Here is a 51,603-nt window from a genome sequence, read left to right on the forward strand (position 1 = left end):
TCTGCACCACCGCGGCCGCGGCGGCGTCGGCGGCGTCGCGGGCGTCCTGCAGATCGACGAGGGCCTTGTTCACCTCCTCGCGCTTCTGGGCGATCGCCGCATCGAGTTGCTGCAGCTTCTGATCCGTCACCGCGACCTGGTTGATCAGCGCGCCGACCTCGGCGACTCTGGTGTCGACTTGCGCTCCGGCGTCGGCGATCTGGCTATCGCTCGGGTTGGGCGGGGCAGGCGGCACCGCGGCGACCGGTCCGGCCGTGACGAGCACGGCGGTAGTGACCAGCAACCCCAGAGCGACCCACAGCGGACGCCGAGAACCGGCAACGCCGTTGTTGCGCATCGCACCTCCCAAGGACCCGACAAGGCTTAACCCTCACGAGCCCCCTGCGAACCATCACGCTCAGTGGTGCACAGATAGCTCTCTGAACACTCTTTCCCCATCAGCGATCATTCGAACCGTACGACACATCATTCACTAAAGAAACTCCGGCAACAGAACTACAGCCGCGTAATTTGACAGTTGCCGAGAAATAGCCGCATGGGCACGAGGGTTCGACCGGAAGAAACAAACCGACCGATAGGAAAAGTAACTGAGCGGAAACTCGCTACGCGGTGCGATCCCGATCGTCGCGACCCGAAACACCTACCGGCACCGCCCGCCCGGCAGCACGGCGGGACTTCACCCAGTAGAGTCCGCCGACCACCACCGCCGCGCCGACAAGCAACACACTGGTGATCGCGGTCCAGGAGACCTGCTCCGGCTGCTCGAGCCGATCGAGGAAAATTTGCGCCGCCTGCGCCGAATGACCCTGCGTGCTCTTGGACGCATCCTCGGCCCACTCCAGCTTCACCCGGCTGATCGAGTCGCTGTAAGTGCCGACCCAATCGTCGCTGAACACCGCCACGGTTCCGTGCTCGGTCTTGCCGACTTCGGTAGCGAGGTCACGTAGATTTGAGTCGTGGCCTGGATTACCGGGAATCACCACGATGCTGAGCTCGATGCCGTGGGCTCGAGCATCGGCGACGACCGCCTCGAGTGCGTCCTGATCCTTACCCTTCGGCGTGGCCACATGATTGTCGACCACATCCTCCTTGATCTGGGTCAACGTCTTGTCGTCGATACCAGGGGGGAGTTCGGCGCGCATAGGCGTGAACACCGAGGTGTGCGAGACGGTCATCTTCCATCCGGTCTGTCGAGCCGCATCGGCACGCGAGGCGACGGGCATCCAACACTGCGGGGGAACCGGTGCGGGCCCACCGGTCACCCCGAACAACTCGAAAGCACAGTACGCGACGGAGTGTCGGATCACCTTCGGACGGCGCGTTGAACGGCACCCGCGCGTTTCACAGGACAAGCGTACTGTTAGGATCGAGGCTGCGAGGAACCAGTACGTTCCAGCGCTGGGACCCTCCGAACACGTAACCGTAGCGACTGCCTGCAAGTCGCTCGAAAAAACCAGCCACGGGCACAGCCCCGCCCGCGGCAACCCTCACAGACGAGTGGAGCTGACGTGACGACAAGTATCGATACTTTCGGCGCCAAGGGCACCCTCGAGGTCGGAAGCAACTCCTACGAGATCTTCCGTCTCTCGGCCGTGCCCGGTACCGAAAAACTCCCCTACGCACTGAAGGTCCTCGCGGAGAATCTGCTCCGCACCGAGGACGGCGCCAACATCACCGCCGATCACATCCGCGCCATCGCGAGCTGGGATCCGTCGGCTCAGCCGAATACCGAGATCCAGTTCACCCCGGCCCGCGTGATCATGCAGGACTTCACCGGTGTGCCCTGCATCGTCGACCTGGCCACCATGCGCGAGGCCGTCACCACCCTCGGCGGCGACCCGAGCAAGGTCAACCCGCTCTCCCCCGCCGACATGGTCATCGACCACTCGGTCATCCTGGACGTGTTCGGCCGCGCCGACGCCCTCGAGCGCAACGTCGACCTGGAATACCAGCGCAACGGCGAGCGCTACCAGTTCCTGCGCTGGGGCCAGGGCGCCTTCGACGATTTCAAGGTCGTCCCGCCGGGCGTCGGCATCGTGCACCAGGTCAACATCGAATACCTGGCCCCCACGGTCATGGTCCGCAACGGCCAGGCCTACCCCGACACCTGCGTCGGCACCGACTCGCACACCACCATGGTCAACGGCCTGGGCGTACTGGGTTGGGGCGTCGGCGGTATCGAGGCCGAGGCGGCCATGCTGGGGCAGCCGGTCTCCATGCTCATCCCGCGCGTCGTCGGCTTCAAGCTCACCGGTGAGATCAAGCCGGGCGTGACCGCCACCGACGTGGTGCTCACCGTCACCGATATGCTGCGCAAGCACGGCGTGGTCGGCAAGTTCGTCGAGTTCTACGGCAAGGGCGTCGCCGAGGTGCCGCTGGCCAACCGGGCCACCCTGGGCAACATGAGCCCCGAATTCGGTTCCACCGCAGCGATCTTCCCGATCGACGGCGAGACCATCAACTACCTGCGCCTCACCGGCCGCAGCGACGAGCAGCTCGCGCTGGTCGAGGCGTACGCCAAGGAACAGGGCCTGTGGCACGACGCCGACCACGAGCCCGCCTACTCGGAGTACCTCGAGCTGGACCTGAGCACCGTGGTGCCGTCCATCGCCGGTCCGAAGCGTCCGCAGGACCGAATCCTGTTGTCGGACTCCAAGACCGCGTTCCGCAAGGACATCCACAACTACACCAACGACGCGGAGTCCGGCCCGGCGGCCGCCACCCCGCACACGCATCTGGATGAGGCCATCGAGGAGTCCTTCCCGGCCTCGGATCCGGCCGTGCTGTCCTTCGCCGACGACGACGCGATCCTGCCGTCCGCCGCCAACGGCAGTGTCGGCCGTCCGTCCAAGCCGGTCAAGGTCTCCGATCCGGAGCGCGGTGACTTCGTGCTCGATCACGGCGCGGTCGTGGTCGCGGGTATCACCTCCTGCACCAACACCTCCAACCCGTCGGTCATGCTGGGCGCGGCCCTGCTGGCTCGTAACGCGGTCGAGAAGGGCCTGTCCTCCAAGCCGTGGGTCAAGACCAACATGGCCCCGGGCTCGCAGGTCGTCTCCGACTACTACGAGAAGGCCGGTCTGTGGCCGTACCTGGAGAAGCTGGGCTTCTACGTGGGCGGTTACGGCTGCACCACCTGCATCGGTAACACCGGTCCGCTGCCGGAGGAGATCTCCAAGGCGATCAACGACAACGATCTGTCGGTCACCGCGGTGCTGTCCGGTAACCGCAACTTCGAGGGTCGTATCTCCCCCGACGTGAAGATGAACTACCTGGCCTCGCCACCGCTGGTCATCGCGTACGCGCTCGCGGGCACCATGGACTTCGACTTCGAGACCGACGCCCTCGGCAAGGACACCGACGGCAACGACGTCTTCCTGAAGGACATCTGGCCGTCCCCGCAGGAGATCGACGACACCATCAAGTCGGCGATCAGCCGGGACATGTTCACCAAGTCCTACGCCACCGTCTTCCAGGGCGACGAGCGCTGGCAGGGCCTGAGCACCCCCGAGGGCGACACCTTCGCGTGGGACGAGAACTCGACCTACGTCCGCAAGGCGCCGTACTTCGAGGGCATGGATATGGAGCCGGCTCCGGTCGAGGACATCAAGGGCGCGCGCGTACTCGCACTGCTCGGTGACTCGGTCACCACCGACCACATCTCCCCGGCCGGTCCGATCAAGCCGGGCACCCCGGCCGCGCAGTACCTCGACTCGCACGGCGTGGAGCGCAAGGACTACAACTCCCTGGGCTCGCGTCGCGGTAACCACGAGGTGATGATCCGCGGCACCTTCGCCAACATCCGGCTGCGCAACCAGCTGCTCGACGATGTCTCGGGCGGTTACACCCGCGACTTCACCCAGGACGGTGGTCCGCAGGCGTTCATCTACGACGCCTCGCAGAACTACCAGGCCGCGGGCATCCCGCTGGTCGTGCTGGGCGGTAAGGAGTACGGCTCGGGTTCCTCGCGTGACTGGGCCGCCAAGGGCACCTCGCTGCTGGGTGTGAAGGCCGTCATCACCGAGTCCTTCGAGCGCATCCACCGCTCGAACCTCATTGGTATGGGTGTCATTCCGCTGCAGTTCCCGGCCGGTGAGTCGGCCGCGTCGCTGAAGCTGGACGGCACCGAGACCTTCGATATCGAGGGCATCACCAAGCTGAACGAGGGTGCGACTCCGAAGACTCTGAAGGTCACCGCCACCAAGGAGAACGGTGATGTCGTCACCTTCGACGCGGTGGTCCGGATCGACACCCCCGGTGAGGCCGACTACTACCGCAACGGTGGCATCCTGCAGTACGTGCTGCGCAACATGATTCGCGGCTGAACGACTGTGCTGTAGTAGGTCCGCGCACCGCGTCACCCGCGGTGCGCGGACCTCTTCACATTGCATTGCCCGCTTCGCTCGGAGGAGCCCGCCGAAATGCCCAAAGTCAGTGATGATCACCTCGCCGCCCGGCGTAGTCAGATTCTGGACGGGGCGCGGGCCTGCTTCGCCGAGTACGGGTACGACGGTGCGACCGTGCGCCGCCTGGAAGAGGCTATCGGCCTGTCTCGCGGCGCGATCTTCCACCACTTCCGGGACAAGGACGCCTTGTTCCTCGCGCTGGCCCAAGAGGATGCCGACCGCATGGCCGATGTCGCGGCCAATCAGGGGCTGGTGCAGGTCATGCGCGATATGCTCGCCCACCCGGAGCAATTCAATTGGCTCGGAACCCGTTTGGAGATCGCGCGCCGCCTGCGCACCGATCCGGAATTCCGCGCGAGCTGGACCCAGCGCTCCGCCGAACTGACCGCCGCCACCCTGGCCCGCCTGGAACGCCGCAAGGCCGCAGGCGCCCTCCGCGACGACGTCCCCACCGACGTTCTCCTCGGCTACCTCGACCTCGTCCTCGACGGCCTCATCGCCCGCATAGCCTCCGGCCACACCAACGAGAACCTCTCCGCCGTACTGGATCTCGTAGAAGCCTCGGTCCGCCGCAAGGAGTGAGTCGGTGGCGGCATCCCGGCGCGGACCGTCCGGCAGCTGCGCGGAATCCACCGAGCGCAACCAGTTCCAGGACTGAAGGAAGCCGCCGCACACGACGACACCGTGCGACCACGGATGCGTCACGAAATGCGGAATCTCGACAATAATCGTCGACATGGAACTGAACGGAGCACGCGTCCTGATCACCGGCGCGACGGGCGGGATCGGGGTCGCGATCGCCGCCGCGGTCACCGCACGGGGCGCGAACGTAGTGCTGTCCGGACGGCGAGCCGAAGCACTCGACCAGGTCGCGACCCGGTTCGGCGCGCGGGCGGTGGTCGCGGACCTCGCCGTGCCGGGTGGTGCCGAGAAGCTGCTCGAAGAGGCCGGTGACCTCGATGTCGTCATCGCCAATGCCGCACTGCCCGGTTCGGGCGATCTGCTCGACTATTCGCTGACCGAGATCGATCGGGCGCTGGAGGTCAATCTGCGTGCCCCCATCGTGCTTGCCCGCCTCGCCGGTGCACAGATGGCCGAACGCGGCAAGGGACACCTGGTCTTCATCAACTCCCTGTCCGGCAAGGCCGCATCCGGTAAGGCGGCGATGTACAACGCGACCAAATTCGGACTGCGCGGCTTCGCCTTGGCCTTACGCGCCGACCTGCAAAGCCGCGGCATCGGTGTCTCCTCGATCTACCCCGGATTCGTCAGGGACGCGGGCATGTTCGTCAAATCCGGCGCGGCCCTACCACAGGGCGTCGGCACCCGAAGCCCGGAAGACGTCGCGAACGCCGTGGTACGAGCGATCGAACGGAACATCGCCGAAACCGATGTAGCCCCCATCCCGGTCCGCCTCGGCGCGACATTGGCCTTGATCGCCCCCGATCTCTCAGCCCGCATCCAGCGTCTCTTCGGCGCCGACAAGGTAATGACCGAACTAGCCGCTGGTCACCGCGATATGCGCTGAGCCCTACGACGGGATGCGACGCATTCCCGCAATACACCGTCGCCTCGATCTGCGTCGGCGGCGCAAAGCCGGTCGTCGGCGCGTACGAGTTGGTCAGTGCTTGGACAGGCGACTGAATACGATGCCGGCGCCGGCGAATCCGAGGGTGCCGAGCACGGCACACCAGAGGAGGGCGAGGGTGGCGTTGTGGCCGGTGTCGTGGGAGTTCAGGAGTCCGCGCACGGTTTCGATGATGGGGGTGGCGGGTTGGTAGTCGGCGAAGCCACGGAGCCAGTGGGGCATGGTGGTGGTTTGGACGAAGGCGCTGCTGATGTAGGGGATGAACATGATGGCGTAGGTGAGGCCGCCGGCGGCTTCCGGATTCTTGGCGACCAGGCCGAGAGCGACGGCGATCCAGGAGATGGCGGTGACGAACAGGGTGATTACCGCGAGGGCCGCCAGCCAGCCGAGTGGTCCGGCCTGGGGACGGTAGCCGAGTGCGAGCGCCACCGTGACCGCGATCGCGATGGCCGCGAGATTGCGGACAACGCCCTCGGCGACGTGGCCGGCGAGCACGGCCTGGCGGAACATCGGCAGGGTGCGGAAGCGGTCGATGCTGCCCCTTGTCATGTCCGTGGAGACGGCGGTGGCGGTGATCGATGAGCCGAAACCCGTGCACAGCAACATGATTCCGGGCACCACATAGTCGAGATAGGGTCCGCCGACATCGATGGCACCGCCGAAGACGTAGGTGAACAGCAACATCACCAGAATCGGCATGAGCAGCGAAATGATCAGGGTGTCGCGGCTGCGCAGGGTGTGCCGGGTACAGCGGCGGAACATGACGAGGGTGTCGGCGAAGACGTCGGTCACCGGGCGGCGGCTTCGATGATGTCGGCGGTGCGGGCGGCGGCGTCCTCGACGCTCAGCGTCTTCGCGAATTCCGCTGCGCGGGAGCGGCGTTCGGGCGTCAGCAGCGACGCGACGCCTTGTTCCAACCGAGCCTCGGTCAGTTGCGTGAACGGCAGATGCGCCCCCACCCCGAGGCGCTCGACCTGCCCGCCCCACATCGGTTGTTCGAACGACACCGAGCACACCAGCGTCGGCAATCCGGCGCGCAGACTCTCGAACAGCGTCCCGATGCCGCCGTGATGCACTGCCGCGGCGCAATGCGGAAAAACCAGATCGTGCGCGAACGGACCGACGACTTTTACATTCGGCCCCGCCTGCGCATCGGCAATATCCAGATCACTCCAACCCGCGCTGACCAATGCACGCACGCCCAAACGAGCAGACACTTCGGTAACCATCGCCAGCACTGATGCCGTGTCCCGAATGGGCATACTGCCGAATCCGAAGAAAACCGGCGGCTCCCCCGCCTCGATCCACGACAGAATGCCCGCGTGGTCGCCGGCCAGATCACCGACGGCCTCGCGGGTGGCGTGATCGAGCGTCAGAAATCCGGTGAAAGGCCTGCGTTCATCCCATTGTTCGGGCAGTCCTGGAACCAATGCCGGATCGTAGATCTGCACCTCGGGAACACCCGCACGCGCCAGTACTGCTGCGGTACTCGCCCGCGATTTCGGCAGCCCGAGAGTCGCGCGTAGATCGTTGAGATAACGCATGAACACCACCCGGCGCAGATTCTCCGCGACCGCCCACGTCGCACGATTCACGGCCGCAGGCGGATTCCACCGCGGCGGCAGCGCACCCGGGAACGGATATGCGCCATTACTGCGGCAGGGAAAATAATGCAGGCTGACCAGCGGAACCCCCATTGCCTCCGCAACCGAACCGGCCCGATCCTCGGTGACCGTGCTCGCCACGATCAGATCCGCACCCGTGCAAACGTCGATGACTTCTCGATTCATCTGCTGGGCATAGTCGGCCATCTGCCGGGCCACCAATTGCATGAGCCGCAGGGTATTGCCCGCCGCCAGCGCCCGCTGTCCGGCGTCCGAACTGTAGAGCTGCTGCACATCCGGTCCGCAGGCGACCGCGGCAAGCCCGGTGGCCGTGGCGAATTCGACCAGATTCGGCGGCGCCCCGAGCAGCACATCGTGGCCGCGGCGGCGCAGCTCGAGTGCCAGCGCCACGACGGGCTGGACATCACCGCGGGTTCCGGTGAGCGGAATCGCTATTTTCACGGCGGCTCTTTCGGTATCGGGTCCCCTGACGACGCCGACCGGATATTCCACAGAATTAAGGGCTCCGCACGGCGGCGATGTGTCAGTACAGTGCCATTGTGCACATAGCGATGTTCATGGACTACCACCCGGCCACCCTCGGTGGGGTCCAGACCGCGGTCGCTTCGCTGTGCCGTGGACTCGAACGCGCAGGTCACCGCGTCACCATGTTCGTCGCGCCGCAGCCGGGCGCCGACGAGCTCCCGAATGTGGTGCCGCTGCGCGCCGCCGGTGGTCTGGCGGTGAACGGATTCCCCGTTGTGCTGCCGACAAAGCACAATGCCGAACTCATCGACGCCGCCTTCGCCGCGCGCGGCGCGATCGACCTCGTGCACACCCACACCACCTACGGTGTCGCCATCGCCGGCATGAAAGCCGCACGGCGACACCGGATTCCGCTGATCCACACGGCCCAGAGCCGCGACGACGCGTTCATCGAGAACACCTCGCCCGCACCGTATCCGGCGGCGCTCGCCCTGCGCGCACTACACGGCCGGTTCGTACCGCATGATCAGCACATGCCGCACCGCGCCGAAAGCCGTGCGGCACGCCATGCCTGGTGGACGATCGTCGGTCAGGCCCAGGCCGCGGATCGGGTCATCGCGCCGACCCGGCACTTCGCCGACCAACTGCTCGCCCACGGTCTGACCCGGCCGCTTCGGGTGGTATCCAACGGTGTCGATGACGAGCTCATCGAAAATATCAGCGGCACACAGATTTCCGAGCACGCGATCGACGCGCCACTGCGGTTGATCTGGTGTGGGCGGCTGTCGGCCGAGAAGCGGCTCCTCGCTGCGATCGAGGCCATGCGGTATCTCGACAACTGCACACTCGACGTCTACGGTGACGGCGACCTGCAGGTCCAGGCGGCCGTCGCCATCACCGAATATCGACTCACGGACCGAATCCGCTTGCACGGCAGGGCCACTCAGGCCGAATGCCTCGCTGCCATGTCCGAAGGCGATGCACTGCTGTTCCCCTCCAACGGTTTCGATACACAGGGCATGGTCCTGCTGGAGGCGGTGGCGGTCGGTCTGCCGATCATCTACTGCGATCCCGATCTCGACGAATCGGTGCCTGCCGGGGGCGGCATTCGCACCGCCGATCCGTCGCCGGTCGCGATCGCCGACACCATCGCCGAGCTCGACGCCGATCGCACCGCGCTCGCGGAAATGCGCCAGATCCTCGGCAAATACAGCGATTCGGTGCGCCAGTCACAGCACATCGGGACCGTGCTCGAAATCTATCGACAGGCTCGGGCCGACTCCGCGCGCAGCCCGGAACTGGTCATGCCGCAATCGCTTTCGGAAGTACCTACCGCACCTGGTCAATTGCCACTGGTCGGCCACAGTCTGCAGGCCCTGCGCGACGCTCCGGGCTTCGTCACCTCACTGGCCGAACTCGGCCCGATCGTGCGCCTGCGATTCGGCCAGAAAACCGGATATCTGCTCACCACACCGGACCTCGTCCGCGAGGTCGGGCTCGGTGATGCCGAACTCAATCGGGACGATCTGCGTGAGGCCATCGAGGATGTCGCGGGCGGATCCGTCAATGTTCTGCGCGGCGCGGAACACAAGCTGCGGCGGCGCATGATCTCGCCCGCACTGCGGCAGAGCCGGCTCGCCGAATACACGCGGTCGGCGGCCGATATCGCCGAAACCTGGTCGGCGGGACTGCCTTCGGGCGAACGCGTGAATCTCATGGACGAGGCGCACGGCCTGATCCTCGACACGGTCTCCTCGACACTGTTCACCGCCGAGTTCAGCGATCACGCACGCCGCGAGATCCGGGACAGCGTCCCATGGCTGCTCAGTCAGGTCATTCTGCGCACCGCGCTCCCCCCGCAGGTGCGCCGACTTCGGCTCGTTTCGAACTGGCGCTGGCGCACCAAGGCTCGCCACCTGCGCACCGCTATCGGGGCTGTGATCACCGAATACCGCCGCCGCGACGAGGATTTCAACGATGTGGTTTCGGCGCTCATCCGGCACACCGACAGCGAGACCGGCGCGACGCTGTCCGATGAGCACATCATCGACGAAGCGATCCTCATGCTGGCCGGTGGCGTCGGCTCGATGGCATCGCTTACCGGCTGGCTCTGGCACGAGGTCATGCGCCGCCCGCACATCGGCGAGCGGTTGTATGCCGAACTCGATTCCGTCGTCGGGACGGGCCCGGTCCGCGCCGATCATCTCGGCGCACTTCCCTACCTGAAACAGGTTGTGGCAGAGACACTTCGATACTGGGGGCCATGGATCAGCGCGGGCACCGCCGACGGCGACGTCACCATCGGCGGACTCATCGTTCCGGACGGCACGGCAATCATGTTCTCCCCCTATCTGGTTCAGCACAACAAGCGCTACTACACCGACCCGGAGTCCTTCGACCCGGATCGCTGGTCGCCCGAACGCGCCGCCGATATCGACAAGAAGGCCAACCTCTCGTTCGGCGTCGGCCGTCGCCGCTGCCTCGGCGACCATTTCGCCATGATCGAGATCGGCCTCGCCGCCGCCGCGCTGTTGGCCCGCTGGCGCCCGACACCCGACCCGAACTACACGGTGCGCGCCTCCAATCGAGACTTCGTCCTGTCTCCCTCGGCGCTGCCGGTTACGCTGCAACCGCGTTGAACACTTGCTTGGAGTGCACTCCAGGTCGCTAGCGTGGGTCACATGAGCAAAGTTTGGTTCATCACCGGAGTCTCACGAGGATTCGGCCGTGAATGGGCACTCGCCGCATTGGAACGCGGCGATCAAGTGGCCGGCACGGCGCGCGATACCAGCACCCTCGACGATCTCGTCGCGAAGTATCCGGATACCTTCCTGCCACTGCGCCTGGACGTCACCGATCGCGACGGCGATTTCGCCGCGGTACAGCAGGCCGCCGAGCGATTCGGGCGGCTCGATATCGTGATCAACAATGCCGGCTACGGCCAGTTCGGCATGGTCGAGGAACTCAGCGAGGACGAGTTCCGCGCACAATTGGAAACCAACGTCTTCGGCGCACTGTGGGTCACCCAGGCGGCGCTGCCGATCCTGCGGGCCCAGGGCAGCGGCCATATCATCCAGGTGTCGAGCATCGGCGGCATCGCCGCGTTCCAGAACCTGGGCGCATATCACGCGTCGAAATGGGCGCTCGAAGGTTTCTCCCAGGCGCTCGCCCAGGAGGTCGCACCCTTCGGCATCCACGTCACCCTGGTCGAACCGGGCGGATTCGGCACCGACTGGGGCGGCCCCTCGGCGCAGCATGCCACCCCGCTCCCGGCCTACGATTCGGCCAGGGCCGCCCGAGCCGCCCAGCGTTCGGCGGTGCGCCAGGGCGATCCGGCCGCCACTGGTACCGCCATCCTCGCGGTCGTCGACGCGCCCGAACCGCCGCTGCGCATTTTCCTCGGCGAGGTCCCGCTGACCATCGCCACCGCGGAATACGAATCACGCCTGGCGCTCTGGCGCGAGTGGCAGCCCATCTCCGCTGCCGCACAGGGGAATTGAGCCGCGACCTCTAGTGCGACGCCGCCGGGGAGAGTGGGGATGATGGTGGACCCATCTCCGGCGGCGCCGGGTCAGTAGTTGGCGTTCAGATAGTCGGCGGCATGGGTCGTCCACAGGACATTCGTGCCGGGCATATTGTGTCCCGAGTAGAGCACGTGCTGACCGTCCGGCCACGGCGTCAGATAGCCGATGACACCGTTGACCGCGGTCGCATAGCGATCGAGATTGCCGATCGGATCGTTCATCAGGAAACGCAGCAGCTCGGCGAAGATCAGCGGGGCCACATTTCCGATGCGGGCGCCCTCGACGAACGAGAACGGCGAGATGCCGACATCGATGACCCGCAGCGGCGAGTCGCCCGGTGACGCGGTGATGATATCGCCCGGATTCGCGTACTCCTTGACATCGAGTGCGGGCCAGGCGCCGCGCTCCCCGTGCAGGCCGTAAGTCGTTGCCGGACACAGATTGCCGACCGACTGACCGCGTTTGCGCAGCGGATTGGCGATATTGACGGCGAAGGCGATTTCCAGGGGCGAGCCGTCGGTGTTCTTGTACTTGCCCGACCGCACCCCCTCCAGGATCTTGCTCGCGCAGATACCTCCGAGCGAATAGCTCAACAGGCCGCAGACATTCGGCGAGTCCTGAATCGCCTTCACGCCCGCCGCGACACCGCGCCGGATCGAGGTATCCAGCGACGGGCCCCATAGATCCGGGCTCGGCCCGATCGAGGCGGGCCAATCCGGCTCGAAGGCGGTGAAACGGCCGGGATCGAGCAGTTTCGTGACATCGCGCAGCATGCCGGCGGGCGTCCCATTGGTATTCCGCGGTTCACCCGTGCCGCGGAGGGTGATGATGTCGATCATCAACCCATGGTGAATGCATGACCGGCTCAGCACCCGAGTAGCGAACTACCCTATTTCGCGCCGCCTTCGAGGCTGCCGAGCAGTACCCGGGCGATCCGATCCAGGTCGCGGCGATCCTTCGCCGGAAGCACCGACAACATCCTGGTTTCGTTCTCGGTATGCGCGGTGACGACTTTGTCGATCAGCGCGCGGCCCGCCTCGGTGAGCACCACCCTGATGGCGCGGCGATCCTCCGCATCCGCGATGCGCCGGACCAACCCCGCCGACTCCAGACGGTCGAGCCGCCCGGTCATTCCGGCGCGCGACAGCATCAGGGTGTCGGCGAGCACCGACGGGTTCAATTCGAACGGCTCGCCCGAACGACGCAGTGCGGCAAGCACATCGAACTCGCCGCGCTGCAGCCCGTGCGCGATGAAGACCGCCTCGATATCCCGCTGCGCGACCACGAGCAGCCGGCCCAGCCGCCCGATCACGCCCATCGCCTCCAGCTCGAGGTCCGGTCGCTCCCGCCGCCACTGCTCGACGATCGCATCCACCGGATCCTGTTCGATCTCACCCATGGACAAGATTCTATTCGCTGCTATATAGTTCGGTAGCGAATTATCAACCACCGAATCACTCGGAGAGCATCATGAACGCCACCACCGACCGCACCTTCGCCATCCGCCAGCCGCAGGATGCCGAGACCCTGGTGACCCCCTCGGTCACCATGCGCCTGCTCATCGACTCGAACGAAGCGGGCGGCGCGGTCAGCCACCTGGAGGTCAATATGGACAAGGGCGCAGACGGCGCGGCACCGCACTACCACACCAAGTCGGACGAGCTGTTCTACGTCGCCGACGGCGAACTGCAGGTACTGGCCGGGGACAAGATCGTCACCGTCGGAGCGGGCGGGTCGATCGTCGTCCCCAAGCTCATGCCGCACGCCTTCGGCGCCGCCCCGGACAGCTCCGCGCGCATCCTGATCGCCCTGATGCCCGCGGTGGAGCGCTTCGGCTACTTCCGCCTGCTCGACCGGCTGGTCAAGGGCGAGGCCACCTTCGAAGAACTGGCGGCATCGCAGGAGGAATACGACAACTGGTTCGTCGAGTCGCCCGAATGGTGGGCCGAGCGCAACGCGAACCGGCGGTGACGTTCGCCTCGGAACGACGGATGCGGATGAATGACGACGGATATGTGCACGCCCGCTGGAAACTGCTGCGGGCGGCCGGAATCGGCGGCGACAAGCTGATCTCCGGCGGCATCGGCCCGGTCGTGCTGGAACCACCATCAAGTATCGGCGCGAACTGCGCGGCGACGACGAGGTCGCGGTCACCTGCGAATTCCAGTGGGACGGCCGCAAGATCTTCCGAATCCGCCAGGAGATGCGCAACCTCGACGGTACTGTCGCAGCAGAGGTCGAGGTGGTGCTCGTCATCATGGATCTCACCGGGCCGAACAACCGGATCTGCTCGGACTCCGAACCGCGGCGGGCAGATCCGCGCCAACGGATGCACGGCCGCCAATCCCGGGCAATATCGACCGCGCGGAACCGTTCGGAAGTAGCTAAACGATTGCCGGGGCCCGTTCGGGCTAATACCGAAAATCTTTCGGCGCTAGTGCATCCCGAGCCGAAATCTAGTTTGCCAGCGGCGGTCAAATCTCGCGATTCGGACCGTGCGAGACCCCTTGCGCGATATGATCCAGTTCCCGCTCGGGGGTCCTGGCAAATCGCGAGCAGATCGGAGAGCTCACTATGACCGACGCAATCCACCTCCCCGGTACCGGGCCGGCGGGTGACCGCGTCCCCGCGTTGCAGGGACTGCTGGTGGCCGAGTCGGAACGAGATTTCACGGTCAAAGTGACCGAAGGAACCTGGACTTTCCGCCGCGACGATGTACTTCGGGTCCTCGACTGGACCGACAGCGCGACCACCGAGCGTGACGGCCGTCCGGTGCTGATGGATATCCGCCCCGGCGCCACCGCCGATTTCACCCGCCGCCTGCGCATCGACCTCGTCGACCGGCCGATGACGCTGGCCGAGGAACCCTCCGCGGCACTGGGAGATGAAGCGCTGCAACAACTCACCGCATCGTGGGCCGACAGCCTGCAGCTCGCCGAATGCCCGGGCACCAGCGGAGCGACCTTCACCTACTGCCAAACCAAATCGCTCGCGACAAGCGACGACGGCATAAACTGCGACAGCCTCGACTGAACAGGACTGCGCATGGCGGCGCGCCGGACAGGTTCGGTCCTCATCGTCTCCGAATCCGATGATCTGCACGGCACCGCGATGGCGGCGACGTTGCGAGAACACCACGGGCTCAGCCCGATTCAGCTCGATCTGCGCGACTTCCCGCGCGAATCCGGAAGTTTCCGGCTCGATCGGCACGGCACCACGCGATCGCTGTCGCATGTGATCGGACTCGACGACGTCCGCTCGGTCTGGTGGCGCAGACCGCATCCCGCACAGGTTCCGGCCGGCGTGCGCGCCTCGGACGACGCCTATCGCCAAGCCGAATGCGACGGCTTCATCCAGGGCCTGCTGTGGTCGATTCCGGCGTACTGGGTCAACGATCCCGGCGCCGATCGCACCGCGAGCCGCAAAATCGTGCAGTTGGAGACCGCACGGCGAGCCGGTTTCGTCATCCCGGAAACGCTCATCACCAATGATCCGGACGAAGCGCGAAGCTTCGTCGAATCACGTTCGGGCTCGGTGGTTTACAAGCGAACCGGCACCGGACGCGCCGAATTCGCCGAAACCCGAATAATTACCAAGGCCGACTTCGGCCGCCTCGCGGGCATCCGCTCCGCGCCGACCACCTTCCAGGACTACGTCGAGGCACAGTGCGATCTGCGTGTGGTGTGGATGGATGGCGTCGAATGGGCGGTGCGCATCGACTCACAGTCCGGGGTCGGCCGGGTGGATTCCCGGCTGGACACCACTGTCGACTTCGTACCGGAGCATCTGCCCGCCTCGGTCAGCAAGTCGCTGGCCACGCTGATGGGCGCACTCGGCCTGAGCTTCGGCGTGCTGGATCTACGCCTCGGCCTCGACGGCGAGTACTACTTCCTCGAGGTCAACCCACAGGGCCAGTTCGCGTATCTGGAGATCAAGACGGGCCTGCCGATGTTCCGCAGCCTCGCCAACCTGCTGGTCAACGGCGACGGCGCGGTGCCTGGCTATTAGCGCGCACGATCTCGCTCGGTGTCGGCGAAATCCATTCGCCGACATCGGGATTCAGATCCAAGAACGCTACTGGCTCTTGCGGCGGTTCGCACCGCCGCGACTGCGGAGTTGCACGTGTGACTCCACCAGCACGTTGTGGACGAAACCGTAGGAGCGGCCGGTCGACCGGGCCAGCGATCGGATGCTGGCTCCCGCCTCGTACTGCTTCTTCAGCTGGGTCTGCAAACGGTCGCGTGATTTCCCCGTGACGCGTGTGCCCTTACCCAGTGTGGCCTTGACTTGTGTGGGCCTGTCGCTCATGGCTTCCTCCGAGTCGCCGAGCCGCGTCATTCCAGGCTAGACACTCGGGAAGCTGTGATCAACGGGTCTTTGTGATGAATATCACCGGAGACCCGATTCGTGAGAGTGAAAACCTACCGCCCACAACGAAACTCCGCCAAGATCACCCCGATCAGGCCAGCTGAATCAGCTCCAAATATTCTGCCGACCAGTGGTCTTCCTGGCCATCCGGCAGCAAGATCACCCGCTCCGGCGACAGCGCCTCGGCAGCGCCCGGGTCGTGGGTGACCAGGACGACCGCGCCCGCGTAGGTGCGCAGCGCGTCGAGGACCTGCTCACGCGAGATCGGGTCGAGGTTATTGGTCGGCTCGTCCAGCAGCAGCACATTGGCCGCCGAGGAGACCAGCCCCGCCAGCGCGAGACGGGTCTTCTCTCCGCCGGAGAGGGTGCCTGCGGGCTGCTCCAGCTGCGGTCCGGAGAACATGAACGCGCCGAGCAGTCCGCGCAGCTCCTGCTCCCCCGCATCCGGCGCGGCATGGCGGATGTTCTCCCATACCGTGGCCTGATCGTCGAGGGTGTCGTGCTCCTGGGCGAAGTAACCGACCTTGAGCCCGTGACCGGGCACGAGACCACCCGCCGTCGGCGTCTCCACCCCGGCGAGCAGGCGCAGCAGCGTGGTCTTGCCCGCACCGTTGAGACCGAGCACTACGACGCGGCTGCCGCGGTCGATGGCCAGATCGACGCCGGTGAAGATTTCCAGCGAGCCGTAGACCTTGGTCAGGTTCTCGGCCATCAGCGGGGTCTTGCCGCAGGTGGCGGGTTCGGGGAATTTGATCCGCGCGACCTTGTCGGCCACCCGCACCTCGTCGAGTTCGGCCATCAAGCGGTCCGCGCGCTTGGCCATATTCTGTGCCGCAGTGGCTTTCGTGGCCTTGGCGCCGAGTTTGGCGGCCTGGGCGCGCAGGGCGCTGGCCTTCTTCTCGGCATTGGCACGTTCGCGGCGGCGGCGCTGTTCATCGGTGGCACGCGCGTCCAGATATTTCTGCCAGCCCATGTTGTAGACGTCGGCCTCACCGCGCACCGCGTCCAGGAACCAGACCTTGTTCACCACATCGCCGAGCAGTTCGACATCGTGGCTGATCACGATCAGGCCGCCGTCGTGGTTCTGCAGGAAGCCGCGCAGCCAGGTGATGGAGTCGGCGTCGAGGTGGTTGGTCGGCTCGTCGAGCAGCAGGATGGTATCCGAGCGCCCGCCGCTGCCGTCGGAGGCGGCGAACAGGATGCGCGCCAACTCGATTCGGCGTCGCTGACCACCGGAGAGCGTGCGCAGCGCCTGGCCTAGTACCCGATCGGGCAGGCCGAGGCTATTGCAGATGCGCGCCGCTTCGCTCTCGGCCACATAGCCGCCGAGCGCCGAGAAGCGTTCCTCCAACCGACCGTATTTGCGCACCGCCTTCTCGCGTTCGGCGTCATCGACCACCTCGGCCATCAGCGCCTGCTGCTTCTCCATATCGCGCAGCAGGGTGTCCAAGCCACGAGCGGAGAGCACGCGATCGCGGGCGAGCACGTCCAGATTGCCCTCGCGCGGATCCTGCGGGAGATACCCGATATCGCTGGAGCGCAAAATCTTTCCGGCGTAGGGCTCACCCTCGCCCGCCAGAATGCGCAGCGTGGTCGTCTTGCCCGCGCCATTGCGCCCGACCAGTCCGATCCGGTCGCCGGCCTGCACCCGCAGCGCAGGTCCGGGGGCCGACAGCAGGGTGCGGACTCCGGCCCGGACCTCCAGGTCCGTCGCGGTGATCACAGGCTTCTCCTACGGGTACGTGGTGCTGATCGGTTGCTTGCTCGATTGTGCGACGCGAACACGCACAAGAACCACCGATTTTACCTGGCTCCAGAGGTGCTTCCGACACCCCCGATCCAGGTGTGACCGCGCTAACTCTTCAGGGCGGCGTCCTGCGGCTCAGTAGCCCCTCGGCGAGCGGCTGGGATCGGCCTGCTGCACGTTGGATGCCAGATTGGAACCGCGTTCCGCGCGACGTGATAGCGCTGCATCACCTAGTCCATGCTGGCCGCAATATCGGCCGTCGGATCAGTGATCTCCGATGACGTTCCGGCGACGTGTAGGCCGCAACGTGCTGGAGCTCGTCAGGGTCAGCCCCCTGCGAGGGATGTCCGGCGATCACCACTCGCGACCAGTCGATCAAGCCTTGGCTGCCCAGCTCGTCGAGCACCGCGCGGTGTAATGGCCGCCAGACCCCGGCCTCGGTCCACACACTGAACCGGCGATGCGCGGTCGGCATCGTCACACCGAACGCCGACGGCAACATCCGGCGCGCGCAACCGCTGGTCAGCACGAAACCACCGCGGTGAACACCGCGCGCTCGTCCCCCCGGGCCGTATCGCCACCCTGCGGGCACACGATGAACTTCGGCAGCAACGGCTCGGCGAGAACCAACAACTCGTCTGGCATAAGACGACGACTCATCGACCACAAGTCGAACATCATGCGACACAACTCATTCCGACACGCCCCAGACGAATCACATCCACCTAAGACACGGTCGTAGCCGTGCCGGAGCACCATGACGGGGCGTCGCCGACCCCACGAGCATTCCCAGGTCCGGGAAGATCCGACAATCGACTCGTGTCGAGATTGCCTGCCTGGATGAGAGCGAGGCGCCGATGAGTCCCGACGGCACCAAACAGCTGGGTGACTTGCATGAGCTTCCGGACTGCGCGCCGGCGGGCTTGAAAGCACTGTTCAAGGCAGCCGAGGGGGTTATTCAAAACCAGATCCAGCTGCTGGGGTCGGGCACACCGTCCAAGGCTCCCGATCTGCGCGAGATGCTGCGCAGCCAGGGAATCGCCGATCCCAAGGACAAGTCGACGATGATCGACGAATACAACAATCACAAAAACGAGGTGCAGAAGGCCATATCAGGTATCCAGCGGAAGGACGACGGCATCGTCGTGAAGACCGCCGGAATCGGAGAAGTCGTGACGAATGCCTACAATGCCATCGACACCTCGGTGGGGAACCTCAACACAAAGATCGACGCCTCCTTCAAGACCGTGCGGACCGAGACCGACAAGGACGGCAAAACCCACCAGGAACTGCCGAAAGATATCGTCGATGGCCTGTTCACGGGCGTCTGGGACACGTTGAACACGACGTACGACCAGGTCCACGGTGTCTCGGACCAGGCGGCGGCCGCGGCGCTCAAAATCAACGGCGACTCGCCGGGCTATACCCCGACCGGCGGTACGACGCCGACCTCGTCCACCACCTCGGGATCCACTGGATCAGGGTCCAGTGGATCGGGGTACAGCGGAGCCACTCCGTGGAGCGGCCAGTCGGGTTCGATGGGCACCGCGATCATCCCCACCGCGGACAAGCCCGACGCGATGGCGATGATGAAATACCTCATCGACACATACCACTTCACCCCGGCACAGGCCGCGGGAATCGTAGCCAACGCGAAGTTCGAGTCGGGTTTCGACGTCTCGGCCACGGGAGACAACGGAACGGCCAAAGGCCTGTTCCAGTGGCGTTTCAATCGACTGTCCGGACTCCAGGATTTCGCGAGCAAGCCGGGCGAGAGTATCGGCGACTGGCACACCCATATCGACTACATGGTTCAGGAATTGCGCGGTGGCGGCTATCAGCAGGCCAGCTCTGCCGTCAGCGCGAACCAGAACGACCCTCGGGCAGTGGCGGAAGCCTTCGACCGGTACTACGAGAAGAGCTCCGGATCCACGATCAACAAACGGCGCGATTACGCGGCCGGGCTCCTTACGGAGTACAACCAGTCCAATTCGAGTCTCGCCGTCTGAAGCCGGGGTTGTGAGCGCCCATTTCAGCAGTAGCTCACCGGAACGCCACCCCGATTCCCTCGACGACGAAGGCTCGGTCTAGGTGCCATACGCCAACCATCAGGTCCCCGTCTGTCGGAACACTCGCGCCGGGGCGGAATCGCGCAAACCCGACCGGGTCCACTCGACGGATTTCAACAGCGGTAGCGTGCCATCACATGACGACCGATCTGATTGGCAAGAGCGCACTCGTTTCCGGAGCCAGCCGGGGTATCGGCAAGGCGGTCGCGGCAGAGCTACTGCGCCGGGGCGCCAATGTGCTGATCACCGCCCGCAAGCCGGAACCGCTCGAGGAGGCGGCCGCCGAGCTGCGGGCGCTCGGTTATCGGGGCGAGGTCAGCGCGCTGGCGGGCAATTCGGGTGATCCGGACAGCCGGGCCGCCGCGGTGGCTCGGGTGGTCTCGGAATTCGGCTCATTGGACATCCTGATCAACAACACCGGTATCAATCCGGTCTACGGCTCGCTCATGGATGCCGATCTGGAGGCGGTGCGCAAGATCTTCGACGTCAATGTCGTCGCAGCACTCGGCTACGTGCAGGAGGCCTACAAGGCGTGGATGCGCGATCACGGCGGTGCGGTGGTGAATGTGGCCAGTGTCGCCGGCCTGCGTTCGACGGGCGTGATCGCGGCGTACGGCGCGTCCAAGGCCGCGCTGATCCGGCTCACCGACGAACTGGCCTGGCAGCTGGGCCCGAATATCCGGGTGAACGCGGTGGCGCCGGGCGTGATCAAGACGAAGTTCGCCGATGCGCTGTACTCGGCGGATGAGGAGCGGGCCGCGAGCGTGTACCCGATGAAGCGGCTCGGCACGCCGGAGGATGTCGCACAGCTGATCGGATTCCTGGTGTCGGACGAAGCCAAATGGATCACCGGTGAGACGATCCGCGTCGACGGTGGATTGCTGTCGACCGGCGGAATCTGATCCGTTCGAGGCAATCCGCTGGCCAGCAGCGGAACCTCAACTGTCCCAATAGCATCGATGGCCGTGCGGCGAATCCGCACGGCCATCGGACTATCTATACCCTGGCAGGCTGGCGCAGATCGTCCCGATCAGGCAGGGGCGGCGCGGACGGTCCTTCGTCGAATCCGAAACGCTCGTGCAGCTTTTCGAGCGGTCCGGGTGCCCACCAGTTCCAGTCGCCGAGCAGTTTCATCACCGCGGGCAGCAGGAAGCCGCGGATCAGGGTCGCATCGACCAGTACCGCCAGCGGCAGGCCGATGCCGAAAGACTTCATGAAAGTGATGTCCGAGGCCAGGAATCCCAAGAACACCAAGGAGATCAGGACCGCGGCGGCGGTGACGATCCGGCCGATCTTTTCCAGGCCATGGGCAACGGCCGATTCGTTCTTGCCGGTGCGTTCGTACTCTTCGAGAATCCGGGACAGCAGGAATACCTGGTAATCCATGGCCAGACCGAAGGCCACACCGAACAGCATGACCGGCACGGTCGGCGGCAGATCGCCGGTCACGGTGAAATCGAGCAGGCCGGACAGGTGCCCGTCCTGGAAGATCCAGACCAGCGCGCCGAAAGTCGCGGTGAGGCTCAGCGCGCTGAGCACGATCGCGACCAGCGGCAGCACCACGCTGCCGGTCAGCAGGAACAGCACGACCAGCATGATGATCACGACGTAGGCCAGCGCCAGGGGCAGCGCCGAGGTCACCGCATCGAGGGAGTCGGCGCTCGCGGCCGCGATACCGCCGACCAACCGCTGTGCGGGTGCGGGCACTGCGCGCAACTCCTTGGCCACCCGATCCAGCAGCGCCGGATCGACGGTGTCCGGTGTCACCGAAAGGTAAGCGGCGTCCTTGGTTTCGAAGCGCGCGTGCTGTGCCATGGCCGGGGCGAGCTGCCCGCCGTGGGCGTAGCTGCCGGTGGCGGTGTCGACGCGACGGACATTGTCGACTTCGGAGAGCTTCCTGGCGTAGGCGTCCAGGTCGGACTTGCTGTCCGGAAGTACGACGAACAGTCCGTTGGTGTCGGTGGCGGCGAACTCACGCTGGATGGTCTCGGTGATCTGCCGGTTGTTCATCGACTCCGGCAATGCCCGCTCGTCCGGGAAGCCGAGTTTCACACCGAGGAACGGGGTCCCGAGCAGCAGCAGGAAGGCCGTGACCGCCAGACCGATCGGCGCCGGCTTCCGCATCACGAATACCGCGAGCCGATGCCAGAAACCCTCACCGGGCGCGGGACGCTGCGGACGGAAGAACCAGCCGAGTTGACCGCGATCGATGCGACTGCCGAGCAGCAGCAGAATCGCGGGCAGCACCGTCAGCGAAACCGTCGCGGCGATTGCCGCGACCGCCAGCCCCGCATAACCCATGGAACGCACCGCGAGCAGCGGGAAGAACAGCAGGCCCGACAGCGCCACCGCGACGGTGACCGCCGAGAAGGCCACGGTGCGACCGGCCGAACGCATGGTCGCGGCGACGGCCTGACCGGTCGTGGCGCCTGCGGCCAATTCGTCGCGGTAGCGGCTGATGATCAGCAGGCTGTAGTCGATCGCGAGGCCGAGGCCGAGCAGAGTGGCGACATTGGTCGCGGTCGCGGCGAGATCGGTGACCAGGGCGATCAGCCACAGCGCGCCCATGGTGATCATCACGGTCACCGCTGCGACGACCAGCGGCAGGCTGGCCGCCACCAAGCCGCCGAATACGAACAGCAGCGCGATCAGGGTGACGGGGAACGCGATGGATTCGCCGAGTACAGCGTCCTTCTCACTCTGCTGCACCGTCTCGTGCAACAACATCGCGTAACCGCCGACGCGCACCTGCACCGGCCCGTGCGTGCCGCCATAGCGATCCGCCAGGCCGCCGACCTTCTGGTCGACCGCGCCCTCCTCGCCGAGAATGCTCGCGACTATCAGCCCTGATTTGCCGTCGGCGCTGCGCAGCGCAGGCGACTTGTCCATCCAGTACGACATGACACCCGCGACACCCGGCTCATCCTTCAGCTTCAGCGCCAATTTCACTGCGGCCGTTGCCGATTCGGGATCGTCGACCGAGGTGTCGCTGTGCACCAGCAGCACGAAGTTCGGCGGCGCCTGACCGAAGGCATCGCGCAAAATCTCGGTGGCCCGGCTGGATTCGCCGCCGGGATCGCTGTAGCCACCGCCCTGCACTTTGTCGAACAACGTCGAGCTGAGCATCCCCATTATCAGCGCGAGCCCGGCGAAGATGCCGAGTATCCATTTTGCGCGCCGCGTAGCGACTGCTTGCAGGTCGCTCGAAATGGTCAGCTTGGTCAGTTCGAACACCGCCACACCCTCATCACTCGTTAAGCCGCGCCGCGTTCGCTCCCTGACGAATCCGCGACGTGCCCGGTTTGCACCTGCCTGGCCACCACCCGCATCGGCAGATACTTCGGGTGCACCAGGGCGCCGATCACCGTCTCTTGCACCGCGATACCGGGCATCGGGCGCAGGCGCCAGCGCCCGCCGATCGTAGCAACCTGCAGGGCAACCTCGGTGAGCGAGAACACATTTCCCGGACACTGCCGGGTGCCCATGCCGAACGGCAGGTACGCACCCTTGGGCCGGGACTCCATTGCCGCAGGCAGCCAGCGGTCCGGGTCGAATTCATCGGGATTCGGGAAGATGGCCGGATCCCGGTGCACCGCAACGGGACACACCAGCAACATGGCACCCTTCGGCAATCCCTTGCCGCCGAGTTCATAGTTCGCGGGCACATCGCGAACGGTCAGCCACGGCGAGTACATGCGCAGGGTCTCGGTGACGATCCGCTTGGTCAAATCGAGCCGACCGAGATCGGCGAATTCGGCCGGGCGACCACCCAGCACTGCATCGATCTCGGCGTGGAAAGCGGCCTCCAGCTCGGGATTTCGGCCCAGCTCGTGGAATACCCAGGACAGCGTCATCCCGGTTGCCTCGGTGCCGCCGACCAGGAAGTTGATCAGCTCGTCGTGCACCTGGGCATCGGTGAGCGCGACACCGTCCTCATCGCGGGCCTTGATCAGGGTGTCCAGCAAGTCGCCGTGATCCAGGTTCGGGTCGGCGGCCAGGTCCGCACGGTAAGCGGCGATGATCTTGCTGGTCGCCGACTTCATACCGGCCACAAGCCCTTCGAAGCGGCGATTGCTGGGCAGTGGCAGCTTGTCGATCCAGGCCGGGCGGGTGACGCGGCGGGCGAGCAGCGTCATGACCGGTGTGAGCATCTCGTGGATTTCCGCGCCGGTCTCCGCGCCGAGGTCGCCACTGAACAGCGCCCCCGCGACGGTGCGCAGCGCCAGGTCGTGCATCTCGGTATCGACGACCACCATTTGACCGTCATGCCAGGCATCGGCCTGTTCCGCGCCCAGACGCGTCATTACTGTGGCGTACTGCGCGATGCGGCCGCGAGCGAAAGCCGGAGCGATCATTCGGCGTTCCCGCTTGTGCTGCGGGCCCGACAGCACGGTGACGCCCGCGCCGAGCAGCGCCTCCGCGCGATCGATCATCGAACCCTGATCGGACAGGCCGACGAAGGCTTCGCGGATCAGGTCCGGTTCGGTGACGACGTAGGTGTCGTAACCCGGAATCTTCACCCGCACCACGGGTCCGAGGTCCGACAGCGTCTGCAGGAAGCGGTACGGCCTGCGCGCGAGTCGGTGTGAGTGGCCGATGAGGGGTAGGGCCCCCGGTGCGGTCGGCACCGCATTCGTGCCGGTCGGGCGGCTGGCGAGCCGGGTGGTCATCATGCGAGTCTCCTAGGCGTGGATCGACTTTCGCGCACTCGATCGAGGGGGTCGGTTGGTCATCCGCGAGCGATGGCGGCGTCGACGCCGCCGATCTGTCCGACCCAGTGGACGTAGGCCGCCAGTCCGTCGGCCAGCGAGACCGTCGGCGCGTAGCCGAAATCCCGGGCGGCCGCGCTGGTGTCGTAGGTACTGGAAACGGTCAGTGCCGCGGTGGTCCAACTGGACAGCGGCGGCGCGTAGCGCTCCTTGATCGCCGGCACTCGCCATATGGTGTCGAAAACCGCGATGGCGGCGTCGAATACCGGTTTGGGAATGGTCCGGGTGGGCGGCGTCAGGTCCAGGGCGACGGCGAGGTCCTTGACGAACTTCCACAAATCGACGTCCTCGGGATCGGCGAGGAAGTAGGCATTGCCCGCGACCTGATCCGAGCGCGCCGCCTGCAGACAGGCCTGCGCGGCATGCTCGCAGTAGGTGATCGACACCATGACGTTCTTGCCGCCGGAGAGGTCGGGCAGCTTGCCGGACTTCAACTTTCGCAGCAGCAGGGTCATCCAACCCGAGGAACGCGGTCCCCAGATCATTCGCGGGCGCAGGGCACAGGTCACGAAATCCGGGGTGTTGCCGGCCAGGACGAGCTGTTCGGCGGCGGCCTTGGTCTCCACGTACGGGCTCTTCGGAGCGGTCACGTACGGCTCGGACTCGTCGATGCCGAAGCGGTCGGTGTCATAGGAGGTCGCCACCGAGGGGCTGCTGACGAAGACGAAGCGGCCGACACCGGCCTCCTGTGCGGCCTTCATCAGCCGCCGGGTGCCCTCGACATTGGCCTCCCAGAACTGCGCCCGGCTGCCCACCTCGGCGACCAGTCCGGCGCTGTGATAGACCACATCGACGCCCTTACACGCGGTGACCAGCGATTCGTAGTCGCCGAGATCTCCTGCCACCGTTTCGATTTCGGGCACCGTCGACAGGTAGCCGAGATCGCTCGACGGCCGGACGATGGCACGTACCTCATCACCGGCCGCCACCGCGGCGTCGACGATATGGCTGCCCAGGAATCCGGTTGCCCCGGTGACCAAAGCCTTCATGGCGTCATACCCTTTCCGGCCCATACGGCCAATTCCTCGCGCCCGATCTTGGCGTTGTGCCTGATGTCGACCGGGAACCCGGGATGGGCGCGGAATACCTTGATGGACCTGGTGAATTCGCGCCCGCGCGCGATGGACCACAGTTCTCGCTGAACCCGTGGAATCTCGGATTCCGCCACCCCGGACCGCAATTCGAAGCACAGCACCGGGATCTGCGCCCCCGGCTCGCCGACACCGACGAGCGCGGTGCGGTGCACATCCGGGTGGGTGTTGAAGATCTGCTCGCACTGCACGGTGAACAGGTCACCGGCCGCGGTGCGGACCCGCTGCGCCGTGCGGCCACAGAACCACAGCCGACCGGACTCGTCCTGCCAGGCCAGATCGCCGACGCGATGCCAACGGCGCACAGTGCCGTCCGGGCGGGTTTCGTCGATCTTGTTGCGAGCATCGGCGGCCGGGTTGTGGTGATAGGCGGTGCTGACTTGCGCACCGGCGGCGACGATTTCGCCGATCTGCCCCGGTGGCAGCACGAGATCGTCGCGCCAGGTGGGGATTTCGTCATCGGAGACGGCGATGATCCGTACTCTTGTATCGCTGTCGGATTCCGCGATCGGGCGGCCGACACAGGTGCCCGCGCCCTCGGCGGTCTGCTTGCGGGTCTCGTCGAGTTCGGACCATTCGAGGGTGGTCAGCGGCAATGCCTCGGTCGCACCGTAGGTGGTGAAGACGCGCGCGGACTCACCGAGAGCGGCCCTGACCCCCACGAGCGCATCGAGGTTCGCGGGCGCGCCCATCGAGATGACCCGAACCAGACTCGGCAGCATGATCCCGGTTCTTGTCAGATATTCGCCGAGCGGACCGAGCAGGGCGGGGGATGCGGTGACATCGGTGGCCTGGAAACTCTGGACCACATCGGCGAGCAGTGCCGGATCGGCCTTGGACACCCGCACCGGATCGACCGGCCCGAGCACGACATGCGCACCCTGCAGCAGATCGAAGATGCCGAACAGCGGTACCGAGGTGAGCGAGACGAAACCCGTTGGGCGGCCGTGCAACTGCTCGATCACCCGCAGCGAGGCGGCGAATCCGGCCCTGGTGAACTCCACCCCCTTGGCCGGTCCGGTACTGCCGGTGGTGAAGGCGATCATCAGCAGATCGTCGGGCGCATGGATGATTTCGGGTGCGGCCGCACCAGGTGTTTGTCGCATGGCGAGCAAGGTGTGCCCACCCCAGAACGAGCGTCCGACCGACACATGCACCCGCACCGAACGGAAGGTGCGCCGCGCCGCCAGTCGCACCAGATGTGCCAGCGGTATGCCGATGAACGCCTCCGCACCGACACTGCGGAAGCAATGCAGCATGCGGCGCACGCCCATACCCGGATCCACCACCACCGGCACCGCACCGACCCGGAACAGCGCGAAGATCACCGCGAACAGATCAGGATCGGGTTTGACCATGACAATGGTCTTGACGCCCTTGCTGATTCCGATCCGTTCGAAGGCCGCGGCGTAGGCGTCCACCCGCGCGCCGAGTTCGGCGAAGGTCAGCACCGCGAATCCGAGATCCGCTGCGCGCCCCGCACGTTCGGGACGCGCGACGGTCGGATAGCTGATGGCGGGCAGGTCGGCGCGCTGCCGGATCTGGTGCTCCAGCAGCGCGCTCAGATCTGCGGGCTCCTGGCTCACCCCGCACCGCCGGCGGGAACCGTGTAGCTCACGCAGCCGGCGATCGGACCGGATCCCGCGGCGACCAGGAGCAATTCGTCGCCGGCCGACAGTTCACCGGCCTCGAGCAACTGGTGGTAGCCGATGATCAAACCCGAGCTGCCCGCGTCCATGTCGCCGGTCGCGGCCTGATGCGCTCGGGCGAAACCGAATTCGCTCGCCAGCGTGGCCGCGAAGTCGGGCACCGGGTTATTGGTGACCAGCACGCGCTGCCGCTCCGGCCGTTCGGCCAGGTACGGGCGGACGGCGGCAAACGCTGCGCCGCTGACCAATTCGGTGTAGTCGTCGGCGACATCGACGGTGATCGAGCGCTGTCCGTCGTTACCCATCGCCTTCAGATCGAGGTACCCGGCGACACCTGGATGGGTGCCGACCGCGCGCGGCAGCGGTGCCGGGATGTGCACCCGATCGAAGCCGGTGCCCTCGTCGATCCCCTTGGTCACCAGCAACGCGGCACCGACCGCGGCGTAGCGGAAGTCGGCCGGTGCGTGTCCGGTGCCGCCGGGGTGGGCATCGCTGCCGACGATCAGCACCCGCTCGACCGTGCCGTTCTCCAGCAGCGCACCCGCGGCCTGCAATGCGTTGAGCACGCCGCAGGCCCCATTGCGCAGATCGAGTGAGAAACCCGCCCGCGAGGAGCCGGCCTGGTAGTCCAGGTGCATCCCCAGTTCCTTCTGGATCAGGGCGGCATTGGACGGTTCGACGATATTGCTGTCGCGGTAGACGCCGACATTGATCAGTACGTCGATATCGTTGGGCTCGACGCCCGCCCCCGAGAGGCACTCCCCGGCTGCCCGCACGGCGTGGTCGATGGAACCCAGGGTGGGGTCGGCGCTGACGGCGGACCGCCGAATAATGAACGTCATTTCATCCCACCAATGCACTGATAGTTGCCGACAGGACACCGAAGACCATTCCGGAGGCCGTCGGCACGAAACAGATTTTGGCCCCCTTCGGGATCTCGCCTCGGGAAATGTAGTCGTGCAGTACCAGGAAATGCGTACTTGCCCCGGTGTTGCCATACTTTTCGACGGTCGCCAACCGCGGCGGCATCTCGGTGCCGTGAATCTTGCTGCCGGATTCGGCGAGCTTCTCGGTGAATCCGACGCCGAGCTGGTGGAACACGATGTAGTCGAACTTCTCGTCGGCGAATGTGGTGCCGCGCTTTGCGAGGATATCGCTATGGAATTTCGCCCATGTTTCCCGGCGCGGCGCGGCTTGCATGGTGAGATTGTCGGTCAACATGATCATGTTCTCGCTGGCATCGCTCGGCTTGGCAATACACAATGGCGAGTACTCGGCGCAGGTCGTCAGATCGACGTAGTGCAGCACGTCTTCTTCGTCCACCGCGGGGTCCAGAATGACCGCGACCGCGGCATCCGCGAGAGTGAGCGCGGCGAACTGCGGATCGCGCGCATCGATGGCCTCGGCGAGTGCGCCCTCGGTCACCGGCGATATCACCTCGGGCGTGACGACCATGCCATTGCGCACCGCGCCCGCGCGAATCAGATTGTCCAGCAGATAGATTCCGGTCATGGTGCCGCCGCAGGCATTCGCCACGTCATAACCGGAGGCATTGACCGCGCCGATGCGCCGGGCGATCTCCTGGGATGCCGACGGTTCGAAGACCATATGGAATCCGTCGTGCACGGTGGTGCCGCCACAGATGACGATATCCAGGTCGGCGGCATCCAATCCGGACTTCGCCAGCGCGTCCTGCGCGGCCCGCGCGCCGAGGGTCAGGGTGTCCTCGCTGGTGCGGTCGACCATAAAGCGATGACCGATGCCGGTAATTCGCTCGACGTCGAACTCGCCACCGCTCGTCATCCGACTCAGTACTTCCGAAGTGGTGTATTCGCCGGCCGGAAGGGCGGCTCCCAGGGCGCGTAATCGGGAAGAATTCACCGTAGCGGTCCTTTCGACAGAGACGGGCAGCACGAACTCCCCGGCTGGCACGACAATGGCTGCGGGCAGATGATGCGGGAATTCCGTTCCACGCGATCGCGAGAACAGAAGGTTCCGAAATCAACATTGATTTCGGCAATCGGTTCCGGATTGCCCGACCCTGGGCAATCCGTCCGACAACGACGAGCATACGGCGCACCGGACAATGTGACCAGCCAGCTGACAGCACGATGCTACTGGCGAGTCACATCGTTGCTGGAAAAGCGAGATCTGACATGATCGCCTTATGAAGAATGTCACCGTCGATATCCGTGAACTATCACAGCGCAACGGTGACTCGACCGCCCGACAGTAAGCTCCGCACGACCGACGAACGCGCCGACACCGAAGGGATCCGCCCTGCACACCACCGAACTCGCTGTGCCACACCGACATCCGCGTTCCGCATGGAAAACGTGATGACCACGGACCTCATCGTCTGCGGCCTCGGGCCCGCCGGTCGCGCACTCACACACCGCTGTCTCGTGCACGGAATGTCGGTCACCGCAATCGATCCGGTGCCGGGTCGTCGCTGGTCGGCGACGTATGCGGGGTGGTACGACGAACTGCCGGGATGGCTGGATCCGTCGGTCATCGCAACGACCGTGGAGCATCCGACGGCCTGGGGTACGAGGCCGCATCGACTCGAACGAACCTATGTCGTCTTCGACTCCGCGCGGTTGCGGGATTCGCTGAATCTCGAAGGTGCACAAATAGTCACCGATCGAGTTGTCGAAATTCGGCACAACACAGTGACTTTGGCTTCGGAAACAATATTCCGCGCAAATCGTGTTATCGACGCACGAGGAATTGCCCGCTCTCCCGAGCTCGCTGAGCAAACCGCGTACGGCGTGGTCGTGCGACGCGACGCCGACATCGAACCCATGTTCATGGACTGGCGCGTGGACAACGGCGCGAAACCCGATGCGCCACCATCGTTTCTGTACGCGGTGCCGCTGAGTGCGGAGACGATGTTGCTGGAGGAGACCTGTCTTGCCGGGTGTCCCGCGCTCGACACCGCGGTGCTGCGCGACCGCCTGCACCACCGGTTGCGCTCGCGCGGAATCGAACTCACCGGCACCGAACCGATCGAGCGCGTGCGTTTCCCGGTGCAGGGCGGCCACCCCGGACAGCGACGATTCGGCGCAGCGGGCGCATTCACCCATCCCGCAACCGGTTACAGCGTCACCGCCTCGCTCGCCGCCGCCGACACTGTCGCCCGCGATGCGTCGGCATGGCCTGCCCAGGCGCGAGCGGTACACGCGTTGCGGTCGGCGGGTCTGCGCGCACTGCTCGCGTTGCCGCCCGCCGACCTTCCTGTCTTCTTCGATGCCTTCTTCACCCTGCCACCGGAACTCCAACGGGCCTATCTGTCGGGCCGCACCGATCTCGGCGGCACCGTCGCCGCCATGCGCACCCTCTTCGCCGCCCTGCCCACACCGCTGCGTCGGCGCGTCGCGACCGCGACACTCGGGATTCCGATTCGCTCGCCTATTCGAATGGGTTCGTCCATGATGGAGTAATGGCACGAGCTATCTGGAAGGGCTCGATTGCGTTCGGGCTGGTAAACGTCCCTGTCAAGGTGTACACGGCCACCGAGGACCACGACATTCGGTTCCACCAGGTGCATGCCAAGGACGGTGGCCGCATCAAATACGACCGCGTCTGCACGGTCTGCGGCAAGTCCGTGCAGTACGCCGATATCGATAAGGCCTATGAATCCCCTGAGGGGGACAAGGTCATCCTGACCGATGAGGACTTCTCGAAACTGCCCGCCGCCGAGAAGCACGAGATTCCGGTGCTGCAGTTCGTACCCAACGATCAGATCGACCCGATCCTGTTCGAGAAGAGCTACTACCTCGAACCCGACTCGAACACCCCCAAGGCCTACGTGCTGCTGGCGACCACGCTGGAGCGCATCGATCGGACCGCGCTCGTCCATTTCACGCTCCGGCAGAAGACCCGGCTCTCGGCACTGCGGGTCCGCGACGGCGTACTGGTACTGCAGACGCTGCTATGGCCCGATGAGGTCCGTGCCGTCGATTTCGAATCCCTGGACGGTGTCGCCGAGCCGAAGCCGCAGGAGATCAAGATGGCCGAGACGCTGGTCGAGACCATGTCCGACGATTTCGATCCCGAGCAGTACACCGACGAGTACCAGATCGAGCTGCAGAAGGTGCTCGACGAGGCCATCGCCAGCGGCACCGGGAAGGTGGTCAGTCAGCCCGAGGAGGCGCCCGCCGCGATGGACGCCGAGGTCGTCGACCTGGTCGCCGCACTGCAACGCAGTCTGGAGGCCAGTGGGCGGCGGACCGCGGAGAGTTCCGGCAAGGCAGCCGCCGAGCCCGAGGCCAAGGCGGCACCGGCGAAGAAGGTAAGCAAGGCAGCGGCCAGCAAATCTGCGGCGAAGAAGACCGCCGCCAAGCCCGCCAAGAAGACCGCGAAGAAAGCGGCCGCCCGCAAGGGCGCATAGCCGTCTACCCGCACACTCCTGGCAAACTTGCGGCATGGATCCCGACGTAGCGATCGTCCCGATGGGCCTGGGCCATCTGCGGACACTGTTCGTCCGGCCGAATCCGAATGAGCCCGAACTGGACTCCACGGACGACGCCCTGCCCGCGGTGCCGCCGGGCACGAAGCGGGCGCTGATCCGCCGCGGCCGACTGGCCGGTGAGGGGCGGGGCGCCCGCTGACCCGGATCAGAACATGCCGTGCGGAAGCTGGTCGGCGTCGGGCACCGGTTGTACGACATCCCAGTGCTCGGTGATCACGCCGTCGACCAGCCGCCAGATATCCACCACCGCCACGCCGCGGGCATCGTCGGGCGCGATCATGTGGTAGTGCACGACGGCATATTCGTCATCGGTGATGACCCGTTTGATTTCCAGTCGGGCGGCGGCCACCGGCGCATTCGCGATGAACTCGATGAAGGCGTCGCGGCCGGACGGATTGCCCGGACTGTGCTCGATGAAGCTCTCGTGCAACAGGTCTCGCAGTACCTCGATATTGCCCGCACTGAACTCGGCGAGGCCGTGTAGCAAGAGATCCCTATTGTGGGTTGCCAGGTTGTTCGTCATGGCGGTAACCGTCGCATCGCACGGTAAGCCTGTCGATTACCAGGCATGTAATGGCGGCTGCCCGCGTGGTGTGGGGATACTGACCGGGTGGATAGCGAACGCTCCGTCGGGGCGCTGCTGCGCGAGTGGCGGCTGCGGCGCAGACTCAGCCAGCTCGAATTGTCCGTACAGTCGGGCATCTCGACGCGGCATGTGAGTTTCGTGGAGACCGGACGCACCATTCCCAGCCCGGGGATGGTCGAGCGGTTCGCCGAACATCTGCGCATCCCGTTGCGCGAACGCAATCGGCTGCTGGTCGCGGCCGGATACGCGCCGACGTACCGGCATCGTGCACTCGACGATCCGGATCTTGCGCAGGCACGCGCCGCGGTCCGGCGCGTACTCGATGCCCACGAACCGTTTCCCGCGCTGGCCATCGATCGACGGTGGAATCTGTTGTTCGCGAACTCGGCGGCGGAGGTGTTCTTCGAGGGTGTGGCCGCGGAGCTGTTGGAGCCGCCGATCAATATGATGCGAATCGGTCTGCATCCCAAGGGGTTCGCGCCGCGCGTGCGGAATATCGAGCAGGTGCGCGGGTTCCTGCTGCCTCGGCTCGCGCGGCAGGCGGCGCTGTCCGGAGATCCCGAATTGGTCGCGCTCCATGCGGAATTGAGCGTGTTCGCGCCGGAAGGCGTTTTTCCGCAGGTAGATCCGTCCGAGGTCGCGCTGCTCATCCATCTCGACCACCGCGGCACGGAGCTGTCGCTGTTCAATACGATCATGCGGTTCGGCGCGGCCTTCGATGTGACGCTCGATGAGATCGCCATCGAGTCCTACTTTCCTGCCGATCAAACCACCAGCGCCTACCTGCACTCATTTGCCAGGTGATCGTCAGGACTCGGCGGCCCGCGCTTTGCCTTCTTCGAAGAAATCGAGCAGGGCGGCGGCGGTGTTCACCTCCTCGCGCGAGCGCAGCGCGCCGAACGAGGCATTCCAGAATTCGCCGGTGCGCGGCGTCCATGGGCCGACATAGGCGTACGGACCCGGATGCGCCGAATCACCCGGTGACACACCGTAATTGACCTCATTGAGAGTGCTGGACAGATCGAAATGCTCTGGCCACAGCACCGGAATGACATCGGGTGCTGTGCAGCGCAGCGTCGAATCCCCGAGCGCGAACCAGTCCGCGATGAGCGCCGCCGCCGCCGGATCGACAGCGAGCTGGTCACCGGGGTCGACTCCGGTGGTATCGGCATAGACGTTCGCCGGTGCCTCGGGTTCGAAGCCCACGGCGGCGGCGACCTTGTCGAAGGTGCCCGCGAGCGCGACCCGGCCCTCCGGCCACACCAGATCGGTGCCGACCACAGAAACCGGCCACTGCGCACCGCCGAAACCACCGTGCACCACCCGTAGCCGGATGGTCCCGAAGCGCCGATATTGTGGGCCCGCGATCAACAACTCCCCCACCGCGTGCAGCGCGAGCCGAGTGTCCCGATACGTGATGTCGTCCACCCGGAAATCATCGCCGCTGCGGGCCGCCCGCGCCGGCGAATCGCACCAGCGGAATCAGGACGGATGGACGATGACCAGCGGCACCTCGCGGGCTCGTCGTCGACCAGATGCGCCGGCAATCGCCACCTCGATCGCCTCGGAGATGACATAGCGGCTGCTCACAGCGGTCGATTCGAATCACTCACCGATGCGCTGACCGGGCTTGATGCGGATTCATTGCTGTCGCCTATTATCGAGATGTTGTCGAGGGAAGGACACTGCCGTGGAATTCCAAGTGCCGGTCATCGATATCTCGTCATATGTCGGCGATGGTTCCGCAGCCGAACGCCGGGCCGTTGCTTGCGCGATCGACACCGCCGCGAGCACCGTCGGCTTCATGCAGGTCACCGGCCACGCCATCCCACAACCGGTGCTCGACGACTTCGCGGCCGCACTCGACAGCTTCTTCGACCTCGAACCGGCGACCAAACAGGGCTATCGCACCCCGCCCGAAATCAATCGCGGCTACTCACCGCCCAAGAGCGAGAGCCTCAGCCTGAGCCTCGGCGGCGCATACGCCACCCGCATGAACGATTACTTCGAGGCATTCAATGTGGGCATCTCCGCGGCCGCCTATCCGGAGGTCGAGTTGTCCGCGCTCGACTACGCCGAAAATCTGTGGCCGACAGAGGTTCCCGGCTTCCGCGCACCCGTGGAGACCTATTTCGCACACGCCGCGCGGATCGCGCGCACCCTCACCACCATCTTCGCCGACGCCCTCGAACTGCCGCCGGGCTACTTCACCAGGTTCACCGACCACTCCCTCGACGTCCTGCGGATGAACAACTACGCGCTGCCGCCGGGCACCGTGGATCTCGACGGCGAACTCACCGGTATGGGCGAGCACACCGACTACGGCATCGTCACCGTCTTGTGGGCGGACCAGGTCCCCGGTCTCCAGGTCGTCGGCGCCGATAACCATTGGCACGATGTACAGCCCGCCGACAACGCCCTGCTGGTCAATCTCGGCGATGTGATGGCGCGCTGGACCAACGAACGCTGGCTGTCCACCCTGCATCGCGTCATGCCGCCGATCACCGACGGCACCATCCAAAGACGCCGCAGCGCAGCCTTTTTCCACGACGGCAATCCGGACGCCGTCATCGAAACACTGCCCTCCTGTCTCGGTGAGGGAAGTAGATACGCCCCGATCACAGTCGCTGAACACCTGCGCACGAAACTCGCCGGTTCCCGTGCCCTGCAACCCAATACCAATGCCACTCGCGAGGCGGCACGGGCTCTCGCCGCGGCAAGCACCGAACGCACTCCGGAGTGAGCGCCACTTACTTGCGGAATTTGGTCTCCAGCTCGGCGAGGGTGGCCTGCAGATCTGCCGCGTCATTCGTCTTGAAGATGCCCTGGAATCCGGCCTCCGCACGGATGGCGGCCTCGACCTCGGGATCGTGGTAAAGCTTCACCAGCGCAAGCAGTTTCGGGTTGTCTCTGTCTTCGGCGCGAGCCGCGAAAATATTGATGTACTGCTTCAGTTCCTGGCGTTCCGGGTCGTCGGTGAAGATGGTCTCGTTCTTGGTGAGACCCGCGGGACGAGCGAAGGTGTCGTCGACGAACGCTGCGTCGACACTCTCCAGAGATTGCGCGGTCAAGGTCGGATCGATGGTCTTCAGCGTCACCCGCGATGCGTCGGTGTCCACATCCTCGAACTTCGAATCCCAACTCGCACCGCCTTTCAGCACGATCAGTCCGGCGGCGGCCAAGCCGAGCAGTGGGCGAACCTGATTGGCCGGGTTATTGCTCAGGGTGATCTGGCCGCCCTTCGGGATCTCCGCCACCGACTTGTGCTTGCGCGAATACAGCGTGAGCGGGTAGATCTCGGTCGCACCGATCGGCGTCAGGGTGTCGTTGTTGCGGACGTTGTAGTTCGCCAGGTACCGCACGTGCTGGAACTTGTTGAGATCGATCCGACGTTGCGCCAGTGCGGGATTCGGCTGGTTGTAGTCGGTGAAGTTGACGAATTCCACGGCGATGCCCTGCTCGGCAGCCTTCTTCTTGTAGACATCCCAATGCGGCAGCGAGATGTCGTTCACGCCGATGCGCACGACATCGTCATGGTGCTCCCGACCACACCCGACACCACCGGCGGCCAGGGCAAGAAGCAGGGGAATCACCAGAACACGGCGCAGCAATCGCATTGCAGGCAACCTAGACGCTCGTCCAATTAGTTGCCAGAGTTTCGCTCAGCACAATCCAAACCGTTGTCCGACCCCTTGGCGCATCGCTTGGATTACCGGGTTCATATTGCGACAAGCATTCGGGAGCACGAGTGAAATTCCATCGGGTACTGGCGATCCCGGTCCTGGTAGCCACCGCGGCCCTCACCCTGACGGCGTGCGGCGACGACAAGGCTTCCGCCGACAACGTAGTGCGCATCGGCACCACTGACAAGGACCACGCCTGGGACGTCTTCGAGGAGAAGGCGAAGGCACAGGGCATCAACCTGCGGATCACCAACTTCTCCGACTACAAGCAGCCGAATCTGGCGCTGTCGCAAAAGCAGATCGATCTCAATCTGTTCCAGCATCTGCAGTTTCTCGGCGCCTACAACGTGGCCGATAACGACACCCTGACGCCGATCGCCTCGACCTATATCGTGCCGCTCGGGCTCTACTCCAAGAAGCACAAGTCGCTCACGGATCTGCCGCAGGGCGCCGAGATCGCGATCCCGAACGATCCGACCAATCAGGCGCGAGCGCTGTTCGTCCTGCAAGCTGCCGGTTTGCTGAAGCTCTCCGGTGACAGCAAGGCGCCGACGCCCGCCGATATCGATAAGGGCGCGTCCAAGGTCAAGGTGACCCCGGTCGATGCGGCGCAGACCGCGCTCTCGCTGGCCTCGGTCGACGGATCGATCATCAACAACACCTTCCTCGATCGTTCCGGCATCGACCCGAATTCGGCCCTCTACAAGGATGATCCGAAGAATCCGGCGGCCGAGCCGTACATCAATGTCGTGGTGTCCAGGGCCGAGGACAAGAACAACGAGCTCTATCAGAAGGTTGCCCAGCTCTGGCACGATCCGGAGGTGCAGCAGGCGCACGCCGAGGTCACCAAGAACACCGCGGTCGAAGTAAAGCGCAGCGGCCCGGAGTTGGAGCAGATCCTGGCCAGGGTGCAGCAGACCATCAAAGACGGCAAGTGAGCGAGCAAACGGTCCCTGCGGTCGAATTCCGTTCGGTCACGAAGGTTTTCGGCAAGGGCGCTGATCAGCAGGTCGCGCTGGACGATATCGACCTGCGCATCGAACAGGGCGAGATCTTCGGTGTGATCGGTTATTCCGGCGCGGGCAAGAGCACGCTGGTCCGGCTGATCAACGCATTGGAGAAGCCGACCACCGGCACCATCGAGGTCGCAGGCACGCCCGTCACGGGTGTGCGGGAGGCCGAGGTGCGCCGCATCCGCCGGGATATCGGCATGGTGTTCCAGCAGTTCAACCTGTTCCGATCACGCACGGCCGCAGGCAATATCGAATATCCGCTCAAGGTCGCGGGCTGGAAGCGCGCCGAGCGCAAGGCACGGGTCAAGGAGTTGCTGGAGTTCGTCGGGCTCGCCGACAAGGCCCGCAGCTATCCGGATCAGCTCTCGGGCGGTCAGAAGCAGCGGGTCGGCATCGCGCGGGCACTGGCGACCTCACCGTCACTGCTGCTCGCCGATGAATCGACCTCGGCGCTGGATCCGGAGACCACCGGCGAGGTGCTGCGGCTGCTGAAGAAGATCAATCGCGAACTCGGCGTCACCATTGTGGTGATCACGCACGAGATGGATGTGATCCGCGCGGTGGCCGATCGCGTTGCGGTGCTCGCGGAAGGCAAGATCGTCGAATTGGCCAGCACCTTCGAGGTTTTCGCTACCCCGCAGGCGGCACCGACACAGTCGTTCGTCGAGACCGTGCTCCACAATCGGCCCGACGCCGAAGAACTGCGGCGACTCGGTGAGCTGCACGGCGGACGGTTGGTCACCGTGGATATCGACGACAAGCGTGGGATCGGTGCGGCGCTGGCCACCGCCGCGCATGCGGGTGTCGGTTTCGAGGTGGTGCACGGCGGGATAAGTACGTTGCAGGACAAGACGTTCGGCAGTGTGACGCTGGCATTGCACGGTTCGGATGACGATGTGGACAAGGTGGTCGAAGCGCTCGATCGCCGCTAGCGACTGCTCGCAGGTCGCTCGAAACGATCTGCGTCGGCTGAAGGGGTAACTTGTGCATACGGATTGGGACAAACTCCGGCCGGTACTGACCGAGGCCATCGGCACCACCATCTACCTGGTGCTGCTCACGTTCGTGGTCGGCGGATTGATCGGGCTGTTCCTCGGCACCGCCCTCTACACCACCCGCAAGGGCGGGCTGCTGGCGAATGCGCCGATCAATGTGCTGCTCAATGTGTTGGTGAATGTGGTCCGGCCGATTCCGTTCATCATTCTGCTGGCGGCGCTCGGTCCGGTCACCCTAGAAGTGGTCGGGACGACGATCGGTACGGAGGCCGCTGCCTTCGTCATGATCGTGGCGGCATCCTTCGGTATCGCCCGGATCGTGGAGCAGAATCTGGTCACGGTGGATCCGGGCGTCATCGAGGCGGCCAGGGCGGTCGGCGCCGGTCCGCTGCGGATCGTTCTGACACTGCTGATCCCGGAAGCGTTGGGGCCCTTGGTGCTCGGCTACACCTTCGTGGTGATCGCCATCGTCGATATGTCCGCCATGGCGGGCACGGTCGGCGGCGGCGGGCTCGGTGATTTCGCGCTGGTCTACGGATATCAGCGGTTCGACTGGCAGGTCACCCTGGTCGCGACATTGATCATTATCGTCGGCGTGCAGGGGATTCAGTTCCTGGGCAATATCATTGCCCGAAAGGTGCTGCGCCGCTGATCCCTCGGCGCGGCCACAACCAGGTGCGCTCTCGACGCCGATCGCGTCGAGAGCGCGCTCGGTTCTTCCGTCAGCTCGCGTTCGCGGTGCACTGCGAATCGACGATGCGCGGTTCGCGCGGCACCGAACTGCCGAAGTTCAGCAGCGGCGGCGGTGCGGTCGGCCCGGCATTGGCGATCGCCTGCTGCTCGGCCTCGGCTCGTGTCGGCGCCCAGGCCCAGCCCAGATGATCATCGCCATTTCGGGCCACGGCCGCGCACGCATTGGCGAATTGCACGATGACATGGCAGCTGGACAGTCCGCACTGCTGCACCGCGGCACGGTCCGAATCCGCCCAGTTCGAGTAGTTGTACGCCCATCCGAGTGTCGCGTCGCCGCGCGACGAGACCGAAATCGCCAATGAGCCGTAGAGGCCATCGTCCGCCTGTGCGGTGCCGGCGGCGACGAACGCACCCGCGGACGCGGCCACCAGACCCATGGCAGCCTTGGACGATAGTGACATGTGTTGCGCTCCCCAGTTCCGAAAATAGCTTCGGATCGAAATCCTGACCGCTCCGATCCCAATTGTCCAAATCTTTGTATCACCAGAGCTGGACAACCGTCGGTCAGCTATCCCCAGCGCCACAGCTCCTCTTGCCGCCAACGCCGACGAGCCCCACGGCGGCACCACATCTCGCCAGTCCGCCGGCCAATTCGCCAGCGCGACGACCATCATGATCACCAGATGAATCGGCGCCGAGGTGCCCTGCCAGAACGGCGCGTCATCGACGAGATGTGTGGTCACCGCCCCGGTCAGCACCAGTACCAGCATGGCCGCGCCGAGGAATCTGCTCTCCCGCCGCGGAAGCACCAGCAGCACAGCCGCGATCAACTCCAGCCCACCCACCACGAACCGCATATTCGGATGAAATCCCCACTCCGCGAACTTCTCCGAATAGGCGGGCCCGAAAAATGTAGACCCGGGCCAGAACTTGGTTGCGAAGCCGACGAAGAACTCGAATCCGAGAAACCAGTAGAGGCCGGTACCTATCCGAGCCGACCGCAAGCGTTGCGACATGTTCCCTCTTCCGCAGGTCATCCACCGCGATGCGGTGGCGACGGACATCTGCCCGCCACCGCTATGACCAGGTCCGGCCGGGAAATGTGACGGCGGGCGCGGCGCTGGCCGCTCGACTATGCGAGAGCCGGACCAGGGAGCAATCATCGTCACCGGTGGCAGCCGTGGCATCGGTGCCGACCCGTGAGCGTCGCTGGTATCCGCGATCAGTCGTCGATGACAGCGTCTTCCAGACTGGGGTCGTAGTCGTCGAGTTCGGGGTCGTAGAAGTCAGGCGCAGGTAGATCGCTGGCGACAGTGCCGGACTGTCGGGCGGCCGCGGCGTATGCGATCCGGTCGTCCTCGGATCCCGCCAGCGCGCGCCACGGCGCGATCAGCTGGTCCAGGTGCGCGGTTGTGGCGTCGGGGCGCTCGCAGAGAGCGATGACCGCCATGGCATCTCGACCGATCATTTGGGCTGCCGCTCTGCCGACGCGCCGACGTAGTTACCCCTTTTGCCGCCAAAACCCTGCTCTTTGAGTGCCTTTCACATTCTCACGAGACCTCTGCAATGAATACCGTTGTGGGGTCGACTGTGCAGGCGAGATGGAGGGTGACCTCGATGCTGGTTGTCAACGAAGGGTCGGCGCAACGATCCGAACAGTGCGTGCTCGATTGGATACGGACTTGGAACGGCCAATACGTCATTGTGGGGCTTGCTGTTTCGGGGTATTCCATACCCGACCGCGACCCGAATGACGCGGCGCGGCAGATGGACGTGGTGGTCATCACTCCGCGCGCTGTGGTCGTGATCGAAGTCCAGGAGATCACTTCCGAGGTGACCGGCGGAGTGCTGTCGGTGCGGGCCGACGGACGCTGGCAGCTGTCCGGATTCGATGGGGAGCCGGTTCCCCGCCACGACAGTGATCCATTCGGCCAGGTGGCGAGCAATGTATACCTCCTGAGCCAGGTGGTGCGCAGACGGCACCCGGACGCCCTCGTCGACGGGCTGATCGTGGTCGTGCCGCCCCGAGAAGCGACCATCACACTGGATATCGAATCCCGAAAGCCCGGCGGCACCATGGTCCTCGACTCGTCGGCGGGGTTGCGGGCCTGGTTCCTTCGAACAGCGAACCGGAAGTTGATCTGGACTGCCGAGCAGGCGTACGAACTGCTCGGCGAGCTCGGCCTTTCGCATGCGGTAACGGTCGAAGAGCTTGTGGCCGAGGGATTTCCGTCGCAAAGCCGACGACCTGAACGTCCCGCATCTAAGGTGCTGGTGCAAGCCCATGCGTCGTCCGCGCTCGGCGCCGTCGAACTTCCCGACGACGGTCGCATGCCATCGGAGGTGTCACTTTCCGGGGCTCCATACCCGCCATGGCTTCCGGCCGACATCGACGAGGAGCCGTCGGAGAGCGTGGCACCATCGCGGCTCGTAGCCGATACCGATATGGAGCCGCACGCCGAGGCATCCGCGCCGCTGCCGGAGCCGGTGGACCATCCGGATGCGATACAGGCGCGGTCGACTCCGCAGTTGTCGTCGGCATTCACGGACCGATGGTCGTCCTGGATCGAGTCCGATGGGTCGTCGGACGAGCCTCGGTCGCGCCGTGACCTCGACCGTCGAGGTCGTCCGCACCGAGAGCCACGCCTGCGGAACTGGCTGCCGACCCCACCGAACTTTGTGGCAACGGCGGCACCACACGTGTCGAAGGCGCGGGTTCAGCCTTCGACGCCGGCTGGGCCGGAACCTCGATCGGCGGAAAGGCTGCGGCATTGGACCGCGACCGGATCGGGGGCGCTGACAGACATTGAGCCGCAGTCATTGTCGACAGCACCGGCCCAGCCTTCGGCGATGGTTGGGGCGCAGCCGGTATCGGAGCACGAGCCACCGCGTTCATCGGCGGTTGGATCAGAGCCACTGATGATGGCCGAGCAGCGACCTGTGCGGTCGTTGCGGCCGGGCAGCGTGCCCGCCGCACAGCGTTCGCATCAGGCTTCGACTCCTCGGCTGGCGTCCGTGGTCGCCAAGGGGATGAAGCTCATCGCGGGCCTGCCGCAACTGCTCGCGACGGTGGTCGTGGTCGGGGTGATTGTCGGCACGATCTGGTTACTTGTTTCCGAAGGTATGCACCCGAAACCTGCTGTCGTCGAGCCCCGCCCGGAATCGAGCACCGAGCCGGCTGTGCTGCCGCAACTACCAGCTCCGCCCCAGCCACCTGCGGCGGAGTGCTTCCCATTCCAACAACAGTGCTGATCCGCGCGAGCCACGCACTGTACTCAGTGCGTGGCTCGTCATGGTCCGTGCGACAAGCTTGGCGCCGCAGCCGTATTCGCGGTTCTAGACCGTGAAGCCCAAGGCGCGGAGTTGTTCGCGGCCGTCTTCGGTGATCTTGTCGGGGCCCCACGGGGGCATCCAGACCCAGTTGATCTTGAGGTCTTCGGCCAGGCCGGAACGGACGAGGGCGTTGCGGGACTGATCCTCGATGACATCGGTCAGCGGGCAGGCCGCCGAGGTGAGGGTCATATCGAGGGTGACGATATTGTCCTGGTCGACGCTCATGCCGTACACCAAGCCGAGGTCGACGACATTGATGCCGAGTTCGGGGTCGACGACGTCGCGCATCGCCTCCTCGATGTCCTCGAGCTGCTTGATGTCCTCGGCCGAAAGTTCGACCTGCTCGGTCGTTTCGGTGACTGGTGTCTCACTCATGACGGTTGTTTTCCATTCGTGGAGATGTCGGTGCCCATAGTCCGCTTCGCCTCTTCGGCCGAGGTTATCCGAATCACCGCATCCTTGAACGCCAGCCAACCCAGCAGGGCGCATTTGACTCGGGCCGGATACTTCGACACTCCGCTGAGCGCGATGCCGTCGCCGATCATGTCCTCGTCGCCCTCGACAGTGCCGCGGCTGGAGATCATCTCGTTGTACGAGTCGACAACCTTCAGCGCCTGCTGCACCGGCAATCCGATCACCTGATCGGTGAGGATCGAGGTGGCGGCCTGACTGATCGAACAGCCCTGACCGTCGTAGGACACATCGGCGACATCACCGTTGTCGTCGAGCTGGACGCGCAAGGTCACCTCGTCACCGCAGGTCGGGTTGACGTGGTGCACCTCGGCACCGAACGGCTCCCGCAGCCCGCGGTGATGCGGGTGCTTGTAGTGATCCAGGATCACTTCCTGGTACATCTGCTCCATGCGCATGTCTTATGCAACTCCGAAGAAGCTCTGGGCCTTCCGCACGGCGGCTACCAGCTGGTCTACCTCATCCAGGGTGTTGTAAACCGCGAACGACGCACGGGCCGTCGCTTGCACGCCGAGGCGGCGCATCAGCGGCCACGCGCAGTGGTGGCCCACTCGCACGGCGACACCCTCGTCGTCCAGAATCTGCCCGACGTCATGGGCGTGGATGCCGTCGACCACGAACGACACCGCACCGCCGCGATCGATGTTCTCGGTCGGGCCGACGATCCGCACGCCCGCGATCGCGGCGAGTCCGTCCAGCGCCGCACCGGTGAGCGCATGTTCATGTGCCGCAACGGCTTCCATGCCGATCGCTTCGAGATACCGCACGGCCGCGCCCAATCCGACCACCTGCGAGGTCATCGGCACACCGGCCTCGAACCGCTGCGGCGGCGGTGCGTAGGTGCTGCCCTCCATGGTGACGGTCTCGATCATCGAACCGCCGGTGATGAACGGCGGGGTCTCCGCGAGCAGCGCGCGCCGCCCGTAGAGCACGCCGACACCGGACGGTCCGAGCATCTTGTGCCCGGAGAACGCGGCGAAGTCGACGCCGAGTTCACGGAAGTTCACCGGCATATGCGGCACCGACTGGCAGGCATCGAGCACCGTCAGTGCGCCGACTTCCTTTGCCCGACGGACCAATTCGGCGACATCGGTGACCGCACCGGTCACATTCGACTGGTGCGTGAACGCGACAACCTTGGTGGCCGGCGACAATTCGAGTGAATCGAGATCGATGCGGCCGTCATCGGTGATGCCGTACCACTTCAGCGTCGCGCCGGTGCGGCGCGCGAGCTCCTGCCACGGCACGAGATTCGCGTGGTGTTCCAGCTCGGTGATGACGATCTCGTCGCCGGGGCCCACGTGGTACGGGAACCGGCTGTCGGCGAACGAGTAGGTCACCAAGTTCAGCGATTCGGTCGCGTTCTTGGTGAACACGATCTCATCCGCGTCCACGCCGACGAACCGGCCGATATCGACGCGGGCGCCCTCGTACGCGTCGGTCGCCTCCTCGGCCAGCTGGTGCGCACCGCGGTGCACCGCCGAATTGCTCTCGGTCAGGAACTTCCGTTCCGCGTCGAGTACCGCGAGCGGGCGCTGCGAGGTCGCGCCGGAGTCCAGGTACACCAGCGGTTTCCCATCCCGAACCGTGCGGTTCAGGATCGGGAAGTCGGCCCGGATCCGGGCGACGTCGAGGGTACGGACCGTGGCGGTCATATCAGGCTCCAGCGGTAGCGGTCTGAGTAAAGCGAACGTAGCCATTGGCGTCGAGTTCCTCGGCCAGCTCGGCGCCGCCCTCGGCGACGATGCGGCCGCCGACGAACACGTGCACGAATTCGGGCTGGATGTAGCGCAGGATGCGGGTGTAGTGCGTGATCAGCAGCACGCCGCCGTTCTCGCGCTCCTTGTAGCGGTTGACGCCCTCGGAGACGATGCGCAGCGCGTCGACGTCCAGGCCGGAGTCGGTCTCGTCCAGGATGGCGATCTTCGGCTTGAGCAGACCCAGCTGCAGGATCTCGTGGCGCTTCTTCTCACCGCCGGAGAAGCCCTCGTTCACGCTGCGATCGGCGAAGGCGGCGTCGATCTCCAGCTCGTTCATCGACTCCTTCACCTCCTTGACCCAGGTGCGCAGCTTGGGGGCCTCACCGCGGACCGCGGTGGCGGCGGTGCGCAGGAAGTTCGACATCGAGACACCGGGAACCTCGACCGGGTACTGCATGGCCAGGAACAGACCCGCGCGCGCCCGCTCGTCGACGGACATCGCGAGGACGTCCTCGCCGTCGAGGGTGATCGAACCGGAGGTCACCGTGTACTTCGGGTGTCCGGCGATCGCGTACGACAGGGTCGACTTGCCGGAGCCGTTCGGGCCCATGATGGCGTGGGTCTCACCGGAGGAGATGGTGAGGTTCACGCCCTTGAGGATCTTGATGGGCTCGCCGGACTCGTCCGGGTTGGCGACCTCGACGTGCAGGTCCTTGATTTCCAGGGTGGTCATCGAATTCGAGTTCCTTTGTGGGGGTAGATGGTTCGGGTATCAGACGCCGATCGCGGCGAGCTCGGCCTCGATGGCCGCCTCCAGCCGCTCCCGGATCTCGGGGACCGCGATCTTCTGGATGATCTCGTGGAAGAAGCCGCGCACCACCAGACGGCGGGCCGCATCCTCCGGGATACCGCGAGCACGCAGATAGAACAGCTGCTCGTCGTCGAAACGACCGGTCGCGGATGCGTGTCCGGCGCCGACGATCTCGCCGGTCTCGATCTCCAGGTTCGGCACCGAATCGGCGCGCGCGCCGTCGGTGAGCACCAGGTTGCGGTTCACCTCGAAGGTGTCGGTGCCCTCGGCGGCGGCGCGGATGAGCACGTCACCGACCCACACCGTGCGGGCATCGCCCTTGGGCGAATGCGGATCGCCCTGCAGCGCACCCTTGTACAGCACATTCGACTTGCAGTGCGGAACCGCGTGATCGATGAGCAGGCGCTGCTCGAAGTGCTGACCGGCATCGGCGAAGTAGAGGCCGAGCAGTTCGGCGTCGCCGCCGGGACCGTCGTAGCGAACGTTCGCGGTGAGGCGCACCAGATCGCCGCCCAGTGTCACCGCGATATGCCGCAGGGTCGCGTCGCGACCGAGCTGGGCGTGGTGCGCGGTGGTGTTCACGGCGTCATCGGCCCAGTCCTGAACCGCGACGACGGTCAACTTCGCGCTGTCACCCAGCACGAATTCGACATTCTCGGCGTAGGTTCCGCTGCCGCGCTGGTCGATGACCACGGTGGCGACGGCGAAATTGCCGAGGCGAATCTGCAGGTGCCCGTACGCGGTCTTGCCCTCGCCGGGGCCGGTGACCGTGACGACCACCGCCTCGGCGACCTCGGTCTCCGCGCCGACCGACACGACCGTTGCCGTCTCGAAGCCCGAGTATGCCTGGGCGGCAACACGATCCGACGGCACACCGGCGGCACCGAGACGAGAGTCGGTGCGCGCCACCGTCTCCACGTGCACACCGGCAACCGAGGAGACCTCGACCGTGGCCTTGCCGTCGCGGACCGCGGTGCCGTCGTGCAGACCGCGCAGTCGACGCAGCGGGGTGAACCGCCACGCCTCGTCCTTGCCCGAAGGCACCTCGAAGGCGTTCACGTCGTAGGAGGTGAAGACCTCCCCCTTGTTGGTCGCGGCCCCTGCGCCCGGGTTCTGAATCGGCTTAGCCGTGGGGTTCTCGCCCTCGACCGCTCCAATTACACCAGTCGCCATCAGCCAACGGCCCCTTCCATCTGCAGCTCGATGAGCCGGTTCAGTTCCAATGCGTATTCCATCGGGAGTTCCTTGGCGATCGGCTCGACGAAGCCGCGCACGACCATCGCCATGGCCTCGTCCTCGGTGAGGCCGCGGCTCATCAGGTAGAACAGCTGGTCCTCGGACACCTTCGAGACGGTGGCCTCGTGGCCCATGGTCACGTCGTCCTCGCGGATGTCGACGTACGGGTAGGTGTCGGAACGGCTGATCGTATCGACCAGCAGCGCATCACATTTCACGGTCGACTTGGAACCGTGCGCACCCTTGTTGACCTGAACCAGACCGCGGTAGGAGGCCCGGCCGCCACCGCGCGCCACCGACTTGCTGATGATGGTGGACGAGGTGTGCGGCGCCAGGTGCAGCATCTTCGCGCCGGTGTCCTGGTGCTGGCCGGGACCGGCGAAGGCCACCGACAGAACCTCACCACGGGCGTACTCGCCGGTCATCCAGACCGCCGGGTACTTCATGGTGACCTTGGAGCCGATATTGCCGTCGACCCATTCCATGGTCGCGCCCGCCTCGGCCTTGGCCCGCTTGGTGACCAGGTTGTAGACGTTGTTCGACCAGTTCTGGATGGTGGTGTAGCGGCAGCGGCCGCCCTTCTTCACGATGATCTCGACCACCGCGGAGTGCAGCGAATCGGACTTGTAGATCGGCGCGGTGCAGCCCTCGACGTAGTGCACGTAGGCGCCCTCGTCGACGATGATCAGGGTCCGCTCGAACTGGCCCATATTCTCGGTATTGATACGGAAGTAGGCCTGCAGCGGAATATCGACGTGCACGCCCGGCGGCACGTAGATGAACGAACCACCCGACCACACGGCGGTATTCAGCGCGGAGAACTTGTTGTCACCAGCCGGGATCACCGAGCCGAAGTACTGCTCGAAGATCTCCGGATGCTCGCGCAGACCGGTGTCGGTGTCCAGGAAGATGACGCCCTGCTTCTCGAGGTCCTCGCGGATCGAGTGGTAGACGACCTCCGACTCGTACTGCGCGGCGACACCGGCGACCAGGCGCTGCTTCTCCGCCTCCGGGATGCCGAGCTTGTCGTAGGTGTTCTTGATGTCCTCGGGCAGGTCTTCCCAGCTCTCGGCCTGCTTCTCGCTGGAGCGCACGAAGTACTTGATGTTGTCGAAGTCGATACCGTCGAGATTGGAGCCCCAACTCGGCATCGGCTTGCGATCGAAGATGCGCAATGCCTTGAGCCGGTGCTCGAGCATCCAGTCGGTCTCGTTCTTCTTGGCCGAGATGTCGCGGACGACAGCCTCGGACAGGCCTCGTTGCGCACTGGCACCGGCCACATCCGAATCGGCCCAGCCGTAACCGTATTTGCCCAGGGAAGCAATGGTTTCTTCCTGAGTGAGCGGTTGCACCTGGTCGGTGGTCGTCGTCATTCGGCACTCCTTCCGGAGTCGTTCGTACGTACCGCTGCGGGCTGTGCAGCGGTTTTATGGGAAGCGTTATCGGTGATAGGGAGAACGAACAGCGGCACATGGGTAGTGCACGCGCAGTCGCCATTGGCGATCGTCGCAAGTCGCTGCACGTGGGTTCCGAGCAGGTCCCGGAAAGCCTCGAGTTCGGCCTCGCACAACTGTGGGAATTCCTCGGCGACGTGGGCCACCGGGCAGTGGTGCTGGCAGATCTGCACGCCCGCGCCGACCTTGCGGGTGGACGCGGCGAATCCGGCATCGGTGAAGGCCTCGGCGATCTCGTCCGCCTTGGCAGTAGTGGTTTCGGGGGTGTGTTCGGCGACCGGTTCGATGCCCTCGACGATGGTCCGTGCCCGCTTGCGCGCGAAATCGGCAATGGCCTGCTCGCCGCCGACCTCACCGAGCTGGCGAAGAGCCGCCCCGGCCAGATCGTCGTAGGCGTGCCCGAGCCGTCCCCGGCCCACGGCCGTCAACTGATATTGCTTGGCGGGGCGGCCGCGACCCTTCTGCTGCCACGGCGCCGAGCGGCTGGCCCGCGCCTGACCGGATTCGATCAGTGCGTCCAGGTGCCGACGGACACCGGCCGGCGTCAGGCCGAGCTTGGTGCCGATCGCGGTCGCGGTGATCGGGCCCTCTTCGAGCAGCAGCTGAACCACGGCGGCGCGAGTATGTCCTTCACCGCCCGCGACCAGGGGCGCGGGCGCAGCAACGGACCCGGCACCGGTACGGCGACCGGTCCCTCGATCCTCGTCGTGCGGCAAACCCACGGTTTTCACAACACCAGTGTGACGGAATTAGTGCCGGGAATCTAATAAGGGTGCCCTGAGTTGAACGAGCCGATGACCTGCACGGGAGCGCTTTTCCGGCGGCGTTCGGATGCAACACGTTCGCCACCTGCGGGTCTCGTGCAACGGCCGCCCCGAGCACCCGGCGAAATTACGAGTGCGATTTAGACCACACCTCGGTGACGAAAATCCGTCAGCGCACCGTGACCAGCTTCATCGGCACCTGACAGCGGGGCGATTCGAACTTCCGCGGCCACGCGTGTGCACGGGTCCGAAGGTAGCGCGAACATGCCCCGCGGTCGGTTCCGCGGGCACCGGATACGCCAGTGGTATCGGCTACGCTGACCGCGTGATGTCAGGCGAACACGGCGAACCAGGTGTCGAACGCAGCCGGTCGACCACCCTGATTCGCCTGCGTCGGACCGCGCCCATCAGCACCGCCGTTGCACTGGGGCGCCGGATCATCGGTCTGGATGTTCCGCCCGACCACACCGTCGGCGACACCCTGCACATCAACGAACCCGAAGCCGCCGAACTCAACCCGCAGGAGACCGCACAACTGCGTCGCGTCCGTCTCCTGGGCGCGACAGGTTCGGTCATGATGGCCATCGGCGCGCTCGGTCTCGGCGCCCAGCCCACGCTGCAGAATCCGACCTACGGCAAGGCGATCCTCGGGCTGCCCGCGCGCGTGCACAATTCGGGACTGGCGACGACCATGGTCGGCACGGTCATCGTCATGTTGGCCTGGCTGCTACTCGGCCGATTCGCACTCGGGTTGCAGTCCAACCGCATTCGCCGCATCAGCCGATCACAACTCGACCGGACACTGCTGCTGTGGATCATCCCGCTGTCGGTCGCACCACCGATGTTCAGCCAGGATGTCTATTCCTATCTGGCCCAGGGTGAGATCGCGGCGAGCGGACTCGATCCCTACGACGTCGGCCCGGTACAGGGACTCGGCCAGGACCATATTCTGACGCGCAGCGTCCCCAATATCTGGCAGAATTCGCCCGCGCCATACGGCCCCCTCTCGATTTGGCTGGGCAAGGGCATCGCCGAAATCGTCGGCGACAATATGCTCGCCGGAGTGCTGCTGCACCGAATGCTGGCGTTGCTCGGCGTGGCCTGCATCGTTTGGGCGCTCCCGCGCCTGGCACAGCGCTGTCGGGTATCGCCGGTGGCCGCATTGTGGCTCGGCGCCGTGAACCCACTGGTGATATTCCACCTGGTATCCGGTGTACACAACGAGGCCATGATGCTCGGCCTGATGCTGGTCGGGTTGGAATATTGTCTGGCGGCCCTGAGCAATATCGGACCGATGCGCGGACACGCACTCGTGCTGCTCTTATCTGGTACCACCCTGATAGCGCTGTCCGCCATGGTCAAGATTCCGTCGATGCTGGCACTGGCATTCGTGTGGATGGCATTGAGCCGAAAATGGGGCGGCGATTGGCGTGCGGTGCTCAGATCCGCGCTGTTTCTCGGTTGCGTCACCGGTACCGTCATGCTCGCGGTATGCCTGGGCAGCGGTCTCGGTTTCGGCTGGATAGACACCCTGACCATGGCCAACTCGGTGCGCAGCTGGATGTCGCTACCCACCGCGCTCGGGGTCGCCACCGGATTCGGCGGCGTCCTACTGGGATTGGGCGACCACACCACCGCACTGCTGAGCATCACCCGACCGATCGCGGCGATCGCGGCCTCGCTGGTCGTGGTGCGGCTCATGGTGGCCACCTGGCGAGGTCGGCTGCATCCGGTCGGCGCTCTCGGCGTCGCCTTCGGCGCGGTCGTCCTGTTGTTTCCGGTGGTGCAACCCTGGTACCTGCTCTGGGGCATCGTCCCGCTGGCGGCCTGGGCCAGCCGACCCGCATTCCGGGTGCCCGCGACGATCGCTTCCGCGGCGATCAGCGTCATGCTGATGCCGTCGGGCAGCGAAATCCCGCCCTTCGTCCTTATCTATGCGGCCTGCATCACCGTCCTCACCTGCACGCTGATGATCCTGGCCACCCGCAAGTCGCTGCCGTGGCGGCTGCACCACCTCGGCGCCGACACGGCGCCCACCGCGGCCGGTTCTTCCGGACCGCAGAGTTGACGAGGCAGGGGTGTCGTCCGGGTCACATCCGTCGACGGCTTACGGTGTGACACCGTGAGGGAGCGAAGCGAGCGAACAATGGGCACAGCACCCTTGGACGCGACGGAGCCGAGCACCGAGGCGCGATGGTGACCGCAGCCTCGGAACCCGCCGTCTGTATCGACGGCGTCGTCAAACGTTACGGCGAGACCACCGCCGTCGCCGGGATCAGCTTCGCGGTCGAACAGGCACAGGTGCTGGCCCTGCTCGGCCCGAACGGTGCGGGCAAGACCACGACGGTCGAAATGTGCGAGGGCTTCAAAACCCCGGATGCCGGGTCGGTCCGGGTCCTCGGACTCGATCCGATCGCCGACTCCGACCGGTTGCGGCCGCGCATCGGCGTCATGCTGCAGGGCGGTGGCGCGTATCCGGGTGCGCGCGCGGGCGAGATGCTCGATCTGGTCGCCGCCTACTCGGCCGATCCGCTCGATCCCGAGTGGTTGCTGAAAACCCTTGGCCTGCAGGACAACCGACGCACTCCGTACCGACGGCTATCCGGCGGCCAGCAGCAGCGGCTCGCCCTGGCCTGTGCACTGGTCGGGAAGCCGGAGATCGTCTTCCTCGACGAACCGACCGCGGGCCTGGACGCGCAGGCCCGGCTCATCGTGTGGGAGCTGATCGACGCGCTGCGCCGTGACGGGGTCACGGTGCTGCTCACCACGCACATGATGGACGAAGCCGAGCAACTGGCCGACCAACTGGTGATCATCGATCACGGACAGATCGTCGCCTCCGGAACACCCGCCGAGGTGACCGCACACGGCGCGGCCGGCCAACTGCGCTTCACCGCCCCGCCGAAACTCGATTTGCGCCTGCTGAAAACCGCTCTGCCGGAAGGCTTCTCGCCGCGCGAGACGATGCCGGGACAGTATCTGGTCGAGGGTGAGATCGATCCGCAGGTACTGGCGACGGTGACCGCGTGGTGTGCGCAGCAGAATGTGCTGGCCACCGATATCCGGATCGATCAGCGTCGCCTCGAGGA

The 51,603-nt window shown here is 65.3% G+C and carries 47 protein-coding genes and 2 pseudogenes; 22 read left to right on the forward strand and 27 right to left on the reverse strand.

The window, feature by feature from the left end:
• Positions 1-337 (reverse strand): annotated as a pseudogene (locus ON44_RS19035) (NlpC/P60 family protein); the annotation flags it as partial.
• 265 nt (positions 338-602) lie between these two features.
• A complete protein-coding gene (locus ON44_RS19040) occupies positions 603-1,175 on the reverse strand; it encodes an Rv1476 family membrane protein (protein WP_040691997.1) in 573 nt (190 codons plus the stop codon).
• Between the two features lie 333 nt (positions 1,176-1,508).
• On the opposite strand from ON44_RS19040, the gene ON44_RS19045 reads away from it, so the two are divergent.
• From ON44_RS19045 to ON44_RS19055, 3 genes are all read left to right on the forward strand, one after another.
• Positions 1,509-4,325 (forward strand): aconitate hydratase, encoded by a 2,817-nt coding sequence (locus ON44_RS19045; protein ID WP_040691940.1) that lies wholly within the window; start codon positions 1,509-1,511, stop codon positions 4,323-4,325.
• A gap of 96 nt (positions 4,326-4,421) precedes the next feature.
• Complete coding sequence (locus tag ON44_RS19050) at positions 4,422-4,988, forward strand: TetR/AcrR family transcriptional regulator (RefSeq protein WP_040691943.1); 567 nt, start codon at positions 4,422-4,424, stop codon at positions 4,986-4,988.
• Between the two features lie 154 nt (positions 4,989-5,142).
• Positions 5,143-5,934, forward strand: coding sequence for an SDR family NAD(P)-dependent oxidoreductase (locus ON44_RS19055; protein ID WP_040691945.1), 792 nt, complete (start codon positions 5,143-5,145; stop codon positions 5,932-5,934).
• Positions 5,935-6,027: 93 nt separating this feature from the next.
• On the opposite strand, the gene ON44_RS19060 is transcribed toward ON44_RS19055, so the two are convergent.
• Complete coding sequence (locus ON44_RS19060; protein WP_040691999.1) at positions 6,028-6,756, reverse strand: ABC transporter permease; 729 nt, start codon at positions 6,754-6,756, stop codon at positions 6,028-6,030.
• 26 nt (positions 6,757-6,782) lie between these two features.
• Positions 6,783-8,060, reverse strand: a complete 1,278-nt coding sequence (locus tag ON44_RS19065; protein ID WP_040692001.1) for a glycosyltransferase — start codon at positions 8,058-8,060, stop codon at positions 6,783-6,785.
• Positions 8,061-8,158: 98 nt separating this feature from the next.
• Between ON44_RS19065 and ON44_RS46905 the strand changes: the two genes are divergently transcribed.
• Together ON44_RS46905 and ON44_RS19075 are read left to right on the forward strand one after the other, a co-directional pair.
• Positions 8,159-10,723, forward strand: a complete 2,565-nt coding sequence (locus ON44_RS46905; protein WP_083897993.1) for a cytochrome P450 — start codon at positions 8,159-8,161, stop codon at positions 10,721-10,723.
• A 42-nt stretch (positions 10,724-10,765) separates the two neighbouring features.
• Positions 10,766-11,584 carry an SDR family oxidoreductase gene (locus tag ON44_RS19075; RefSeq protein WP_040691947.1) on the forward strand — a complete coding sequence of 273 codons (819 nt, stop codon included), beginning with the start codon at positions 10,766-10,768 and terminating at the stop codon, positions 11,582-11,584.
• A gap of 71 nt (positions 11,585-11,655) precedes the next feature.
• Here the strand turns inward: ON44_RS19075 and ON44_RS19080 are convergent, their stop codons facing one another.
• Positions 11,656-12,447, reverse strand: a complete 792-nt coding sequence (locus ON44_RS19080; protein ID WP_040691948.1) for a hypothetical protein — start codon at positions 12,445-12,447, stop codon at positions 11,656-11,658.
• 50 nt (positions 12,448-12,497) lie between these two features.
• Positions 12,498-13,007 carry a MarR family winged helix-turn-helix transcriptional regulator gene (locus ON44_RS19085; protein ID WP_040691949.1) on the reverse strand — a complete coding sequence of 170 codons (510 nt, stop codon included), beginning with the start codon at positions 13,005-13,007 and terminating at the stop codon, positions 12,498-12,500.
• A 149-nt stretch (positions 13,008-13,156) separates the two neighbouring features.
• On the opposite strand from ON44_RS19085, the gene ON44_RS19090 reads away from it, so the two are divergent.
• From ON44_RS19090 to ON44_RS19100, 4 genes are all read left to right on the forward strand, one after another.
• Positions 13,157-13,579 carry a cupin domain-containing protein gene (locus tag ON44_RS19090; protein WP_245567228.1) on the forward strand — a complete coding sequence of 141 codons (423 nt, stop codon included), beginning with the start codon at positions 13,157-13,159 and terminating at the stop codon, positions 13,577-13,579.
• 154 nt (positions 13,580-13,733) lie between these two features.
• Positions 13,734-14,186: a hypothetical protein gene (locus tag ON44_RS48430; RefSeq protein ID WP_245567229.1), complete on the forward strand. Its 453-nt coding sequence runs from the start codon at positions 13,734-13,736 to the stop codon at positions 14,184-14,186.
• Positions 14,183-14,641: a hypothetical protein gene (locus tag ON44_RS19095; protein ID WP_040691951.1), complete on the forward strand. Its 459-nt coding sequence runs from the start codon at positions 14,183-14,185 to the stop codon at positions 14,639-14,641. The genes ON44_RS48430 and ON44_RS19095 overlap by 4 nt, the downstream gene beginning before the upstream one ends.
• 12 nt (positions 14,642-14,653) lie before the next feature.
• Positions 14,654-15,616 carry an MvdC/MvdD family ATP grasp protein gene (locus ON44_RS19100; protein WP_040691952.1) on the forward strand — a complete coding sequence of 321 codons (963 nt, stop codon included), beginning with the start codon at positions 14,654-14,656 and terminating at the stop codon, positions 15,614-15,616.
• Between the two features lie 66 nt (positions 15,617-15,682).
• Here the strand turns inward: ON44_RS19100 and ON44_RS19105 are convergent, their stop codons facing one another.
• The 3 genes and pseudogenes from ON44_RS19105 to ON44_RS52645 form a co-directional block, all read right to left on the reverse strand.
• A complete protein-coding gene (locus ON44_RS19105; RefSeq protein WP_040692003.1) occupies positions 15,683-15,916 on the reverse strand; it encodes a helix-turn-helix domain-containing protein in 234 nt (77 codons plus the stop codon).
• Between the two features lie 151 nt (positions 15,917-16,067).
• Positions 16,068-17,699: an ABC-F family ATP-binding cassette domain-containing protein gene (locus ON44_RS19110; protein ID WP_040691953.1), complete on the reverse strand. Its 1,632-nt coding sequence runs from the start codon at positions 17,697-17,699 to the stop codon at positions 16,068-16,070.
• 376 nt (positions 17,700-18,075) lie between these two features.
• Positions 18,076-18,368 (reverse strand): annotated as a pseudogene (locus tag ON44_RS52645) (transposase); the annotation flags it as partial.
• Between the two features lie 212 nt (positions 18,369-18,580).
• Between ON44_RS52645 and ON44_RS19120 the strand changes: the two are divergent.
• The gene (locus ON44_RS19120) at positions 18,581-19,732 is read left to right on the forward strand and encodes a phage tail tip lysozyme (RefSeq protein WP_040691954.1); all 1,152 of its coding nucleotides are present in this window, start codon (positions 18,581-18,583) and stop codon (positions 19,730-19,732) included.
• 197 nt (positions 19,733-19,929) lie between these two features.
• Entirely contained in the window at positions 19,930-20,694 is a 765-nt protein-coding gene (locus ON44_RS19125) for an SDR family oxidoreductase (protein ID WP_040691955.1), read from the forward strand.
• 94 nt (positions 20,695-20,788) lie between these two features.
• Here the strand turns inward: ON44_RS19125 and ON44_RS19130 are convergent, their stop codons facing one another.
• Genes ON44_RS19130 through ON44_RS19155 form a run of 6 tightly spaced genes read right to left on the reverse strand, consistent with a single transcriptional unit; the run spans position 20,789 to position 29,182 of the window.
• Entirely contained in the window at positions 20,789-23,026 is a 2,238-nt protein-coding gene (locus ON44_RS19130; RefSeq protein WP_245567226.1) for an MMPL family transporter, read from the reverse strand.
• Between the two features lie 20 nt (positions 23,027-23,046).
• Complete coding sequence (locus ON44_RS19135; RefSeq protein ID WP_051182193.1) at positions 23,047-24,465, reverse strand: cytochrome P450; 1,419 nt, start codon at positions 24,463-24,465, stop codon at positions 23,047-23,049.
• 56 nt (positions 24,466-24,521) lie between these two features.
• A complete protein-coding gene (locus tag ON44_RS19140) occupies positions 24,522-25,574 on the reverse strand; it encodes an NAD-dependent epimerase/dehydratase family protein (protein WP_040691956.1) in 1,053 nt (350 codons plus the stop codon).
• A complete protein-coding gene (locus tag ON44_RS19145; RefSeq protein WP_040691957.1) occupies positions 25,547-27,238 on the reverse strand; it encodes a fatty acid CoA ligase family protein in 1,692 nt (563 codons plus the stop codon). The genes ON44_RS19140 and ON44_RS19145 overlap by 28 nt, the downstream gene beginning before the upstream one ends.
• Positions 27,235-28,143, reverse strand: coding sequence for a beta-ketoacyl-[acyl-carrier-protein] synthase family protein (locus ON44_RS19150; RefSeq protein WP_040691958.1), 909 nt, complete (start codon positions 28,141-28,143; stop codon positions 27,235-27,237). The genes ON44_RS19145 and ON44_RS19150 overlap by 4 nt, the downstream gene beginning before the upstream one ends.
• A 1-nt stretch (position 28,144) precedes the next feature.
• A complete protein-coding gene (locus ON44_RS19155) occupies positions 28,145-29,182 on the reverse strand; it encodes a 3-oxoacyl-ACP synthase III family protein (RefSeq protein WP_040691959.1) in 1,038 nt (345 codons plus the stop codon).
• Between the two features lie 458 nt (positions 29,183-29,640).
• On the opposite strand from ON44_RS19155, the gene ON44_RS19160 reads away from it, so the two are divergent.
• Genes ON44_RS19160 through ON44_RS19170 form a run of 3 tightly spaced genes read left to right on the forward strand, consistent with a single transcriptional unit; the run spans position 29,641 to position 31,914 of the window.
• Complete coding sequence (locus ON44_RS19160; protein ID WP_245567227.1) at positions 29,641-30,744, forward strand: lycopene cyclase family protein; 1,104 nt, start codon at positions 29,641-29,643, stop codon at positions 30,742-30,744.
• Positions 30,744-31,694 (forward strand): non-homologous end joining protein Ku, encoded by a 951-nt coding sequence (gene ku, locus ON44_RS19165; protein ID WP_040691962.1) that lies wholly within the window; start codon positions 30,744-30,746, stop codon positions 31,692-31,694. The genes ON44_RS19160 and ku overlap by 1 nt, the downstream gene beginning before the upstream one ends.
• A gap of 34 nt (positions 31,695-31,728) precedes the next feature.
• A complete protein-coding gene (locus ON44_RS19170) occupies positions 31,729-31,914 on the forward strand; it encodes a hypothetical protein (RefSeq protein WP_040691966.1) in 186 nt (61 codons plus the stop codon).
• A 6-nt stretch (positions 31,915-31,920) separates the two neighbouring features.
• On the opposite strand, the gene ON44_RS19175 is transcribed toward ON44_RS19170, so the two are convergent.
• Positions 31,921-32,298, reverse strand: a complete 378-nt coding sequence (locus ON44_RS19175; protein WP_040691968.1) for a nuclear transport factor 2 family protein — start codon at positions 32,296-32,298, stop codon at positions 31,921-31,923.
• Positions 32,299-32,385: 87 nt separating this feature from the next.
• Between ON44_RS19175 and ON44_RS19180 the strand changes: the two genes are divergently transcribed.
• The gene (locus tag ON44_RS19180) at positions 32,386-33,165 is read left to right on the forward strand and encodes an MmyB family transcriptional regulator (protein ID WP_040691969.1); all 780 of its coding nucleotides are present in this window, start codon (positions 32,386-32,388) and stop codon (positions 33,163-33,165) included.
• 3 nt (positions 33,166-33,168) lie between these two features.
• Here the strand turns inward: ON44_RS19180 and ON44_RS19185 are convergent, their stop codons facing one another.
• Positions 33,169-33,789, reverse strand: coding sequence for a hypothetical protein (locus tag ON44_RS19185; RefSeq protein ID WP_085998568.1), 621 nt, complete (start codon positions 33,787-33,789; stop codon positions 33,169-33,171).
• A gap of 262 nt (positions 33,790-34,051) precedes the next feature.
• On the opposite strand from ON44_RS19185, the gene ON44_RS19190 reads away from it, so the two are divergent.
• Positions 34,052-35,104, forward strand: coding sequence for an isopenicillin N synthase family dioxygenase (locus tag ON44_RS19190; RefSeq protein WP_040691972.1), 1,053 nt, complete (start codon positions 34,052-34,054; stop codon positions 35,102-35,104).
• Positions 35,105-35,111: 7 nt separating this feature from the next.
• On the opposite strand, the gene ON44_RS19195 is transcribed toward ON44_RS19190, so the two are convergent.
• A complete protein-coding gene (locus tag ON44_RS19195) occupies positions 35,112-35,978 on the reverse strand; it encodes a MetQ/NlpA family ABC transporter substrate-binding protein (RefSeq protein ID WP_083897989.1) in 867 nt (288 codons plus the stop codon).
• Positions 35,979-36,109: 131 nt separating this feature from the next.
• Here ON44_RS19195 and ON44_RS19200 point away from each other — a divergent pair, with 131 nt between their 5' ends.
• The 3 genes from ON44_RS19200 to ON44_RS19210 are packed head-to-tail and all read left to right on the forward strand — an operon-like array spanning position 36,110 to position 38,704.
• Positions 36,110-36,982, forward strand: coding sequence for a MetQ/NlpA family ABC transporter substrate-binding protein (locus ON44_RS19200; protein WP_040691974.1), 873 nt, complete (start codon positions 36,110-36,112; stop codon positions 36,980-36,982).
• Positions 36,979-37,989 carry a methionine ABC transporter ATP-binding protein gene (locus ON44_RS19205; RefSeq protein ID WP_040691976.1) on the forward strand — a complete coding sequence of 337 codons (1,011 nt, stop codon included), beginning with the start codon at positions 36,979-36,981 and terminating at the stop codon, positions 37,987-37,989. Before ON44_RS19200 ends, ON44_RS19205 begins: the two co-directional genes overlap by 4 nt.
• Before the next feature lie 52 nt (positions 37,990-38,041).
• Entirely contained in the window at positions 38,042-38,704 is a 663-nt protein-coding gene (locus ON44_RS19210; protein WP_040691978.1) for a methionine ABC transporter permease, read from the forward strand.
• Positions 38,705-38,774: 70 nt separating this feature from the next.
• Here ON44_RS19210 and ON44_RS48440 read toward each other — a convergent pair whose 3' ends face one another.
• Together ON44_RS48440 and ON44_RS19225 are read right to left on the reverse strand one after the other, a co-directional pair.
• Positions 38,775-39,761, reverse strand: coding sequence for a DUF4189 domain-containing protein (locus tag ON44_RS48440; RefSeq protein WP_083897990.1), 987 nt, complete (start codon positions 39,759-39,761; stop codon positions 38,775-38,777).
• 206 nt (positions 39,762-39,967) lie between these two features.
• A complete protein-coding gene (locus ON44_RS19225; RefSeq protein WP_157187218.1) occupies positions 39,968-40,195 on the reverse strand; it encodes a hypothetical protein in 228 nt (75 codons plus the stop codon).
• A 167-nt stretch (positions 40,196-40,362) separates the two neighbouring features.
• Between ON44_RS19225 and ON44_RS19230 the strand changes: the two genes are divergently transcribed.
• Entirely contained in the window at positions 40,363-41,997 is a 1,635-nt protein-coding gene (locus ON44_RS19230) for a nuclease-related domain-containing protein (protein ID WP_157187219.1), read from the forward strand.
• A gap of 84 nt (positions 41,998-42,081) precedes the next feature.
• On the opposite strand, the gene ON44_RS19235 is transcribed toward ON44_RS19230, so the two are convergent.
• The 7 genes from ON44_RS19235 to ON44_RS19265 are packed head-to-tail and all read right to left on the reverse strand — an operon-like array spanning position 42,082 to position 48,481.
• Positions 42,082-42,453 carry a metal-sulfur cluster assembly factor gene (locus ON44_RS19235; protein WP_040691986.1) on the reverse strand — a complete coding sequence of 124 codons (372 nt, stop codon included), beginning with the start codon at positions 42,451-42,453 and terminating at the stop codon, positions 42,082-42,084.
• Entirely contained in the window at positions 42,450-42,947 is a 498-nt protein-coding gene (gene sufU, locus ON44_RS19240) for a Fe-S cluster assembly sulfur transfer protein SufU (RefSeq protein WP_040691988.1), read from the reverse strand. The genes ON44_RS19235 and sufU overlap by 4 nt, the downstream gene beginning before the upstream one ends.
• Positions 42,948-42,950: 3 nt before the next feature.
• On the reverse strand, positions 42,951-44,204 hold the full coding sequence (locus ON44_RS19245) for a cysteine desulfurase (protein ID WP_040691990.1): 1,254 nt from the start codon (positions 44,202-44,204) through the stop codon (positions 42,951-42,953).
• Between the two features lies 1 nt (position 44,205).
• Positions 44,206-44,982, reverse strand: coding sequence for a Fe-S cluster assembly ATPase SufC (gene sufC, locus ON44_RS19250; protein ID WP_040691992.1), 777 nt, complete (start codon positions 44,980-44,982; stop codon positions 44,206-44,208).
• Positions 44,983-45,021: 39 nt separating this feature from the next.
• Positions 45,022-46,233, reverse strand: a complete 1,212-nt coding sequence (gene sufD / locus ON44_RS19255) for a Fe-S cluster assembly protein SufD (RefSeq protein WP_040691993.1) — start codon at positions 46,231-46,233, stop codon at positions 45,022-45,024.
• A complete protein-coding gene (sufB, locus tag ON44_RS19260; protein ID WP_040691994.1) occupies positions 46,233-47,669 on the reverse strand; it encodes a Fe-S cluster assembly protein SufB in 1,437 nt (478 codons plus the stop codon). Before sufB ends, sufD begins: the two co-directional genes overlap by 1 nt.
• On the reverse strand, positions 47,666-48,481 hold the full coding sequence (locus ON44_RS19265) for a helix-turn-helix transcriptional regulator (RefSeq protein ID WP_083897992.1): 816 nt from the start codon (positions 48,479-48,481) through the stop codon (positions 47,666-47,668). The genes sufB and ON44_RS19265 overlap by 4 nt, the downstream gene beginning before the upstream one ends.
• Positions 48,482-48,842: 361 nt before the next feature.
• On the opposite strand from ON44_RS19265, the gene mptB reads away from it, so the two are divergent.
• Together mptB and ON44_RS19275 are read left to right on the forward strand one after the other, a co-directional pair.
• Positions 48,843-50,582, forward strand: a complete 1,740-nt coding sequence (mptB, locus tag ON44_RS19270) for a polyprenol phosphomannose-dependent alpha 1,6 mannosyltransferase MptB (RefSeq protein WP_169338078.1) — start codon at positions 48,843-48,845, stop codon at positions 50,580-50,582.
• A gap of 125 nt (positions 50,583-50,707) precedes the next feature.
• On the forward strand, positions 50,708-51,603 hold an 896-nt coding region (locus tag ON44_RS19275; RefSeq protein ID WP_174415084.1), incomplete at its 3' end, for an ABC transporter ATP-binding protein.

The organism is Nocardia vinacea NBRC 16497 (assembly GCF_000308835.1).
Lineage (GTDB): Bacteria > Actinomycetota > Actinomycetes > Mycobacteriales > Mycobacteriaceae > Nocardia > Nocardia vinacea.

Bases quoted from the DNA above. Each gene is read 5' to 3' on its own strand.
- ku (WP_040691962.1), top strand. From the start codon at position 30,744: ATGGCACGAGCTATCTGGAAGGGCTCGATTGCGTTCGGGCTGGTAAAC.
- ON44_RS19235 (WP_040691986.1), bottom strand. From the start codon at position 42,453: ATGAGTGAGACACCAGTCACCGAAACGACCGAGCAGGTCGAACTTTCG.
- ON44_RS19120 (WP_040691954.1), top strand. From the start codon at position 18,581: ATGAGTCCCGACGGCACCAAACAGCTGGGTGACTTGCATGAGCTTCCG.
- ON44_RS19175 (WP_040691968.1), bottom strand. From the start codon at position 32,298: ATGACGAACAACCTGGCAACCCACAATAGGGATCTCTTGCTACACGGC.
- mptB (WP_169338078.1), top strand. From the start codon at position 48,843: ATGTCAGGCGAACACGGCGAACCAGGTGTCGAACGCAGCCGGTCGACC.
- ON44_RS19150 (WP_040691958.1), bottom strand. From the start codon at position 28,143: ATGACGTTCATTATTCGGCGGTCCGCCGTCAGCGCCGACCCCACCCTG.
- ON44_RS19225 (WP_157187218.1), bottom strand. From the start codon at position 40,195: ATGGCGGTCATCGCTCTCTGCGAGCGCCCCGACGCCACAACCGCGCAC.
- ON44_RS19040 (WP_040691997.1), bottom strand. From the start codon at position 1,175: ATGACCGTCTCGCACACCTCGGTGTTCACGCCTATGCGCGCCGAACTC.
- ON44_RS19055 (WP_040691945.1), top strand. From the start codon at position 5,143: ATGGAACTGAACGGAGCACGCGTCCTGATCACCGGCGCGACGGGCGGG.
- ON44_RS19135 (WP_051182193.1), bottom strand. From the start codon at position 24,465: ATGATGACCACCCGGCTCGCCAGCCGCCCGACCGGCACGAATGCGGTG.
- ON44_RS19195 (WP_083897989.1), bottom strand. From the start codon at position 35,978: ATGCGATTGCTGCGCCGTGTTCTGGTGATTCCCCTGCTTCTTGCCCTG.
- ON44_RS19050 (WP_040691943.1), top strand. From the start codon at position 4,422: ATGCCCAAAGTCAGTGATGATCACCTCGCCGCCCGGCGTAGTCAGATT.
- ON44_RS19080 (WP_040691948.1), bottom strand. From the start codon at position 12,447: ATGATCGACATCATCACCCTCCGCGGCACGGGTGAACCGCGGAATACC.
- ON44_RS19075 (WP_040691947.1), top strand. From the start codon at position 10,766: ATGAGCAAAGTTTGGTTCATCACCGGAGTCTCACGAGGATTCGGCCGT.
- ON44_RS19100 (WP_040691952.1), top strand. From the start codon at position 14,654: ATGGCGGCGCGCCGGACAGGTTCGGTCCTCATCGTCTCCGAATCCGAT.
- sufD (WP_040691993.1), bottom strand. From the start codon at position 46,233: ATGGCGACTGGTGTAATTGGAGCGGTCGAGGGCGAGAACCCCACGGCT.
- ON44_RS19095 (WP_040691951.1), top strand. From the start codon at position 14,183: ATGACCGACGCAATCCACCTCCCCGGTACCGGGCCGGCGGGTGACCGC.
- ON44_RS19060 (WP_040691999.1), bottom strand. From the start codon at position 6,756: ATGTTCCGCCGCTGTACCCGGCACACCCTGCGCAGCCGCGACACCCTG.
- ON44_RS48440 (WP_083897990.1), bottom strand. From the start codon at position 39,761: ATGTCGCAACGCTTGCGGTCGGCTCGGATAGGTACCGGCCTCTACTGG.
- ON44_RS19160 (WP_245567227.1), top strand. From the start codon at position 29,641: ATGACCACGGACCTCATCGTCTGCGGCCTCGGGCCCGCCGGTCGCGCA.
- ON44_RS19140 (WP_040691956.1), bottom strand. From the start codon at position 25,574: ATGGGCCGGAAAGGGTATGACGCCATGAAGGCTTTGGTCACCGGGGCA.
- ON44_RS19230 (WP_157187219.1), top strand. From the start codon at position 40,363: ATGCTGGTTGTCAACGAAGGGTCGGCGCAACGATCCGAACAGTGCGTG.
- sufC (WP_040691992.1), bottom strand. From the start codon at position 44,982: ATGACCACCCTGGAAATCAAGGACCTGCACGTCGAGGTCGCCAACCCG.
- ON44_RS19090 (WP_245567228.1), top strand. From the start codon at position 13,157: ATGCGCCTGCTCATCGACTCGAACGAAGCGGGCGGCGCGGTCAGCCAC.
- ON44_RS19105 (WP_040692003.1), bottom strand. From the start codon at position 15,916: ATGAGCGACAGGCCCACACAAGTCAAGGCCACACTGGGTAAGGGCACA.
- ON44_RS19170 (WP_040691966.1), top strand. From the start codon at position 31,729: ATGGATCCCGACGTAGCGATCGTCCCGATGGGCCTGGGCCATCTGCGG.
- ON44_RS19245 (WP_040691990.1), bottom strand. From the start codon at position 44,204: ATGACCGCCACGGTCCGTACCCTCGACGTCGCCCGGATCCGGGCCGAC.
- sufB (WP_040691994.1), bottom strand. From the start codon at position 47,669: ATGACGACGACCACCGACCAGGTGCAACCGCTCACTCAGGAAGAAACC.
- ON44_RS19125 (WP_040691955.1), top strand. From the start codon at position 19,930: ATGACGACCGATCTGATTGGCAAGAGCGCACTCGTTTCCGGAGCCAGC.
- sufU (WP_040691988.1), bottom strand. From the start codon at position 42,947: ATGCGCATGGAGCAGATGTACCAGGAAGTGATCCTGGATCACTACAAG.
- ON44_RS19085 (WP_040691949.1), bottom strand. From the start codon at position 13,007: ATGGGTGAGATCGAACAGGATCCGGTGGATGCGATCGTCGAGCAGTGG.